The sequence below is a fragment of the Tateyamaria sp. Alg231-49 genome (genome assembly GCF_900143535.1).
GTDB lineage: Bacteria > Pseudomonadota > Alphaproteobacteria > Rhodobacterales > Rhodobacteraceae > Tateyamaria.
In genome coordinates, this window is sequence record NZ_FRFA01000001.1 from 171,098 (window position 1) to 227,835 (window position 56,738).

The window sequence follows — 56,738 nt, forward strand, 5'->3', positions numbered from 1 at the left end:
CGTCCGGGAGATCACACTATTGGGTCAGAACGTGAATGCCTATCACGGCGCCGGGCCGGACGGCTCTGATTATACCCTCGCCAAGCTGATCTGGGATCTGGACAAGGTCGACGGGTTGGAACGCATCCGTTTTACCACGTCCCATCCCAACGACATGACTGACGACCTGATCGCAGCACATGGCGAATGCGAAAAGCTGATGCCGTACCTGCACCTGCCGGTACAATCTGGGTCAGACCGTGTGCTGAAACGGATGAACAGGTCACACAAGGCGGAAAGTTATTTGAGACTGATCGAACGGATTCGAGCAGCACGGCCCGACATCTTGCTGTCGGGCGATTTCATCGTCGGGTTTCCAGAAGAAACCGAAGCTGATTTTCAGGCTACGCTAGATCTGATTGAAGAGGTCAAATACGGACAGGCTTATAGCTTCAAATATTCGACACGCCCCGGCACCCCCGCAGCGGAACGTGCACAGGTCGACGCGGATGCTGCAGACGAGCGGCTGCAGCGCTTACAGCTCTTGATCACCACGCAGCAGCGTATGATCCAGGATGCGATGGTCGGGCGCACGACGCGCGTTCTGTTTGAAAAGCCGGGACGATTGGACGGGCAAATGGTGGGCAAGTCTGAGCATCTTCATGCTGTCCACGTCGCGGACCCTTCATTGCAAAGGGGCGACCTGCGGCGCGTGCAGATTATCGGGTCGGGCACAAATTCACTTCAGGGCGCACTGCTTGATTAATCCGGACAAGTCGACCAGAGCGATCAATCGTCAGTTGCCGACAACGACCTTACTACTTTACCGACCCGGCGGTGTTTGGTCGATGAGCTTGCGCAGCTGTGCCTTCATCCATTCGGGATCGTCGACACCATATTCGTCACCGCACACGCGATCGCCGATCGCAGTGGCTTGATTTGGCGTGTAACCGTATTCGACCAGTTCATCGATGAAAATTGCAGTGGGACGGTCCCAATAGACGACCTTCAGGGGCCCACGATAACAGCTGATAATGAACTCGCTTCCAGACGTACCGGGCTTGGTAGGTTCATTGACCCGCTCAGCAGTGGCAGGTGTTGCACCTAGAAATGCAGTGGCAGTCAAAATAACCGCAAACATCGCCGTGACAGCGGCTTGAGCCGAGACTGGAGCTCTGAGAAATGAACGCATTGTCTGCACCCCCTTTTTACTGTGATTACTCTGTACGCTTTACCGAATGTGACGATAGCGCGGCTTTTTTTGGGCGGCAATCTTGCTCAACCCAAGCGGGCAATTTTTGGCAATTGGGGCGATCTGTGCGGTATCATTGTGTCGTTTGTGGGCGAAACGGGATTGGCACGGAAAAACTGTTGAAGAAGTGACGACAGCTATGAGGAATTAAGCCTTTATGATTCGATCTTTCTGTTTGAAGCAACGGCTGGCCATTCTGCTTGATAGACCGGGTGCTGGCACCGGCACTGGCATGGGATAGAAGGTTGAGCCAGTCTGCCTGCATCAATCGATACAGTGTCTGCAAGTTTCTGGCACACCCGCCTTTGTCTCACTGATCTTGCGCATGTCAGGTAAACTTGTGTGCAGACTGGTGACAAAGGACTCCTTGAGGCACGCCGTGCCTGGCAAGACAGAATGATGAGAGCGGCGGGGATCAGGCGCATTTCGATCTGGCACCTAAGATCTGATCAGTTCATTTGCGGAATTGTTTCAAATTGACGAATTTTTGCATGCACCGCTTGCGCGTCCCCGCCGAACTTGGCACGCTGCCCCCATAATGCCAGACGAGGAGAGCGGATTGGCCATTGGTGCCCTGACCCCATCGCCATCGAAAATTGCACCTGCAGAGGTGCAGATCGAATTTCCTGACAACCGACTGTTGATTGATCTGTGCGGTCCCTATGACGTACACCTCACGGCGATTGAGGCTGCGCTGGATGTCCAGATCATCCGACGCGGCAATGTACTGGTTTTACTTGGTGAAGAGGCCGCACAGGCCCGCGCCAAAGAGGTCCTTCAGGCTCTGTATCTGCGTCTGGAGGGAGGCAAGGAAGTCGCCCCCGCGGATGTCGACCGCGAGTTGCGCATGGGCGGGTCCGAAGAAGACACCGGCACCCGCGATGGCGACCAACTGGAAATGCCCGTCGGCAACCGGATCGAGATTAAGACTCGAAAGAAATTGGTTGAGCCGCGCACAGATGCGCAAAAGGCTTATGTCCAGTCGCTCTTTGACAATGAACTGGCCTTTGGCATCGGGCCTGCGGGAACGGGCAAGACGTACCTTGCCGTCGCCGTCGGGGTGTCGATGTTCATATCTGGCGAGGTCGACAAGATCATCCTTTGTCGTCCAGCGGTTGAGGCTGGCGAACGCCTTGGTTTCCTGCCCGGCACGCAAGAAGAAAAGGTCGACCCGTACATGCAGCCGCTCTATGACGCGCTGAATGACTTTCTGCCGGGCAAACAACTTGCCAAGCTGAAAGAGGAAAAGACAATCGAGATTGCGCCGCTGGCCTTTATGCGCGGGCGCACATTGTCGAATGCCTATGTCGTGCTGGACGAGGCGCAGAACGCGACCACCATGCAAATGAAGATGTTCCTGACGCGCCTTGGCGAAGGGTCGCGCATGGTGATCACCGGCGACCGCACCCAGATCGACCTGCCTCGTGGTGTGCCGTCGGGATTGTGGGATGCAGAACGTTTGCTGAAATCGGTGCCAAAGATCAGCTTTAACTACTTCACGTCCAAGGATGTGGTGCGCCACCCGTTGGTAGCCGCAATCATCGAAGCTTATGAGGCGGATACCGAGGCGTCCTGACCTTGTCTGTTTTGGAAAATTTCCGGGAGTCCGGGGGCTGGCCTCCGGTGAGCAAACACCTGCAACATGACATCGATATCCTGATCGAAGATGACCGCTGGCAAGCGCTGGACTTTGATCAATTGGCTGCACGCACCATCATCTATGTTCTGGATGAGCTTGTTCGCCATCCGGCAGAGGTGTCTGTGTTGGCCTGCGACGATGCGCGTATCACAAAACTGAATACCGAGTTTCGCACTAAACCAACCGCGACAAACGTGCTCAGTTGGCCCGAGACCGATCTCAACCCCGAGAAAGAAGGTGCTGAACCGGAGTCCCCGACACCCGATCCAGACGGCACAATCAGCCTTGGTGACATTGCCATCGCCTATGACACCTGTGCCCGCGAAGCGGTCGAACAGGGCAAGCCCATGGTGGACCATGTCACTCATTTGATCGTTCACGGAACGCTACATTTGTTGGGCTATGACCACATCTGTGACCGCGACGCCACGCGTATGGAAGCACTTGAGGTCGAAATACTTGGCAATTTGGGGGTCCCTGACCCATATTAGAACGCACCGACGCCCCTCCGAACCCGGGGGGGATGTAAACTGGACAGGAGCCAATGGGCGAAAACGACGGATCGTCTGGCGCAGCGCAACGCGCGCAGTCAGACAATGACACCAAAGAACCTTTACAGGCTGGTGGTTTTTTTGCGCGTGTGATTGGCGCACTCACCCCTTCAGAAACAAACGGTGTGGAAGACGCAGTGGACGCGCCACGCCCTCAAGAGCATGGTATGATCAACTTGCGCCGGATGCGGGTTGAAGATGTGGCTGTTCCGATGGCTGATATCACTGCGGTACCGGACACGACCGGGCTGGATGAACTGGTCAGTGTGTTCAAAGAAAGCGGACTGACCCGGTTGCCGGTGTTTGAGGGCACGATCGATACTCCCATCGGCTTTGCTCATCTCAAAGACATCGCTCTTAACTATGGGTTCAACGGCGGTGGCACCAAATTTGATCTGCGCGCAGGGCTGCGCCCGCTGCTTTTTGTGCCCCCGTCCATGAGTATTGGTGTGCTGCTCACCAAAATGCAGACCGAGCGTCGTCACATGGCGTTGGTGATCGATGAATATGGTGGTGTCGATGGTCTGGTCACCATTGAGGACCTGATCGAACAGGTTATTGGCGAGATCGAGGATGAGCACGACATCGACGAAGACGTCATGTTCACCCGCGAAAAGACAGGGTGTTATTTGGCTTTGGCCAAGACGCCGGTGGATGAGTTTGAAGAAGAGGTTGGTATTTCACTTACCACCCACGATGACGTGGATGAGGAGGAAATCGACACACTCGGCGGGCTTGTCTTTATGCTTGCGGGGCGGGTTCCGGGCCGCGGCGAAGTGGTCCAGCATCCGGATGGACCGGAGTTCGAGGTGATCGATGCCGATCCGCGCCGGATCAAGCGGCTGCGTGTGCGTTTGACCGGGCGGGACGCCGCCGAATGATCCAAATAACGGCCCGCCTTGCGGCCCTTCCGCTTTGGGCGCTGGTGGTGTTGGCCGTTGCATCGGGCGGGATCGGGGCTTTGGCCCATGACCCGCACGCTTTTGCGCCAGCAATTTTTGTCCCCATCATAATGGGTTTTGTTCTGTTGCACCGCTCTCCCAATTGGCGCACGGCGCTTTGGAACGGCTGGGCGCTGGGCACAGGCTACTTCGTGCTCACGCTCACTTGGATCACTGAACCTTTTCAGGTGGATGCTGCCACAACCGGCTGGATGGCCCCGTTCGCACTCGTACTGCTTGCTCTGCTGCTGGGCAGTTTCTGGGCGCTTGCACTTGGAATCGCGCATTGGGCTGGCGGGCGGGCGTGGATGCTTGCTGTGACTTGGGCGGGGGCTGAGATGCTGCGCGCTTACGTCTTCACGGGTTTTCCTTGGGCGACGCCAGTTCAGGCGTTTGTGGATGTCTGGGCCGGGCAGGGGCTTGCGTGGCTTGGCCCACATGGTCTGACGTTGTTGGTGTGCGGTGGCGTCGCTGCGGCAAATTCGGTGCCAAAGAACTGGCTGCTGTGGGGTTTTCCATCTGTTTTGATCGCAGCCCTTGGCCTGGTCCCGATCTCTGCGCGCGATGTTCCAATGACCGATCACACCGTCCGTTTGGTCCAACCAAATGCCCCGCAGGACGAAAAGTGGGACCCTGAAAAAATCTCCGTTTTTGTGAACCGCCAGATCGACTACACGGCGAGCCCCGGTGCGCCAGACCTGATTGTTTGGCCTGAAACGGCGCTGCCCTATCTGGCCGAAAATGCGCAGGTTGTCTTTGACGTGATCGCCGATGCGGCCCGCGGCACGCCGGTCGTTCTGGGCATTCAGCGGCGTGAAAAGAGTGACTATTTCAACAGTCTTGTCGTGCTGAATGAGGGCGGGCAGGTCACGCAGACCTATGACAAACACCATCTCGTTCCGTTTGGAGAATACATGCCGGCGGAATGGTTGTTTCGCCACATCAATGTCGGCGGTCTCGCCCAAAGGGCCGAGGGCGGGTATGCCGCCGGGCCGGGACCGCGTTTGCTGGATTTCGGAGATATCGGCACGGCTTTGCCCCTCATTTGCTACGAAGCCGTTTTTGCGCACGATGTCGGGCGCGCCCTGAATCGACCTGCCTTCTTGATGCAGCTGACCAATGATGCCTGGTTCGGGTCACGTTCAGGCCCGCAGCAGCATCTTGCCCAAGCCCGGATGCGCGCAATCGAACAAGGGTTACCGATGGTCCGTGCCGCCAACACAGGGATATCCGCGATGATCGATCCGCAGGGCCGGGTGATTTCGTCGATTGGTTTGAACCAAGCGGGCTTCATTGATGCACCCTTGCCTGCGCCAGGCGCGCTGACTTTATATGCGCGCACTGGCGATCTTCCTTGGGCACTGGTCCTGTTGCTTGGCCTTTTTGCCATGGTGTTGCGGCGTTTGTTAACCGACCGTCCGATATCCATTGACGCAGACCAGAGTGGGGCGTAAGCCGCCCGGTACGCACTACAACGGCTTCCTGACGTGGTGTATGGATTTTAAAATGGAGCACTTATGTCCCGTCAAAACTATACCTTTACCTCGGAATCCGTGTCCGAGGGTCACCCTGATAAGGTCTGTGATCGTATTTCGGACGCCGTCCTCGACGCCTTTTTGTCCGAAGAGCCAGAGGCGCGTGTAGCCTGCGAAACCTTTGCGACGACAGATCGCGTTGTGATCGGGGGCGAAGTCGGCCTGAGCGATCAGGACAAACTGAAAGATTATATGGGCAAGATCGACGAGATTGCCCGGGCCTGCATCAAGGATATTGGATACGAGCAGGACAAATTCCACTGGAAAACCTGCGAGATCACCAACCTTTTGCATGAGCAATCTGCGCATATCGCTCAAGGTGTCGACGCGTCCGGCAACAAGGACGAGGGTGCCGGAGACCAGGGCATCATGTTCGGCTTTGCCACCAATGAAACGCCAGAGCTGATGCCGGCGCCAATCCACTACGCCCATGCGATCCTGCGCCGTTTGGCAGAAGTGCGCAAAGACGGGACCGAACCCGCCCTTGGCCCGGATGCCAAATCACAACTGTCTGTGATTTATCGTGACGGCAAACCGGTGGGCGTGTCCTCGCTTGTTCTGTCGACCCAGCACCTTGTAGAAGACCTGTCCAGCGAAGACATCCGCAATATCGTGGCACCCTATATTGCCGAAGTCCTCCCTGACGGATGGCTGACCGAAGAGACCGAATGGCACGTGAATCCTACGGGAAAATTTGTCATTGGCGGTCCTGATGGAGATGCCGGGCTGACTGGACGCAAGATCATCGTGGACACTTACGGCGGCGCGGCCCCTCACGGTGGTGGTGCGTTTTCCGGAAAAGATCCGACCAAGGTTGACCGCTCGGCGGCCTATGCAGCGCGCTATCTGGCTAAGAATGTGGTTGCGGCCGGGTTGGCTGACAAATGCACGATCCAGCTAAGCTATGCCATTGGAGTATCAAAACCGCTGTCGATCTATTGCGACACGGTTGGCGGGAACGGCGTGGACAATGCCGCGATTGAGGCGGCTGTGGCAAAGGTCATGGATCTTACGCCTCGCGGCATTCGTGAACATCTGTCACTGAACCGCCCTGTCTATCAGCGCACTGCCGCTTATGGCCACTTCGGCCGTGCTCCGGATGCGGATGGTGGGTTCAGCTGGGAACGCACTGATCTTGTGGATGCGTTGAAATCAGCACTCTGACATCATGCGGGGCGCAGGATACCTGCGCCTTACCTCTTTTTGATCACCAAACGGTGCGTGGCTTTTGATGCGCAGTCGGCCTAGCCTTTCGTCATCATACGAAAGGTTTCGCCCTATGCCACTGCGCTTGCTTCGCCCGATTATTTTGCTCTCTGCCCTTTTCGTCTTTGCATCCTTCGCGTTTGCGCAAGACGGCGATGCCCCTCAGTCCCCACCGACGACCGAACCACCGATGACGATGGTAAGGATGGCTGAGATTATCCGTGCGATTGACCCTGATGCGCAGGCTGCAGGCAATGCCATCCAGTTTGTGATCGACGACATTCCATTATTTGTCGTTGCAGATCCTATCGCTGACCGCATGCGCGCCATGGTCCCGATCAGGTCTGCTGAGGGTTTGGCAACGGATGAACTGATGCGTCTGATGCAGGCAAATTTCGACACCGCGCTTGATGCTCGATATGCGGTGGCGCAGGGACGTTTGTGGGGTGTGTTTATCCACCCCCTTAGTCCACTTGAAAAGGACCAGCTGTTGTCGGCGTTTGTTCAGACTATCAACGTGGCGCGCACCTACGGGCAAACCTATTCCGGCGGGGCGCTCAGTTATGGGGGCGGAGACAGCAACGGGATCTATCAGGAACTTTTGAAAGAGTTGCAGGAACTGGGCGAGGAGATCTGATGCCCGCCAAGGTGAGCTCTCCGGAGTATTTGCGGTTCGCAGAGCATTGCATCACGCCTATTGCCCTGAGCCGCAACTGACGCTATACGCGCGCTCGTCGCCAAGGTGTAAACACCACGCAAGACATCGAGAAGAGCAGGGTCGGACTATTCCGGCCCTCTTTGTTTTGCTGATGCACCTGACCAATGAACCCGATCAAGACCGGCGGAGACAACCGCACGGCCCGTGAAAAACAGAAATAGTTAGGAAACCGACGCCACATGGCTGATAAAATGATGGAGGAATTCGAAGCCCTCCTTGAAGAAAGCTTCGAAATGGACACACCCGAAGAAGGGTCTGTCGTCAAAGGCAAAGTACTCGCGATCGAAGCGGGTCAAGCCATCATCGACGTAGGCTACAAGATGGAAGGCCGCGTCGAACTCAAAGAATTCGCAAATCCCGGTGAAGCCCCTGAAATCGCAGTTGGCGATGAAGTGGAAGTCTTCCTGCGCTCGGCCGAAAACGCCAAGGGCGAAGCGGTTATCTCTCGCGAGATGGCACGCCGTGAAGAAGCTTGGGATCGTCTCGAAACCGCCTACGCTGGCGAAGCACGCGTCGAAGGCGCGATCTTTGGGCGTGTCAAAGGTGGCTTCACGGTCGACCTCGGCGGCGCCGTGGCCTTCTTGCCCGGCTCTCAGGTTGATGTGCGCCCCGTGCGCGATGCAGGCCCACTGATGGGTCTCAAGCAGCCGTTCCAGATTCTGAAAATGGACCGTCGTCGTGGCAACATCGTTGTCTCACGTCGTGCCATCCTTGAAGAATCCCGCGCCGAACAGCGCGCCGAAGTCATCGGCAACCTGACCGAAGGTCAGACAGTCGACGGCGTGGTCAAGAACATCACCGAATACGGTGCGTTCGTGGACCTTGGCGGCGTAGACGGTCTGCTGCACGTGACCGACATGGCATGGCGTCGTGTAAACCACCCGTCGGAAATCCTGACGATTGGCGAAACGATCAAGGTGCAGGTCATCAAGATCAACAAAGAGACGCACCGCATCTCGCTTGGTATGAAACAGCTGCAAGAAGATCCATGGGATCTGGTGGCCGCGAAATACCCGCTGGAATCCAACCACACAGGCCGCGTGACCAACATCACGGATTACGGTGCTTTTGTTGAACTGGAGCCCGGTGTCGAAGGCCTCGTGCACGTTTCTGAAATGTCCTGGACCAAGAAGAACGTCCACCCGGGCAAAATCGTGTCGACCAGTCAAGAAGTCGAAGTCATGGTTCTGGAAATCGACGGTGCCAAGCGCCGCGTGTCTCTGGGCCTGAAACAGACTCAGCGCAACCCATGGGAAGTGTTTGCAGAAACGCACCCCGAGGGCACGGAAGTCGAAGGCGAAGTCAAGAACATCACCGAATTCGGTCTGTTCGTTGGTCTGCCCGGCGACATCGACGGCATGGTGCACCTGTCCGACCTCTCTTGGGACCAGCGTGGCGAAGAAGCCATTCAGGACTACCGCAAGGGCGACATGGTCGGCGCGGTTGTGTCTGAAGTCGACGTTGAGAAAGAGCGTATCTCGCTCTCGATCAAAGGTGTCGGCGGTGACAAGTTTGCCGAAGCCGTTGGTGGCGTGAAGCGTGGTTCGATCGTGACTGTCGAAGTGACAGCGATCGAAGATGGCGGTGTCGAAGTGGAATATGAGGGCATGAAGTCCTTCATCCGCCGCTCTGACCTCAGCCGTGATCGTGCCGAACAGCGCCCCGAGCGGTTCTCGGTCGGTGACAAGGTGGATGTGCGCATCACCAACATCGACAGCAAGACCCGTCGCCTGGGTGTGTCCATCAAGGCGCGCGAGATTGCAGAAGAGAAAGAGGCCGTCGAACAGTATGGCTCCTCTGACTCCGGTGCGAGCTTGGGCGATATCCTTGGCGCGGCATTGAAAACCGACGAGTAAGGACGGGCCTGCGGGCCTTGCCAGAACATTCGAAAAAGGGGGGCTTCACGGCCCCCCTTTTGCGTTTCAAACAGGCCCGACATTCCTCCGAATCAATGCACGGCGCAGAAGAAGAAACAGACGAGGCTGGGGCAATCCGAACGCGACGGGCGGGTGATTTCATGGGCTGGGCAGCAAAATGACAGCATTTCACAGCCTAAAAATCCGCCTAAACCAAAGCCTTGCTATTCACGGGCCGCAAAATTGTTCCTATAGTCAGGCAGGAAATCTGTAATAAAACGTCGCATCGTTTTGAGGGGGAATGACATGATCCGGTCCGAGCTGATCCAAAAAATCGCCGACGAAAACCCACACCTCTATCAGCGCGATGTGGAACGCATTGTGAATACCATTTTTGACGAAGTCACTGACGCCATGGCGCGCGGCTACCGGGTGGAATTGCGCGGCTTTGGTGCGTTCTCTGTCAAAAAGCGCGATGCGCGCGTGGGGCGCAACCCGCGCACCGGTGCGACCGTTGATGTCGAAGAAAAACATGTCCCGTTCTTTAAGACAGGCAAGCTGCTGCGAGATCGACTGAACGGGAAGGCCTGATGCACTACGTTAGGTATGCGTGCATCGCGGTGTTTGGCATTGCTCTGATTGCTGTGGCCTTGGCCAATCGCAACTTGGTCACGCTCCACATGTTGCCGGATGAGATTGCAGGCCTGTTTGCTGTTACGCCCACTGTCCAACTGCCCTTGTTCATCGTGATTTTCGGCGGTGTTCTGATTGGACTGTTGGTTGGATTTATCTGGGAATGGATGCGGGAATATGCGGTGCGTTCCGAAAACGCGCGCAATGCCCGTGAGGTGCGCCGGCTTGAGCGCGAAGTGAATCGCCTCAAGAACGAAAAGCACGAGGGCAAGGACGAAGTGCTGGCCCTGCTCGACGAGGCAAGCTAAACCGCGTCGTATGTCCGACCTGTCTGTGAAAATTTGCGGCCTTAGCCAGGCCGAGCACGTGTCCGCTGCCGTTGAGGCGGGTGCGAAATACATAGGTTTCGTGTTCTTTCCCAAATCCCCCCGCAATGTGAGCCTTGAGCAGGCGCGCGCTCTTGCGCTTGAGGTGCCGCCGGGCGTGGCCAAGGTCGCGTTGGTCGTGAACGCCGATGACGCCTTTCTGGATGATCTGACGGCGACTGTCCCACTGGACATGTTGCAATTGCACGGCTCTGAAAGCCCTGAGCGCGTGGCCGATATCAAGGTGCGTTACGGCCTGCCTGTTATGAAAGCCGTGGGCGTTGGTGACGCGAGTGATCTTGCCGCGCTCGATTCTTACGGTGCTGTTGCGGACCAACTGCTTGTCGACACCAAAGCACCGAAAGGTGCGGATTTGCCAGGTGGGAATGGTGCCACCTTTGATTGGACGCTTATTGCTGGGCGGCGTTGGCCTGTGCCTTGGATGCTGGCTGGCGGGTTGACGCAAGACAACGTGGCCGAAGCGGTGCGGGTGACAGGTGCACGGCAAGTCGACCTGAGCTCTGCAGTTGAAACAGCGCCGGGACACAAGGACAGCGGGTTAATCCAAAGTTTTCTGGCCGCCACTCGAGATATCTGATGGTGTCATTTCGCGATGCCACGGCTTCTGACTTGCCTGACATACTGGCGTTGATGACAGACGACGTGCTGGGGGCAGGGCGCGAGGGGCTTGATTTTGCACATTACATGTCGGCCTTTGAACGGCTGCAGAGCGAACCAGACAATCACCTGATCGTGGGTGTGCATGACGGGCGCATCATCGCGACATATCAACTGACATTTATCTCTGGCCTGTCCCTACAAGCGGCGCGACGTGCACAGATTGAAACCGTGCGGGTTGCCAGCGACCTGCGTGGCCAAAAGATCGGCGAAGCGATGATCGCGGATGCCGAGGCGCGTGCCCGCGCCGCAGGTTGCGCTCTGATGCAACTGACCATGAACAAAAGTCGCACCGATACAGCCCGTTTCTACCAGCGCCTCGGCTTTACCCCTTCGCATATCGGGTATAAACGCGATCTGATCTGAACGCGCGAGGGCCACATGGCAAACGACCTTTTCAACTCTTTCATGACAGGCCCTGATGAACGGGGCCGTTTCGGCGACTTTGGGGGGCGTTTCGTGTCCGAAACGCTGATGCCGCTGATCCTGAGCCTCGAAGAAGAGTACGAAAAGGCCAAAACAGACGACTCGTTCTGGGCCGAGATGGATTTCCTTTGGAAGCACTATGTGGGTCGCCCCAGCCCCCTCTATCACGCAGAGCGGCTGACAGAGCATCTGGGTGGTGCCAAAATCTATATGAAGCGGGATGAGCTGAACCATACTGGTGCTCACAAGATCAACAACGTGTTGGGCCAGATCATTCTGGCGCGCCGCATGGGAAAAACACGGATCATTGCGGAAACCGGTGCTGGTCAGCATGGGGTTGCGACGGCGACGGTTTGTGCGAAATTCGGTCTGAAATGCGTGGTGTACATGGGCGCGCATGATGTTGAACGTCAGGCTCCCAACGTGTTCCGGATGAAACTTCTGGGCGCAGAAGTGATCCCCGTGACCTCCGGTCGTGGCACACTGAAAGACGCGATGAACGATGCATTGCGCGATTGGGTGACCAATGTGCGCGACACGTTCTACTGCATCGGTACAGTTGCCGGTCCGCACCCTTACCCTGCAATGGTGCGCGATTTCCAAAGCATCATCGGCAAGGAAGTCCGTGAGCAGATGATGGAGGCTGAGGGGCGTTTTCCGGACACCGTCATCGCAGCCATCGGCGGTGGATCCAATGCGATGGGTCTGTTTTACCCCTTCCTTGATGACAAACAGGTTGCGATCGTTGGCGTCGAAGCAGGCGGCAAAGGTGTGAATGCCAAGATGGAGCATTGCGCTTCGCTCACAGGCGGGCGTCCCGGCGTGCTGCATGGCAACCGCACTTACTTGCTGCAAGATGATGATGGGCAGATCCTCGAAGGGTTTTCCATCTCGGCGGGCCTCGATTATCCGGGCATCGGCCCTGAGCATGCATGGCTGCACGACATCGGGCGGGCGCAATACGTCTCGATCACCGATAAAGAAGCGCTGGAGGCGTTCCAGCTGTGTTGTACGCTCGAGGGGATCATCCCGGCGCTCGAACCCAGCCACGCGCTGGCGCATGTCATGAAGATCGCCCCTGAATTGCCGTCCGATCACATCATCTGCATGAACATGTGCGGGCGGGGCGACAAGGACATCTTTACCGTTGCCCGCGCGCTTGGCTTTGACATGACAGGTCCCGAAGGGCGCAACGTCGAGTAGTCGGCGCAAGCCCCCCTTTGCTTGTGAACTCAGGTCGGTGAGCAAAAGGAGTGATGACAAACAAGGCCTTAAAACATGCGCCTTTTCCTTTGATTTTTACACCGATGTAATAAACTGTTGTCGAGGGTTTATTTTATCGGAGGATTTTCAGATGGGCGTTCAATCTGATGTCAAGAAAATGATGGGAAAATTCAAGCAGGAAGAAAAAGGAATAGACGAGAACAAGTTCAAGGTTAACTCAGTAAAAAAACGCGCGATTTCCAGCCAGGTGAAGTTCATTGCTGACCGCCCTAAAGGCTACCCAGCTACCGCCAAGGCGTTCAAAAAAGAGTTCAAAAAAGACATGCCAAAGGAAACGAGCCTGTCGGAGAAAGAACGAAAGTGGCTCACTGACTGGGTTAAAAAAAGGCAGATTCTGGCAAGGCTTTTTTTCACTGCACGAGCAAGGCTATTGATGTCGGTGTGTCCGGCTTGACTCTGGATCAGAAGAAGAAATTCAAAAAAATGGTAGAAAAGAAATACAAACTTATCATGGAAAAGCCGCCAAAATACAATGTTCCAATTGAAAAGGCTACGGTATTTCACGCGCAACCTAAGTCCAACGCTGAGTAGTCTAAAGTTCCGATGTTCAGCTTTTCACATTCGGCTTGCGTACTTCTCCAAAACCTCAAGCGATACGATATCCAACGCGCGTTGGTGGGTTGCCTCAAGGCTGACCCTGGGCGCGCATCCCTCGTCGTGGGCCTGCAGGAAACGAGCGGCGCACAAGCACCAGCTGTCGCCGGGGTTCAACCCTGCAAAATTGTATTCCGGACGCGGTGTGCTGAGGTCATTGCCGACATATTTCGAAAAAGCGAGAAACTCGGCCGTCATGACAGCGCAAACCGTATGGCTGCCTTGATCTGCCGCGCACGTGTTGCAATGCCCGTCACGAAAAAAGCCAGTGACCGGGTCCATCCCGCAGACCGTCAGATCGGTGCCTAAAACGTTTATGCTGTCCTCTGGATCCATTGCGTTTAATCTTTCGTTGCTGCGACAATTTCGCGAAACATGTCGATGTTGAGTTGAGGTCTGCCGTCCTCGCGGAAGCGTCGGTCTGCCGCTGTACACACGATAACCACGCCCGACGGTTGGTCAATGTAGAGGTACTGACCGTAAATTCCACGTCCCGTAAACTGCCCGGGCGTGGCGCCTTCGGGGATCCACCACTGATACCCATAATCCATCTCATCTGGCGGGGTACGCACGCGCAGTCCGGTCGAGGCCGCGACCCAGTCTGCAGGCACGATCTGCTGTCCCTGCCAGTGGCCGTTTTGCAGGATCATCTGTCCGAACCGCGCATAATCGCGTGTCGTGAAGTTGAGCCCGCCCAGCACGAATTCGACACCGACGCCGTCCGTCAGATAGATCGGCGTCTGTTCCAGCCCTAGCGGCGCGATCACCTTTTCGCTCATCAAATCAACGATGTCGCGCCCAGTGGCACCGCGCAGGACCATGCCAAGAACATGCGTGTCGATGGAGGTGTACTGCCAAGTCTCTCCGGGCGCGGCAAAGGTGTCGTGAAGCCCTTTGGCAAAACCGTCCATGGTGCCGCCCAAGGCAAGGATCCGCCCCATCTTGTTGATATCGCTGTGATACGCCAGATAATCTTCGTCAAAGGTGATGCCGCTCGACATTTGCAGCACGTCGAGGATCGTGGCGGTGTCATAGCCTCCTCCGGCGAGACTGGGAGCGTATTTTGTGACGGGTTCTTCGAGGGACGGGATCGCCCCCTCGTGCACCAGAATGCCGAACAACGCTGACAGATAGCTTTTGGCGATGGACCAGCTGATCCGCAAATCGTCCGCAGACGTCCCGTGGTAATAGGCCTCATGCACAATCTGACCATTCTTGAGCACCAGCAAGGAAGTGACCGTGTGCTCTTTGATCCATTGGGCATAGCTGGCCGGCATGGTCATCGGGGAGCCTTGGGGCAGGGGGCTGACAGGCCCATCGCCTTTGGGGATTTCTGTGTGGAGAAAACCCACCGCCATGTTGGAGAAATTCGAAACGATCCGGTGTTCTTTGAACAGCGAGTGGACCACGAGCAGGCGTTTGATCTCTTCCCGCTTCCAGTTTCCGATCAATAGCCCAATGGTTATCAACACCACAGCGGCCAAAACGATCCCATATAAAAACATGTGCTGAGGTTTATCCTTGGTTTGACGTGTTGTTTCGACGGATCGCCTTTTGACGGTTAACCGGTCCAGTTGATCCATCGTCCGTGGAAATCTGCGCGCCCGAGATGCAGTGTTACATCGCCCGGCCAAAGGCGGAGCGTCAGGGCTGCGCCGACCGCACCTGTCGTGTCGCCATCCGTCTCCATTTGCATCCACGCCAGTGGGGTCTCGGGGGTCGCGCGCGCGCCTGCCGCTTCGATCAGGGCCGTGCCCTTGCGTTGGGCCGGTCCGGGGAAGTACTGCCATGCGACCGTGTGTTGAATAATATGCAAGTGTCCTTCGGGAACCGTTGCAAGACGTGCCTCCAACCACTGGATTGCATCGCCTTTTTCGACCTGGGCCTCCATTGCGCCTGCAGCCGCTTGGGTAAGGGCCAGACGGTGCGGCTGATCTGCCCACAAATATGCAGTGAGGCGCAAAAGATCGTCAGAATCCTTTGCATTCAATGGGTTCAGGTCCACACCTAGCCGGCTCACAACTCTTGGAACAACGGCAGGAGGCGTGCTCCCTTTCCACTCTGGGGTTAGTGTCAGAACAGCATCTTCGGGGCCTAGCGTTGTGGTGTTGGTCTGCACTGCGAACTTGTCCCACATCAGGTTCAATCCGCCGCTGGCCCCGAGTTCGGACAGGACGATTGGACGATCAAAGTGTGACAGCGCCACATGCGCCATGGCAATCAGGGCTGCGCTGCGTCGCACTTCGTTGGTTTGGGGTGGGCTTTGTGTCCAGTCGATCAGGAAGTCTTCGTGTGACTTCAGAGCGTTTAGTACTGCGTCTTCAAGTGCTGCATCAGAGACCGTGTTTGGCGGATAGGCTGCGAGCAGCGCACCGTCCCGTTGTTGCAGGACAAGGGCGTGCAAACCACCACAGATACGCAAAGGCAGTGAGTGACCTGCAGGGCCGATATCCCCCTCATAGGTTGCCATTTTCCGACCCAGTGCGGTGGTTGCATCCCAGTGTTCGGCAAGGATGCTCAACACCCGCCCCATCAATGGAGAGCCCATCCGGGTACATGTTTCGGATTGGTCCCGAAAGGCTTGGATCAGGCTCATGAAAAGCGGTCCAGCAGCTTTTGCAAAGTGCTGCGCGAGTCTGGCTCGGCTGATGGTTCTTCCGCGGAAGCTTTTGGGTTTGCTTTGCTTTTCTCAGCGTTGCCCGACCGAGGAGGAGAGAGGCGCATACCAACGGCGTTCATGAATTTTGACCCATCTCCCTTTGCCAGATGCGGCGCACCGTCTGAACAGCCTCGCAATACGTCGTCCAGCCACTCGGCGTCGGCCTTGGGAAAGTCGCGCAGAACATAGCCCGGTACCGCATCCTTGTGGCCCGGGTGGCCGACGCCAAGGCGCACACGGGCGTAGTCGGCACCGATATGGGCGTGGATCGAGCGCAGGCCGTTGTGCCCGGCGTGCCCGCCGCCGACTTTCCATTTGACTTTGCCGGGGGCGAGGTCGATTTCGTCATGCAAAACAATGATATCCTCAGGCTCCAACTTGTAAAACCGCATCGCGGCACCCACGGAGTCTCCGGACTTGTTCATATAGGTTTCAGGCTTGAGCAGCACGGCGCGGTCAGACCCGAACCGCCCTTCGGACACAACGCCCTGATGTTTGGATTTCCATGCAGGAAAGCCGTGATCGGAGGCGATCATATCCAGCGCCATAAAGCCAATGTTGTGCCGATTGCGAGCGTATTTCGCACCCGGATTGCCAAGGCCGACGATCAGTTTCATGGAGGTCTCCTGCCTATATGCCGCCCTGCAGCATAAGGGGGCATGCAAGTGCAAACAAGGACCGTGCGCGTAACGGCATATCCGGGAAAACTCCGAGTGGCTCTGTGGGCGGCGTTAACACCCTAAAAACACACGGAATGCCCAGTGCACATGCCGCGCACAATGCGCGCACAAGCTGTGCACTCTATCGAGAAATGGGATGTTTAATGTGGTGTGCGTCGCCAAGAGTTAGAAACGTATTAAAGCGACATGTCTCGCATCCATTTGGCAATCGCCTGCCCGATCTCGGGGCCGGAATCTTCCTGAATGAAGTGGATGCCTTTGACCGTCACCTCTGTCTGATTGGGCCATGTACGGCAAAATTCGCGGACCCCTCCGATCAGGATGGCTCCGGGCTCTGCGTTGATAAACAGTTTGGGCAGGTCGTTGCTGGCCATCCAGTCGCCGTAGGCTTGCACACGCGCGACCACATCTGCTGGTTCCCCCGCGATTGGAATCTGACGCGGCCACGTGAGTGTTGGCCAACGGTCATTGCGCGCCTCGAATGGAACCCGATATGTGTCCATCTCGTCATCCGTCAGCTCGCGGAGGACCGAGCCAGGTAAAATGCGTTCGATAAAGACGTTTTTGTCGAGGATCATCTCGGGGCCGGCATCCGAGCGCAGGCCTTGAAAAATCGGAGTGCCACCGGGCGAGAATTCCCCCCAATCCGCGATGGGCCGCACGATCCCTTCCATGTAGGCAATGCCGCGCACGGCGTCCGGGTTGTGGCTGGCCCAGTCAAAGCCGAGCGCAGACCCCCAATCGTGGATGACCAGCAGCACGTCGCTGTCCAGCCCCATCGCCTCCATGAACCCGGCGAGGTAGCGACTGTGGGTGGCAAACGTGTAAGTGTCGATGTGGGGATCGGGCAGTTTCGCGCTGTCGCCCATGCCAATCAGGTCGGGTGCAATACAACGGCCCAGAGAGGTCAGTTCGGGGATGACGGCGCGCCAGAGATAGGATGAAGTCGGGTTGCCATGCAGCAAGACGATAGGCTTTCCGCTACCTTCCTCGACATAGGCCATGTCTTGGCCGTGAACGGTGATCGTTTTCTTGGTCATCGTGCGGTCCCCCCTTGCTGGGTAAGGGAACCAAGTTTGCTAGAATATGGCAATGCTGGAATGCGAGATGTGTTTCCAACCAAAAAGGCCGCTCATTTCTGAGCGGCCTTGTCTTTTGTCAGCAGGTGAAGCGCGCTTATGCGTCTTCGGTCTGCTCGGTCGCTGGCACGTCGCCTGCGTCCACGTCACCTTCTTCTGCAGCTTCGTCATCTGCCGAACGCAGACCCGATGGGGCCGAGATGTTGGCAATGACAAAGTCGCGGTCGATTGTGGGCTTGGAGCCTTCGGGCAGTTTGACCGAAGAAATCGTGATGCTGTCGCCAATTTCGACTTCGGAGACGTCAATCGTGATCGACTCGGGGATGTCGCCCGCTGTCACAACCAGTTCCACCTCGGGACGTACCAGTGTCAGAACACCGCCTTTTTTCAGGCCGGGCGAAACATCTTCGCCGTCGACATCAACACCGATGAAAAGGTTGATTTTGGTGGTGCGCTTGAGGCGCATAAAGTCCACGTGTGTGGGCAGGTCTTTGACCACATCGCGCTGTACGTCGCGGCAGATGACGCGGACGTCGTCGTGGCCGTCGACTTTCATGTTGAACAGGGTCGATTTGAACCGGCCTGCGCGCAACATTTTCAGCAGTTTGTTAAAGGGCAGATTGATGGGCAGCGGATCAACGTCGCCACCAAATACAATCCCTGGAACCATGCCGTCGCGGCGTGCCTGACGAGCGGCGCCCTTGCCTGTCCCCGTCCGTTCCAGAGCTTCGAGATCAGGAATCTCTCCAGCCATGATAATTCTCCAAATGTTAGGGCGGGATGCCTCCAAGGCTGTCACCCCGCGTGAAGTGCGCCGCTTACACCGGTTTGAGCCGGTTGAAAAGTACGAAATGCGCGTCGATTTGCGCTGGACGGGGCAGGGGCCACGTGGCACCGCTGCGTGATGCGTTTATGGAATGATCTTTATGCCTCGCGCCGGGCTTTGGCCGCTTTTGCGGTGATTGGCATTGGCTGGGCTAGTTTCTCGGCCCAGATGCCTGTGATTAAGGCTCAGGTAGGTGTCGGCGACGGGTTCTGGGGCACGCTGATCCTGATCGGATCGACCGGTGCGTTGATGGCGATGTGGCTGGCCCCACTTGTGTACCGTTGGATCGGGTCATGGTCACTCATCGCGGGTATCTCTTTTATGATTCTGGGCTTTGTTCTGAGCGGGTTGGCGCAAGGGCCCTGGCTTGTGGTCTTTGCCTTGTTTCTGGCTGCTGGTGGATCCGGGGTGGCCGACGTTCTGGCCAATGCTGAGGTCAGTGAGGCCGAATCCGAGACTGGGCGCAGTTTGATGAACCTGAACCATGGGCTGTTTTCGCTGACCTATGCGGTGGCTGCGGTTTGCGTAGGTGCGGCGCGCGAGGCAGGCTTTGGCCCTTTCGAGATCTTTGTGGGCATGGGCGTGGTGGTGGCTGCGCTTATGATCTGGATGAAACTGCCTGAACGCGAGCTGCCTGACGAAGATGCGATTTCTGCCACGGGCATGCCTTATGGATTGGTCTGGGTTGGTGGCCTTGTGGTTCTGGCCGCCTTTCTGGGTGAGGCCGCGTCCGAAGGCTGGTCGGCATTGCATGTGGAACGCACCCTTGGCGGGGGTCCGGCGCAGGGCGCGTTGGGGCCTGCGCTTTTGGCTGCTGGGATGGCCGTTGGGAGGCTTGGGGCGCATCTGTTTGGCACGGGCTGGCCCCCGATGCGTGTGATGATCCTCGCCTCATGTATGGCCGGGATCGGCCTGGGGCTTGCCGGTGCTGCTCCAACTTTGCCGGCGGCCTATGCCGGGTTTCTGCTGGGTGGGCTTGGCGTGTCTGTCGTCGGACCGCTGGCCCTTGGGCTGGTGGGACAGGCAGTGTCCCCGCGTCATCGTTTAGCGGCGATTTCTCAGGCGGCCGGGCTTGGGTATGCCGCCTTTTTCCTTGGCCCTGTTGTTATGGGGTATGTGGCCGAAGGCTATGGCCTGCGCGCCTCGTTCTACGTGATCGGGGCGACCATGTTGGTCGTCGCGGCGGTGTTGCTGCCGCTTTGGGCACGGATGCTGGCGGGGCGGACAGTCGAAGAACGTTAACCGTGCCATCGACTGCCCGAGAGGCAGCCGCTGGAGTGGTCTTTTCGGCACTAAATTACTGGCGCCAGCGTCCGTCGAAATCCTCGGGTACCAGCAGGTTGTGCCGTCCCAGATCTTCGACCTGTGTTTCCCCGCAGAGCGCCATAGTGGTGTCGAGTTCCTTGTGGATCACGTTGAGTGCTGAAGTGACACCCTCCTGTCCCATGGCCCCGAGACCGTAGATGAATGCGCGCCCGATATATGTGCCCTTAGCACCCATCGAGATGGCCTTGAGCACGTCCTGACCCGAGCGGATACCACTGTCGAGATGCACTTCGATCTTGTCGCCGACGGCGTCCATGATGGACGGGAGAACCCGGATCGAGGACAACGCCCCATCCAGTTGCCGCCCGCCGTGGTTCGACACAATAATCGCGTCCGCCCCGACCTGCAGCGCCATTTTCGCGTCATCCGCATCAAGGATGCCTTTGAGGATCAAAGGCCCGCCCCACATCTTCTTGATTTCTTTGACGTCTTCCCAGTTCAGTTTGGGATCAAAACTCTCGGATGCCCAGATGGCCAGCGATGACATGTCGCTGATCCCGTCGATATGGCCAACGATATTGCCGAACTGATGGCGCTTGGTTTTGGCCATGCCCGCAATCCAGCGCCATTTTGTCGCCAGATCGACAATGTTGCCCATGGTCGGGCGGATAGGGATAGACAGCCCGTTTTTGAGGTCTTTGTGGCGTTGTCCAAGGATTTGCAGATCCAGCGTTACGACAAGGGCCGAGCACTTTGCATCTTTGGCCCGTTGGATCACCCGCTTGGTGTAGTCCTTGTCCTTCATTGCATAGAGCTGAAACCAGAAGGGTTTTGTGGTGTTTTCTGCCACATCTTCGATGGAACAGACGGACATCGTCGATAGGGTAAAGGGCACCCCAAAGGCCTCGGCAGCCTTGGCCGCAAGAATTTCGCCATCTGCATGTTGCATGCCGGTTGAGCCCACTGGCGCAAGAGCCACGGGCATGGAAACATCCTGCCCAATCATCTTGGTGGCCGTGCTGCGGCCCGTCATGTCGACGGCGACCCGCTGGCGCAGGCGGACCTGATCAAAATCGCTGCTGTTTTCGCGGAAGGTTTGTTCGGTCCAGCTGCCGGATTCGCAGTAGTCATAGAACATTTTGGGCACGCGCCGTTTGTAGATCTGCTTCAAGTCTTCGATGTTGGTGATTTTGGCCACGCTCAAACCTCGCATATTGGTCAGGTTTCATTACCAATTTGGCGTGTTGGGTTCAATCATCTTTTACTAGCTGCTCAAAAAGTACAAAGTTGCACTTGTTTGGTGCGATATCGCATTATATTTGACGTATAGTTCGAAATCGCACAAAATGGAGAGAGCCATGACCATATCCCGCCGCAAAACACTTGCCCTGCTAGGCGGAGGCACAATTCTGGCCGCAACCGGCGTTGCCGCATATGGCGTGACACGCATGCCCACATCCGCCTACGAGCCGTGGGCGGCAGCCGGCGGCTATGCCGATCCGCGCATGCACGCCCTGAGCTACGCAATCCTCGCCCCCAACCCGCATAACCGCCAGCCGTGGCAGGTAGATTTGCGCGATGAAGGGGAGGTGACGCTGCGTGTTGATACGGATCGCCTGTTGCCGCACACCGACCCGTTCAGCCGTCAGATTTGCATTGGGCTGGGCTGCTTTCTTGAGATGATGGTGCTGGCCGCAGCTGAGCGGGGATATGGGGTTGAACTAGACCTGTTTCCAGATGGTTCTGACCCAAGTGCACTGGATGCACGCCGCGTGGCGGTAGCCCGGTTTGTCGAGGGTGGTGCCAGCCCCGAACCAGATTTATTTGCCCATGTGATGGCGCGCCGGTCACTCAAGGAACCGTTTGATGTGACCCGGACGGTGGATCAGTCCACGCTGGACGAGGTTTTGGCCAGTGCTGGCGGAACACAGGTGATGGGATCGGTTGATCCGGAGTCCATCGGGCAGATGCGCGAGATCACCCATGAGGCTTTGCGCATCGAGATCGAAACGCCGCGCACCTACAAGGAAAGCGTCGATCTGTTTCGCATCGGCAGTCGAGAAGTTGCGGCCAACCCCGACGGCATAGATTTCACAGGCCCGATGTTCGAAGCCATGGCGATCACGCGCACTTTCACCCGTGAGATTGCGTTGGATCAGGGTTCGATGGCTTATTCCGAAGGCTTGGCTGCCGTGATGGCAAATGTGGATGCGGCCATGGGCCATCTGTGGCAGGTCACGCCCGGCAACACGCGGGCCGACCAGATCGCAGCAGGGCGGGACTGGCTGCGCCTTAACCTTGCCGCTACGAGCCTGGGTCTGGGTATGCAGCCCTTGAGTCAGGGTTTGCAGGAATATCCCGAGATGGCACACATCTATTCCGATCTGCACGCGCGACTGGCGCCGGACGGTGGAACCGTGCAAATGTTGGCGCGCATCGGTTATGGCCCGGACGTGGGTCAAAGTCCGCGCTGGCCCATTGAAAGCAAGATTGTGAATGCCTGAACAGAACCCTGCCGTTTTCTTTGAAGTGTTCAACGAGATTGGCATTATCGAACAACTGAGCCGCGCCATTCTTGAGGCGCGGTTGCCCGATGGCCTGATTGCGCCGCATTTTACAGTTCTGAACCATCTGTGCCGGGTCGAGGATGGTCGCACGCCCGTCGATATGGCCCGTGCATTTCAGGTGCCAAAAACCTCAATGACCTACACACTAAAGGGTCTTGAGGCGCATGGGTTGGTCGAGTTGCGGCCCAATCCCAAGGATGGCCGGTCAAAACGGGTGTGGCTGACCCAAGCAGGGCGCGATTTGCGCAGCCAGACCATCAGTGCTCTTGGGACAGAATTTGCCCGCCTTGCTGCGGACTTTGATACCGACCGGTTGCTTGCTATCCGCCCGGTTCTGACGGATTTGCGCATAATGATGGATGCCGTGCGCGATCCTTGAGGCTTACGCGCCCCATTGCCCTGCTGTGCCCACCGCGCTAAACGCCGCGCCATGACTGAACGCCCCCATCGCAACTTTTATGGCCGCATCAAGGGCAAGACCCTGAAAGACAGCCAAAAGACCTATCTTGCCGAGGACCTTGCAGCGCTGTCTCCGGGGGACGTGTCGTGGGACGACAACCCCGAGCGTGTTCCGTTGGACCTTGAGGCCCTGTTTGGGGATCGCCCGGTTTGGCTGGAGGTTGGCTTTGGTGGCGGTGAGCATCTGGTGCATCAGGCCGCGCAGAACCCGGGCGTCGGCATCATTGGGGCGGAACCTTACATCAATGGTGTCGCGATGCTGCTGGGCAAGATCCGGCGCGCGGGCGTTGATAATCTTGCCGTGCATCCCGGGGATGCGCGCGATTTGATGGATGTCTTGCCCCCTGCAAGCATCGCGCGCGCCTTTCTGCTGTATCCCGATCCTTGGCCCAAAGCACGCCACCACCGCCGACGCTTTGTTACGCCAGAGCATCTGGAGCCTTTGGCCCGTGTTATGAAGCCCGACGCTGTATTGCGCGTGGCGACCGATATTCCCGACTATGTGCGCCAGACCCTGGAAGAAGTGCCCAAGGCTGGGTTTGAGTGGCTGGCAGAGCGCCCGGGCGACTGGCGCGAATCTTGGGATGATTGGATCAGCACCCGCTACGAGCAAAAGGCGCTGCGTGAGGGTCGCGTGCCACATTATCTGACCTTTCGCCGGCTGGGATAGCTCCGCGCCACGGGGGCCAGCCCCCGGACCCCCGTGGTATTTTTCGTCAGAAGAAACCCCTACAAGGGCTGCGCTGGTCTGGACGGGCCACGCGCAGGCGGGTAGGTGTGCCGAAAATCTGCAAGTGCGAGCGCAAACATGTCCAGCCACGGTGACCCAATCCCAATGACCTCTGCCGCCAGTGGCCCTTTGTCGGGCCGCGCGGATGTTCCCGGGGACAAATCGATTTCACACCGCTCCCTTATTCTTGGGGCCATGGCCGTGGGTGAAACCACGATCACCGGTTTGCTGGAAGGGCAGGATGTGTTGGACACCGCCCGCGCGATGCGTGCCTTTGGCGCTGAGGTCACCGATCTGGGCGGTGGCAAGTGGTCTGTGCATGGAGTGGGTGTTGGTGGGTTTGCTGAGCCGGATCAGGTCATTGATTGCGGCAACTCTGGCACTGGCGTGCGTCTGATCATGGGGGCGATGGCAACCTCGCCTATATCTGTCACGTTTACTGGCGACGCGAGCCTGAACAAGCGTCCCATGGCCCGTGTGACTGATCCGCTTGCCCTGTTTGGCTGTGAGGCTGTTGGTCGTAGCGGTGGGCGTTTGCCCATGACGCTTGTTGGTGCTGCTGATCCGGTTCCCGCGCACTACACTGTTCCTGTGCCATCAGCGCAGGTGAAATCTGCGGTCTTGTTGGCGGGCCTCAATGCGCCCGGTGAGACTGTTGTGATCGAAGCCGAGGCGACGCGCGATCATACCGAGCGGATGCTGGCTGGCTTTGGGGCCGAAATCAGCACCGAAGTGACGGATGAGGGGCGTGTGATCACCCTCAAAGGGCGCCCCGAGTTGCGCCCGCAGCATATTGATGTACCCCGAGATCCCTCGTCGGCCGCCTTTCCAGTCTGTGCGGCGCTGATTGTGCCGGGATCGGACGTTGTGGTGCCGACCATTGGATTGAACCCGACCCGCGCTGGCCTGTTCACAACGCTGCGCGAGATGGGTGCTGACCTGACTTATGAGAACGAGCGGCTCGAAGGCGGTGAGCCTGTCGCCGATCTGCGCGCCCGCTTTTCGCCTGACCTGCACGGCATCGAAGTGCCGCCAGAGCGCGCGGCTAGCATGATTGATGAATATCCCGTGCTGTCTGTCGTTGCATCCTTTGCCAAAGGTGAGACGCATATGCCGGGAGTCAAAGAACTGCGCGTCAAGGAAAGTGACCGTATCGCAGCGATGGCCGATGGGCTGCGCGCAGCTGGCGTAGGCGTTGAGGATGGGCCGGACTGGTGGACTGTTCTGGGTCTTGGTCACGGTAATGTGCCGGGCGGCGTGACTTGCGCCAGCCACCTTGATCACCGCATCGCGATGTCTTTCCTTGTGATGGGCATGGCCACGCAGAAACCGATGTCGGTGGATGATGGTGGGCCGATTGCGACCTCCTTTCCGATTTTCGAACCGCTGATGGCGGGGCTTGGCGCAAAAGTACGCCGGACCTGATGAACAGCACGCAACCTTTTACCGTGGCCATCGACGGGCCAGCGGCAGCGGGCAAGGGCACAATTGGGCGCGCGGTCGCTGAGCGGTTTGGGTTGGCGCATCTGGATACTGGCCTGCTTTACCGTGCGGTTGGGGCTGAGGTCCTTGGCGGCGCAGATCCTGTTGAGGCCGCCCGCAATCTGGAAGCCAGAGCTTTGGAGAACCCAACTTTGCGCACCGCTGCCGTGGCGCAAGAGGCCAGCAAGGTGGCGGTCATCCCGGAGGTGCGTGCCGCATTACTCGATTTTCAGCGTGCCTTTGCCAGACGGGCAGGGGGTGCGGTGCTGGACGGGCGCGACATCTGCACGGTGATCTGCCCGCAGGCGGAGGTGAAGATGTTTGTCACCGCCACACCAGAGGTGCGCGCCCAACGTCGGTATGACGAGTTGATCGCGCGCGGGCAGGACACCACATACGCCGCCGTTTTGGCAGATGTTGTTGAGCGTGACCGCCGCGACAGTGAACGCAGTGCGGCACCGTTGAAACCGGCCCAGGGGGCCGATGTGCTGGACACGTCGCAACTTGGGATCGACGCGGCTGTGGCGGCGGCGATTGCGTTGGTGGAAGAGGCGCGGGTCTAAGCGGCGTGCGCGCCATCCGACAAAGTTTTCACAAAAGCCAGCACATCGTCTGGGCTGTCTCCGGCGCCAATCCGGCTGACAATCGCTGATCCGACGACGGCCCCATCTGCAACAGTCGCAATGGCGCGGGATTTCTCGGGTGTGTTGATCCCGAAGCCGACAATCACGGGCAGATCCGTCGCACTTTTGATCCGCGCGACTTCGGGGCCCACATCGGTGGCCTCAGCCTCGGCCGCGCCAGTGATCCCCGTGATCGAAACATAGTAGACAAAGCCAGACGTGTTCTGCAGCACGGTCGGCAAACGTTTGTCATCTGTTGTGGGCGTGGCAAGCCGGATAAAGTTGAGGCCAGCGGCCTGCGCCGGGATGCACAGTTCGCTGTCTTCTTCCGGGGGCAAGTCCACCACGATCAATCCGTCGATCCCGGCGGCCTTGGCGTCAACGAGGAACTTGTCGACGCCCCGCGAATAAATCGGGTTGTAGTAGCCCATCAGGACGATTGGGGTTGTGTCGTCTTCCGCTCGGAATGCACGGGCCAATTCAAGCGTGCGTTCCAACGTCATACCGGCCTCGAGCGCGCGTTGCCCGGCAAGCTGGATTGTTGGCCCATCTGCCATGGGGTCGGTGAACGGCAGGCCCAGTTCGATGATGTCCACACCGGCCGCAGGCAATCCTTTGACGATCTCGAGGGATCGGTCGTAATCCGGATCACCCGCCATCACATAAGATACGAAGGCTTTTTTCCCAGCCGCGTTCAACTCGGCAAATTTGGCATCAATGCGGCTCATCACCCGGCTCCCTTTGGTGGTGTTGGTGCACGCAATGCCCAAAAGGTGCGGGGAAATCAATGCGGCAAAATCAATTGCGTTGCGCGGTCAAAGTTCATCCGCCCCCTCCCATCACGATACAGGCGCACCTATATCGCGTTCATGAACTATATACTTGCTATCCTGCTACCGCCGCTGTCCATCCTACTGACGGGTCGGCCTATCCTTGCAATCGTGGTGTTCCTGATCTGGGTGCCTGCGTTGATTTTTTCGGGTGGGCTTACCCATCCGATGTTTATCCTTCTGGCCTGGTTCCTGATCTTTCATGCGCGCGAGGATCGGCGGGACCGCAGGGACTTGTCTTGACCCATCAGACCCCCTAGGACAGCGCGAAATGGACAAGAGGCGCTGACATGGGTTTCAAGATGGGCATCGTGGGTCTTCCCAATGTGGGAAAATCGACACTTTTTAATGCACTGACCAAAACGGCAGCGGCGCAGGCTGCGAACTTTCCGTTTTGCACGATCGAACCTAATGTCGGTGAGGTCGCTGTGCCGGATGACCGGCTGGACAAGCTCGCGGCAATCGCGGCGTCGAAATCCATCATTCCAACCCGTATGACCTTTGTCGATATTGCGGGCCTCGTCAAAGGCGCATCCAAAGGTGAAGGCCTGGGCAACCAGTTTCTGGCCAACATTCGCGAGGTTGATGCCATCGCCCATGTGCTGCGCTGTTTTGAAGACGGTGATGTCACCCATGTCGAAGGCCGCGTCGACCCTGTGGCAGATGCCGAGACCATCGAGACGGAACTGATGCTGGCCGACATCGAAAGCATCGAAAAACGCTTGCAAAATATCGTGCGCAAGGTGCGCGGAGGCGACAAGGAAGCGGTCCAGCAGGAACGGCTGATGCAGGCCGCTTTGGAATCCCTCGAAGACGGCAAGCCAGCCCGTTTGGTCGAGGTGGATGAGGATGACCGCAAAGCCTGGACCATGTTGCAACTGCTGACCACCAAGCCTGTGCTTTACGTCTGCAATGTCGGAGAATCCGAGGCCGCAGACGGCAACGCCCATTCCGCGGCTGTGGCCGAGATGGCAGCAGCACAGGGCAATGCACATGTGGTGATTTCAGCCCAGATCGAAGAAGAGATCAGCCAGCTGGAACCGGACGAGGCGCAGATGTTCCTCGAAGAGATGGGCCTAAGCGAGGCCGGGCTCGACCGGTTGATCCAAGCTGGATACGCGCTTTTGCACCTTGAAACGTATTTCACCGTCGGCCCCAAAGAGGCCCGCGCATGGACCATCAAGACGGGTACGTCAGCGCCCAAGGCCGCCGGCGTGATCCACGGGGACTTTGAAAAAGGGTTTATCCGGGCCGAGACGATTTCTTACGATGATTTTGTCACCTTGGGCGGCGAGCAACCGGCCAAGGATGCAGGCAAAATGCGTGCAGAAGGCAAAGGGTATACGGTCAAGGACGGGGACGTGCTCCACTTCCTTTTCAACACATAAGGCGCTCAAAGGTCAGGAATTCACTACTCTGACGAGTGGGCAGCAAGTGCTAGGATCTGGGTCATAATTTGATCTGATTGGCACTTCATGTTTGATAACCCCTACATTGCACTGATATTTTTAGGCCTGTTCTTCCGCTCCGCTGGATTTTTGGTGCGGGACGAGTTGATGCTGCGGGTGCTGATGATCATCGGCACGTTCTGCGATATTGTGTTTTACGTGTTGCAATCCCCGTCGATCTGGGGGGCGGTGATGACCAACACAGTGTTGGTTGTGATCAACGCATCTTTGATCATCATCATCGTGTTTGAACGCTCAATCCTGTTCATGACCAAAACTGACCGAAGGGTGTTTGAGCAGTTCATGACCTTGTCTCCGGGGCAGTTCCGCTGGGTGAACCGGCGGGCACGCTGGCGGATCGCGGACCGCCGCAGTGTCCTGCTGCAAGAAGGCGAGGCCAGTAACGCTTTGTTCTTCATCAATGCGCCCACCTACACGGTAGAGAAGCAAGGCGTCAGTTACACCGCCAAAGGACCTGCATTTGTTGGGGAAATCATGCTGTTGCAGGGTGGAGTGGCAAGCGCGACAGTGGTTGCCCCCAAAGGTGCGATTTATGCCGAGTGGGATGCACATAAACTGCGCTGTGCTATGCGAAAAAACCGCTCATTGGGCAACGCCCTGATGGCCCGGTTTGGCCATGATCTGGCGGATAAAGTGCGTTATTCAGTGCCCTTACCTCAGCAAAAGCCAAAGCCTGCTGTGGCGCCGTCGCAAGTCGTAAGAGAACCCGCAACATTCGTGCAGGTTGGCGCCTGAACCGTTTTTTCGGTACTTAACAGAGCGATCAAGGCGAACAGTTTTGCCTTTGTTTGGCGCCACTCTGCTTTGTGTGCGGTCGAAAGACTGAAAACTGCGAACTGTCGGCGAAGCGGTGAATGTCCGCCGTTAAAGCCTGACGCAAAACACCTGCAAACCAACGAAAGCCAACGAAAACAGGTGCTTAGTTTAAGTGCGGCGTGCCGGGAAAAAAGTGCTTGTTATTCAGAGTCTTGGAGCATAAACCCGCCAGCGGAGACGTGGCCGAGTGGTCGAAGGCGCTCCCCTGCTAAGGGAGTAGGCGAGGAATCGTCTCGAGGGTTCGAATCCCTTCGTCTCCGCCACAAACAAATTATTTTATTATTTAAATCAACAATTTGTGCGGCGATAAGATTTCGAAACCCACCATAAAGCCCACCATAAAACTTTTGAAGCGAAGAACCCGATGATCTTAAGCAGAAGACTTTCGGCGTCGTTAACCTGGTAGATCAGGACCGTCACAAGAAATGATTAGGGGATTCGCGTTCCCCTTTGAGGCACGGCAATTTCACCAATAGGCTGTTAATCAATTGGTCGTAGGTTCGATCCCTACCGCCGGAGCCAAAACCTCTCTTAGATAACAAGAGAGTAACAAGCCGCCCATTGGGCGGCTTTTTGTTTTCTGCAACATCTCTGCAACATGGCGATAGGCCCAAAGGCCACCACTAGCTGGCTTGGAATATCTCTTTTCGGTGGTGCGCCAGCCGTTCTCGGTGCTTGTCCGTTAGCAAAATTGGATTGGCCCATCGCAGCTCTTCAACTGCTGATGTACTCAGCACGGTCGAGAAGACAGGCAAACCATCATCACCAAATGTGACCAGTCCGCGATCGAAAGCGGCATCCCACAATGCGGAAAGCAGCAGGCCGTTGTGGACATCGAGACGCTCTCCGTCAGAAGTGCAGTCCTTCCACGGGATGATGTGGGAGGCTCGAAGAAGCGCGGTGTCGGAAATGCCGGTTAGCGGACATCGACCCTGCCAGTAGTCGATGAGACCATTGCGGAAGACCTCCTGTCCAACTCGCTGGACAACAAGGCGCTCAGCTTCTGTCGTGCGAGGCAGGTCCTTGGATTTTTCCTGGAACTCGCGCAACGGCGCGTCGGGCAAACTGGCAGCGAGTTGATAGACACGCGGCAGCACGCTGTAGAGCTCTGTTAGCGATGCGAAGCTGTAGCGTGCCAGACCGGGGCCATCCAATAGTATCGGCTCGATTCCCAGCTCTGCCACTACCCCGCTGTGGTCCAAAGAGAGGAACCAAACTCCGGTGTCATCACGGGCAAGCCAGATCGAGCCTTGCGCCGTGGTCGAACCATAGCGACGCCAACCATCTGCCTCGCCTTGTTCTCGGCGGAACCCGTTCTGGGATGATGCTTTGTCGCATTCCTGGCGAATGATGAATGATTGGGGCGTGTCTATCATCACATCCCCATGGCCTTGAATTCGTCGTTCGCCTCCATCCGGTCCCAGGCGGCGAGGACGAGGCGGCGGGTGCGGTATTCGCCGTGGGTGCGGATTTCCTTTTCCTTCAGGACGCGGAAGGTTTCCGAGGGGTAGTCGGGCCCTTTCACGTCGGCGGGGTCGAGGATGTAGCGCAGCTCGTCGCGGGTCAGGCCGTAGGCGCGGGCGTAGAAGGCGTCGAGATCGGCGCGCAGGTCGGCGCGGCGGTCCTCGTCCCAGGCGAAAGGCGGGCCGTCATGGCCGAGATCGCGGGCGAAGGGGGCGAGGCTGTGCGAGGTGTAGGTGAGTTCCAGCACCTTCGGGGTGATGAAGGCGAGGCGAGGTTCAGTGTAAAAATTTGGCGGTAGTATTGGTAACTGGAAGAATACATTGAATTTTAGGTGAGTTCCGCCCACTTTTTGACGAGCAATGTAGTCCAACACGAAGCTCGCAAAGTTACCGATTAAACCTGTGATCAACGCGGTTTTTTCAGGGCGTGGAAAAATTAATAGCAGTGTATCGCCACTTCCCGCACGCGGAAATACAGAGGCGATGACTGTGCGCTCGTTAGTTGCATTTGTTATATCTCGCCATCCAAGCAGCCAATCCTTTTCCCAGTTGTTTTGAGACAATCGTCGCTTGGCTTCTTTTTCTGGTAACCAGTATCGTGCGACTGGCTCAAAAGCATGGGTGCGTTTTTGGTCGATCGAAACGTCTGTAGATGATTTTCCGCCAAGGTCATATGTAGCCCAACGATGATCAAAATGGTGGATCATCTTTGCTTCGTAAAGCGGCACATATCTAGCCGAGTTGGCCTTAGTCCAATCAACACCATCAGCAACATAGTCATCTGAAATTAATTCGTCTGCTGTTTTGAACCATTCCGAATCCTCGGACATATGCCAGATGCGCGAATGGAAATCCGCGCCCCAAAGGTTCCCCTCCGGACCAAGTGCCTGGTCAATCAGCACAGGCACTTTGGAATAAACCTTTGCTGTCAGCTCCGCATCAACGCGGGAGCGGAACACTGGAGCCGTATTGGTATTCGGATTGATGGCAGAAATCTGTTCGGCGCTAAGTGTAAAATTGCGCTCTGGTTCGGCTAGTTGCGCTGGCTCGCTCAAAAAGAAAGCAAAGTGTGCCTTCGATTCACTCTTGCCGATTGTCAGTAGAGAGAACTTGAACATCCGATGGACACTCGAAAAGAGTGGTAAACGATTGTCGAAATCGACAAGCTGAGCCAGCCGCTGTTCTTCCACAAGATGTGCAAAAAAGGGCGCCGTTGTGGCGTCCGTGGCTATGCCAGTGGGCACGATTATCCCCGCCCGTTTTCGAGCGAGTTTTGAAAATAACTCTGCAAAAAGGGCATAGGTGTTTACGTCACCCCGGCCAGTCAAATCAAAGCGCCCACCGTCTTCGCCGGCCATACGTGCAAATTCACTGGATGCGTCAGCTTCGCGCTTGGCAGCAAGGAACGCGCTGTACAGTGCGGATTCTGGGCAACCATCAGGCGCTTTGGCCAGTTCCTTAATCAGCCTGTCTCTTGCAGCTTTGTTCTGGGCATTGGCAATCTCGGGAGAGCGTGTCGCGAAGAACTCCTGCTCCTGAAGCTTGATGCGCTCCCAAGGCGGATTGCCGAGCACTACATCAAACCCACCGCGCTGCATGACATCAGGAAATTCCAGTGGCCAGTGGAACGCCCGAGCGCGGCGCGCTGCCTTGGGTGCGTCCACCATTGCCTGCCGCATCTTGCCCTGATTGAGGGCCATCCACAGTTCTTCGGTGGTCGGCACAGCGCGGGCCGAAGGACCGGCGGGCGCGCCGCCCACCTTGGGCAGCAGGAAGGCCGCGACATAGAGGTTCGCCGCTGCCGTCGCCCGCACAAAGCCCTGCTTCTTGCGCAGTTCCCTGAACCTTTTGGCCTTGGCCCCGATCTGCTCCACCGTATCCTCGGGCAGATCACGAAAGCCGGAGAAATCCAGCGCCATCGGCTTCATCTCGGGCATGGCGACCTGGCCTGTCCCAAAGTCGAACCCGCCTTGCCCCTTCGTCGCGTCCTGATTGGCCTTTTTGTAGTATTTGGCCGTGTCTCTGTCGTCGCCGGTCAGCGGCTTGTAGGCGGCATCGGGGATGCCATCCTCCAGCACCTTCAGGTCGAACACCCCCAGCAGCGCATCGCCGCAGCGGATCTGCGCGTCGAAAAAGCCGAGGGGAAGACCGGGGTCCACCGTCTCGATCCAGAGCGCGACCTTGGTCAGCTCCACCGCCATCGGGTTGCGGTCCACCCCGTGCAGGCAGGAGCGCGCAACATCGCGCAGGGCATGGCGGAAGTCGGATAGCGCTGGCGTGCCCTCGGCCCGGTGGCGGGCAAGGCGCGTGGCGATGCGGCGGGCGGCGGCTAGCAGGAAGTGGCCCGAGCCGCAGGCGGGGTCGATGACTGTCAGCTTCAGCAGCTTGTCCGGTTCGGTCTTGTCGAGCACCGGGTCGAGCGCGGTGTCGAGCAGCGCCTGAACGAGGCTGTCGGGCGTGTAATAGGAGCCGGTGGTCTTGCGCTGGTTGCCCTTCTGCTCGGCCGCCTCTGAAGCGAAGACGAGCGTCTTGCCGTCGTCGCCCAGCTGGGGCTGCAGTTCGAGGAGGGATTCGTAGACCGAGCCCAGCTCCTCCGTCTCCATCGCGCGCCAGTTGACGGGGACCATGCCGGTTTTGTCTGAGAGCCAGGAGAGGCGGTAGAGCGCCTCCATGAAGGCCTTGTTGCGAAGACGGGCAGATTCAAGATGAGGTAATCGGCCTTCAGCAAAGAGACCCCCGAGCGCCGGGAGCGCCAGCGCGTCCTGGCCATTGGCAAGGGCGTTGAAGACGATCTTTACACCTTCATATCGGTCGTGGTGCTTATCCCAGGTCACGGCGCGGTAGCATTGCTTGCGCAGGGCCGCGAGTGAGTAACCTTGGGCGTAGAGGGCGCGGGCGTCGTTCTTTGCCTTGGTTGGGTGTAGAAGGTTTCGGTCCTCCGCCACCATGAGGAAAATCAGGCGATAGACGAGCCGCAGGAGTTCGTTGAACCATTGGGTGAGGTTCACTTCGCCGGATTTCAGCTTGGTGGCGAGGTCGGGGTTGGCTTCGAGAAATCCGGAACCAAGCACTTTGAGCGCGATCTGGACCTGCTCGGCAAGGCGATCCCGGGCAACTTCGCCCTCTTTCGAGCCCGTGTCTCTCCAGCGCTCAAGAGCGCAATCTGTGGCCGGTGAACCCTCTGTCCCGAAACGGGACCTGTGGATCAGCAACCAGAGGACGGCGAACGATGCGATGTCCTCGTTCGAGAAGATTTGCGCGAGGTCCGCCTCAATATAGGCCGGGCGGGTCAGCGAGGCGTTGTCCCGCATGAGGCGAAGATGGGTGCCGTTGGTGACAATGCCCCACAATGCCTCTTCCTTGTCGTTGAGGTAGTCTTGAAGGGCGAAAGCCGGGGAGCGTGCGCGGTCGACCGACAACGTCGGGCTTCGGCGGTCTATAGCTTCGGACGGGGGTACGACCACGATTGGAACGCGGCTACTTGCGGTAAATGCGAGCGGTGCATCTGCTGTCTCGAGATCATCGAAGCTGAATGTTTCTTTGAAGAAGCCAGCTACAAATCTGCGAGTTGCATCTTGTGATGGAGCCTCGAGTTTGGCGAAGGCGTCGAAATGCGATTGTCCAACACGGAATGCTGTCGAAACTTCTTCTCGGATCGATAGGCCTTTTCGGACGGAGTAGTCCTCGGGGGATTGCTCAGGCGCGTCTCGCTGATCCACCTTGGCTATCATCGCTGGCGCGATCAAGTTGCCTTCGAGGTTCAGCGACGGCCATGCCGACATGTCGGTAGTTGGTTTTCGGGCCATGATTAAACCTCGCCCGCCATCAATACGAACAAACCAATGACGTCAGGCGGATGAACAGCTTCTACGCTCACGCGCGAAACTGAACCGGCAGCCGCACGCAAACGTGCATGGTCTTCCACAAGCTCCGCCGCGCGTTCAGTCACGAACGAAGCCAGACGTCCGGTGAGAAGCTCCGGCAAATCTGCCTGCGCGTTCTTGATGACCCGTTCCCTTGCTATCGGTGCCAGATCGGCCGTCGCAGGTGTGTTCATCATTTCCCGCGCTTCATCAGAAACTGCCACAATGGTGTCACCGCGAATGGCTACCAGCGCAGCTTCTTCGGCGAGCAAAAGCCGTTCCTTGCGGGAGTGGATCGTAAGCTTATAGCGGTTGCGCAGAAGGACCACGCGGGTCATCGCGGTAACCGCACTGGTCGGCCAAGCCCCAACTCGTCCGATACCGAGGTCGGGAAGAGCCTCTGCGTCCAAGGAGGCTTCCACAAGGCTCTCCGCAAGTGAGGCTGTTAGAGGGTGCGTCCTTGTCAGCAAAGATGTACCTGAGGGCGCAGGTTCCGCCGTGGCAAGTTTCACCGACTTCTCGAGACCGCGCTGTTCAAGTTTTTCCTTTAGACTTTCCTGAAGGGCGTGAACGTGAGCGACGTAAACAGTGCGCTTCTTTTCAAGTGGCACACCGAAGCGCGACATTGCTCGCTCAACGAACAAGCGAGTGTCCTCCGGGGAGCCAAGCAAGCTCTTGACCTTGTTCCATTCAGGCGCGACCTCCGCTGGTTTCATCGCGTTTTGAGCAAAACGAGCCCGAGATTTCTTTTCGTTTTCACTGGCATCGCGCCAGCGCGCCTCCATGACTTGCGTGCCGTCATCCAAACGCAGATCGAGCGTCATTTGTTTGTGTCCGCCGCGACGGAGCATCATCGCGGCCATCAGCGCATCCGTGACCGGCCCACGCTCGTCTGGCAGAGGAACTGTGACGCCAGTGGCCTTTCTGATCTCTTCAGCCTTGCGCAGGATGACGTCGAGTACAGCGCCATCGATCGCGCTATCGGGTGAGAACATCATTATGGAACGAACCAGTTCTGCAGGCTGACCAAATCGGTCCACGCGACCTTCACGTTGCTGATGCCGTGTTGGATTCCATGACAGGTCATAGTGCACGACCGTGTCGAAGAGCTGCTGAAGGTTGATCCCTTCTGATAGGCAGTCTGTCGCGACCAAAATACGCTGAACGGCTTTTTCGCTGTCCTCCAGAGCCATTTCTGAGACGCGATCCCTACGTTCGTCCGGTGTCAATTCACCAGTAACTGACTCGATAATCAGCTTTGGAAAGGCCTTACGCAGCCCATTCTTCACGTGCTCGGCTGTTGCTAGATATCGGCAAAAAACCACTGGGTTCGCGCCGCTCTTGATCACTGGTTTAAGCGCTCCGACAAGCGCATCGAGTTTTGGGTCCTTTGCCGTCAGAAGGTCAGACGCCTGATCCAACAGGGCTTGCAAAGCTGGATCATCCGCGAATGTCGTGTTTGGCTCTACGTCAACGGCATCCTCGTCGTCACCATCTTCGTCGTAGATTTGTGGCTCGAGGCGTTCTGCTTCATTGGACGCGCGATTTCGGAGCGCGCTATGTGCCGCCGCTGGGGAAGACCCTACACAGCGCATCAAGGCTAGGGTCCCCCAAAATGCCAGCCGCTGATCCTTCTTCTGTTCGCCTGCCTTTGAGACGACAGATAGGCAGTAGTCCAAAACAGTTTCTTGGAATGCCAAGTGTTCAGCGGATAGACGGTAGGAGAACTCGGTCGTTTCGTGCTTTGGGAAAGATCGGTCTTCGTGCCAATCACCCTCAATCAAATCTACCCGCCGACGTTGCACATAGTGCCGAGCAAGACGCTCCCGATATCGCGCACTTTCGAAGTCCATCGAAGCGAACTCTTGGTCGATCAATGATAACAAACGCCCGAAAGCAACTTCATCACCAGAGTGCGGCGTGGCCGTAAGCATAATAACCCGTCGTTCGGGGTCTCGCGCGAGTCCTTGAAGTAATCCAAAGCGTTGCTGTTTGCCTTTGTGCGTTCCAACACAGGAATGCGCTTCGTCGACAATAATGAAATCAGGACAAGCCCGCGCAAAACTTTCCCTGCGCTTTTCTGCTTTGATGTAGTCGAGGCTGACAACGGTGAACGGATAGGAATCAAATAACGTTTGAGCCGTTGGCAAATTGCGTTCGAGGCGAGCTGCTGTGCCTGAAGTTACCGGAACGGCATCTATTCCGAAGCGGTCCTTCAGTTCAATAATCCACTGATCAACGAGGTGCGGTGGGCAAAGAACCGAGAAAGCATCGACCTCACCTCGATCCATTAATTCACGCAAGATCAAGCCTGCTTCGATTGTTTTGCCAATCCCGACATCATCAGCGATTAGAAGACGAGGCACCTGAAGCCGAAGGGCCATAAGGAGAGGAACTAACTGGTAAGTTCTCGGCTCAAAGGCAAGTTGAGCTGCGGATCGAAACGGACCCGCACCACGTCGCAGGGTCAGTCGGAGCGCATCAACAAGGAGTGCGGCCTTGGCCTGCACCGTGGGCTTTGCGTCGTCCGGGAGGTCAAACCTAGCCGCTTCAACAGTGGATAGCTCCAGCGACGGGTCAAGGATGACGACATCGCTTTCATTGCCAGAAAGGGGGCGAAGGGCGAGTACGTCGGGGCGTGGCGCAGGAAGAGAAACCCATTCCCGGCCACGGGCGCGGACAAGATCTCCAGGACTAAAGTTCAGTGTCATGCCCTTACCCTTTCAACAACTTAATGAGTTGCTCTGGAATTCCGGTCTGAGGCGTCTCAGGTAAGGCGACCAACTCCCAACCTTTTTCCGAAGCAGCCGCCACCATTTCGGACGATATCGATGTGACAGTCGCAGCCACTAAATGACCTCGCCAAGCGAACTCTAAATCTACGCCCGCAAACTTTGCAGGCATCGTATCGACTGCCGGCAATCCAGCATCTTCAAAAGCCTTGACCCAAGGAGAAGCATCTTGGTCCGCCGCAACGCGGGCTTCAAGGACAGTCCTCCCTCGAGCGAGATCAATAAGTAACTGGGCAACCTCGGGGCTCCCTCGATCTATCTGCTCATGATCGGGCTGATTGAAGTAGGAGAGCAGACATCGATAGCAACCGCGCACGCACGCCTCGCCTTCTTTCTCCGTCAGAAGGTCAGCATCGCCAGCCTCAATAGCCGTTTCGATGTTCTCGAAGTGCATCAATTCGAGCGCGGTGCGCGCGACCTTTCCAATGGATTCAGCATCATCAACCAGGCGCGTTAGAACACCTGCGCCCCCCTCTGTTGCTTCATAGGCGAGAATAGCGCGTCGATTGTCCCGCGCCGGAAGCGGTTCACCAAGAATCTCGCCCTCTTCGAGCTGAAACTCCACTGCTATGCCCCGCAAAAGGGCATGCTGAACAGTTGTTATCGTTTCGGGCTCGAAGTCTTCCGGCTTCTGAAAGCGCATCAGAAGCGCGTTCTTTCTATCTCTAACAATAGGCACGATCTTAACCGGCCGCACCACGTCAGGTGCCTTTTCGGTTTCAGAATTTTCATCTTCTGATTTCGCCCAATAACCGGTCCTTGGGTCGATATTGAAACCAAAGACGGTCTGGTCCTTCCGGCGCTTTAGACCCTTGTTGAGACGGCTGATCTCGGCGCTGTTGGCGTATTGAAGGGACAGCAATGAGGTTTCACAACATTTGAACTCAGCATTGGTCACTTGAAGTTGACCGTCCTTGCTGGGCCAAGCGAACACTGTTTGGATATCGAACCCTTGGCGGACGCGTTCTTCGTCGTTTGCTGTGATACGTTCCGTGGGTGCCGCCTCTACATTGTCGATCCGGAGCGTACGCTTGATGGGCACTTCTCCTGCCATGTGGGTGTCACAACCATGGCAACGTTCGACTTCGTCCTCGTGACAGGCACCACAGTTCGGGCAGATGTAGATGTCCGTTGTGGCGAGTTCTGATCCATCACCCTCACGCACTTCTGGTGGCAACTTTGCCTTCAGCACTCGGTAAGCACGACCTTCGTGGTAGATAAGGCTCCGAGGGCCGAATTCTGAAATGGCCAGAAAGCGCGCTCGAGACAGAAACGAGCCGCTTTTGCCTTCTCCAGGGATAAAGGCATAAAGTGGTAGGCGCGGGAAGTTGTATCCAGGCAAGAAGCCTTCGGTAGCAAGATACCGGTAAGTGTAGAAATCGGATCCATTCGAAGCTTTACCCTGCTCGAGGATCGCAATCTGATCACTGGCTTGCATTTGCGCAGCTTTAATTTTCCGACGATCCGCACCGGAAAGGCCTGTGATTTCCGAACGCGCGTTTGCCTCGGCCAGTTGGGTGCGCGCCGAGTTGTAGAGTTCACGCCAACGATCAAAGGCCGTGTCGAACTCTTTTGGTGCATTCATGGCAACGTGCAGCACAAACTCTTCTGCATCGTCCATCCATATCGGCGTTGCCCCACCATCTGCTGCCAAGATTTGATCTAGGACGCGTTTCATCGGGGTGCGAGCGCGTGCGACCAATTCCGACTTCGAAATCACGGCAAGAGTTTCTTCTTTAATCGGATATCCGTCCCCTTGGAGATCAAGGACCTCCGGGATGTCAGCGGAAAGAGCTAGTTTGGTTTCTGCCAGCCAAATAGCGTGCAGGTGAGAACGCACCAATTCCTCGTTGGTAATGTCGAGGGCTGGCGGGCGAACGACACCTGCAACCATCTCGTTACGGCGCTCAAAGAAATACTGATCATGTGGAGAACCAGAGGTGCAATAGGTAACCACCACGGCGGCCTGCCCCGAGCGCCCAGCACGACCAGCACGCTGTGCGTAATTGGCCGGCGTTGGAGGAACGTTGCGCAAATAGACGGCATTGAGTGCGGAAATATCGACACCGAGTTCCATTGTCGGAGAGCAGAACAATGCAGGCAGGAATTGATCAGACTCACCTGTTGTTTTTATTTCGGTTCTGTAATCCGATGTCGCGAGGTTGGCTTGGTCATCATCTTCAAACCGGAAGCGCCATTCCCGCCACTCGCGTTGTTTCTGTGATACCTGCGCGGTGTGCTCACGACCTTCCAATCCCCAATATGCACTTTGACCTGTCGCAAGATCATCGGCGATCGAAGCGTAGAGATCATGAAAATAGCGATTGCCTCGTTTGGTTTCATCCAAGTGTGCAGCCCCAGGTACAAGGCGCACTGCCGAAGGCGTCAGACGCCAACCAATAAGGTCTGCATCAAGGTCGACGGGAACGACTAAGCCTTCGTCCGCGAATAGCTCAAGCAGCCTTGAAAAGAATTCAAGGTAGTCGTCTTTCTTAAGCTTGATGCCGATTACGCTTTTTCTGTTGATCAGTCGCGCGATCCGAGAATTGTGCCCAGCTCGCAAGAGGGTTTGTTCTTCACGAAGGCCGACAATACCCTTTCCAGGAGCCCGTAAAAGTAGCGATGAGCGCCCCTTAGGGTTTTCTTTGGCGTCGATTGCCCAAGGTGATCGCAACAATGATCTCGACTTCAGCGCGACCCCATCGAGAACCGTTAGGTCCAAAGCTTCAGTATTGACTGCGAGGCCCTCCAGCATCGCTCCAAGAACAGTCTTTAGAAAAGCAGCGCGTTCTTCTTCCTCCAAATCCCCTAGCTCGGGAAGGACAACCATCATCCTCTCGCGATCTGCTGCGATCTCGCTTACGCCAACAAATTCTACGTCCAAAAGATTCAAAACAGACAGGCTCGGATTTGTATATCGCCAACCGCGGCGAAGATCGGTCCAGACACGATGAGCGAGAACTTTTGCTAACGCTCGTTGAGCATCCTCGCGAATGACTGCACCCGCCGAAGGATCTAGCATCCAATGAGCGCGCGCGTCTTTGTTTGTGGATGTGAACCCAAGCGCTTTGACGACTCGCAGACCAAACTCGTCTTCGGTCAGGCCATCTTCTCCTGCGGCATTGACAGCGCGCAGGATCGCTCCGCGTAGGAGGCTAACAAAAAGGAAGTCGTTGAAGTGTCCGGACTGGAGGGCTGCATCTTGCCGGTTGTCTGTAAATCCAAGCAGCTTACGCTTTGTTTCTGGAACGCCACTTTCCGGCCCATTCATCCATTCTAGCGCACTCGAAACAAGAAGAGTTGTTGCGGAACTGCGTCCTTCGCCAGAGAGGCCCGCCAGCTTGCTACGTTCCCGCATCCCTTGGTTCGGCTCATCTTGGCAGCAAAGGCAGAAAGCGAATTTTCCAGGAATAAACCAGAATTCCCGCCCCCCGGCACCGTGCCGTCCATCGGACGTAACTGTGTATGATACCGGCATCCGCTTTTTTCGGTACGATCTAAGACGCTCGATCCCGTTGCGCTCTTCCAGCCAACTCTCCGGATAGCTTTCTAGCTCACCGTTGAAGACGAACTCTTGGTTGTTCTCCGGAATGGGGCAAAGGTAACCGGCAACATCTTCATCTTCTTCGTCCTGGAGGGGCGTGTCGTCAATGTTACGTGGTCGAAACCGAATGTTTCCGTCGTCATCTGCTTTCGAAACGACGTGATATTCGTGACCACAGCTTCTACAGAACCGGGTTGGGTAAAGGCGATTACCCGGCGCATCCGGGTCTTCAAGTTGGCCCTCAAATAGCACCGTTCGCGGGTGTTCTGCCAAGGTGGTGAAGACGTCACCCGCGCCAGAAATAAACCTGTGCAGTTTGAACGCGAGAAACGAAACGTCACCAGTGCCGCCCCGTTTGTCTTCAGGCAGACTGACTCGAGTCAAAAATGTTTCCAATGCTAAACGGCATTGCTCTTCCTGGACCCCGCTATCTTCGGCAAGTTTGGCAACTGCGTCTTCAAAGGGAATGGGCTTTTTCCGCTTCAACTCCAAGCCGTCATCGAGGCCAAGGGCAAGCTCTGCCCAAACAGCTAATGGATGCTGCCGCAGTATCTCGTCGTCCAAGTCGTCCGGCAGTGGCAGCGTCAGCACCTCTTTGAGGCGGGCTCTGGCCTGTTCAAGATCGATTCTATCGTCCGTAGCACGCTGCAGGGATTCATTTATTACAGCATCTGGCCCAATCTCCGAGCCAAACAAGCGAGTGGCGACTGTCGCCACTGCTAACGCTCTGTTTTCGTCCGAGCCTTCTGAGGCCATCGTCGCCGACGTGCCGATGCAGATTGGAGCTTTGTCCGGTGCGCAACGGTCTCGCAATCGCCTAACAAGCACAGCGACATCTGCACCTTGCCGACCTCGATAGGTGTGCAACTCGTCAAGAACAATGAATTCAAGGCCGCTGGCATTTGCAATGACACGGGAATCCAGATCGTTTTGTCGGGTCAGCAGAAGTTCGGCCATCATGTAGTTGGTCAGAAGTATGTCGGGCGGATTTGCCGCTATCTTTTGGCGTTCCTCCTCACTCTCCTGGCCCGTATAGCGCTTGACGACAGGTTTTAGGTTTTCAGGAAGACCGGATTGGCTGATGAACTTGTCAATTTCCTTCAACTGACTGTTTGCCAAGGCGTTCATTGGATAGACGATAATTGCACGGGTCTTGCGGGGCTTGCCCGCACTCAGGGCCCGAATAATTGCATCGACAATTGGGACGAAAAAACACAGGGATTTCCCGGATCCGGTCCCAGTCGTTACAACATAGCTCTGTCCGGATTTTGCTTTGGCAATCGATTCTGCCTGGTGGCGGTGAAAGCGGAGTGGAGTTTCGCCGAACCGAAAAACCTTCCCGCATGCCTCATCAAGATCACCAGACGCGACAAGCTCATCCACAGTTGGTCCGGACAGGTAGCGCGGGTTCAGAGAGAGCAATGCATCGGGCCAGAACCGACCTTCGTCGTATTCAGCGTCGATAGTCGTGCGAAGGTCTTCAGAACGAATGCTACTGAATGATCGAGAGAACCGTTCGTAGGAATCGATTAGGTGATGGTCAAATTCAAATGCCTGCATTTTGTCCCCGCAACGGCCCACAACAGCGACCTTTTTGGCGACTTCTTAGTTGGGGTGAAGCCAGAATAACGCTTGAGTTGAAATCTTCCAGTTGAAACTTGGGGTTAGCCAGCGATCCTGACCGACGCCGAACTGAATGAACTCAGCCGCTTTGAAGCCCGCTGCCGCCTTCTGCCGTATGTGACCCATGCCCCGGGTACGCTTCGTGGTCTGGGCGATCACCCTAGCCCTGGCAAGGCAGTCGTCGGTACCATATTCTGATGGTTTGTTGCAGAGAACGTTGTAATCCGGATCTTGAGACCGGCCAAAGGCGTTAAGCTTCAAGCAGTTAGTGCCCTGAAAAAAATTGATTGATTATCAATTGGTCGCTTGCCCATGCGCACTTGTTTTCTCGAGCCGTAGGTTCCAACGCATCAAAGCTTTAATTTGTACCATGCGGAATATCCCTTATCCATGCGGTCTTCTCCTTAGTGTCGCCAATTGTTTTACCGGCCCTCCGCCCACAGGATTGATTTGTCGCAGTGCGTCTGCTTTGGCATGGAATGGCAAAGCGTTCTCAGATTTGATACTTCGAGGCGACGCTCGGGGTCATCCATTACGCTCACAATGGGATCGACGTTTAAATTTTCATCTACACCGCACTCGAGGCACGTCGGAATGGTTGCGAGGAATAAGCCGCGCACTCGACGTAAGGTTGCATCATAGCCCGTTGATGTGCTCAACCCGCGTTTTTTACCGAGGGCTTGCTTGCGCTCAAGCTTGGCGGCAATCGGGATTTTCGCATGCCGGGGGTGAAAAGATTGCGGCTTGGACAGCATGGGGGAAGTCTCACTTATTGGTTAAATTCTTGAGAACCATATCAGCACGAGACGTCACGCAATGCCACCTCTCGCCCGTTGTTCACGATGCAAAGAGAAAAGCGATCCGAGCGAACTTAGCGGAGCTTTCGCTCGAATCGCCTATCTAGGTTTGTGAAGACGTCGGCCGCTTGTGCCGCTCCCCGCGATCCTTTTCACGCCGTGCTGGCGTTTCGGAGCGGGCGCGTTTGTCGACTTCCCGGGTTTTCTGTTTTTCGAGCCAACGTTTCTTCCCATGTATTCAGGCATCGCCAAGCTCTCGCGCGAAGTCGGCGGCTAACAATCGCATCGACCTTTAATTGCGTCATTGCGCGTAGGGTTCGTGACACGCCCCAAATTGTCTTCTTGTATCTCGCCATCTCTATTCTCTCTTCTTGCTGTTTGCGACGGTTCCAAAATGTCATTGCGACGGTGCGACGGTGGACGGCCCCCTTAAGGGGGGTCCGTCGCATCCGTCGCACCGTTTGTTATCAATGACTTAGCGGCTGGCGCAATAAGTGAACAATTGTGCACATTTACGACAAGTTGCGACGGTTGCGACGGTAGCAAAAAAAGGGCCGTCGCACTGGCGCAAACTCGCGCGATTGCACCCATTGGCGCGGCCCCATTTGCGACACGTGCGACGGTTGCGACGGGTGTGCCAGAAGGTGCCGTCGCACTGGCGCAAACGCGATCGAGGCGCTCATTGCCCCGGCCCGGCCCGGGGCGGTAGCATTGCCGAACCTTGCGAGTGGCATCGCGGCCCTCGAATTGCTCAAGAACACCGTTTTTTGCCCAAGTCTTCGCCACGTATTTAGCGCGTGCTTCGCCCGCCTCGCTGTTTCTCATATCAAAGCCGCATACGTCGCCGATCTCGTATCCGATCCAGTTATCGGCCCGGGGCTCTACGCGAAGGGGCACGCCGCTCTCAGCCGCTTTGACGCATACTCTGCGCAATTGGGAGGCGTGCTCGAGCGTGATCCCGTCGAAGGGGTCGGGGGGCGCCCAGCGCGTCACGATCGCGACGTTATCGCCTCGATCGTCGAGGGGGTCGTCTTTGGGGGCATTGGGGAGCTCGACGCCCTCGAGGTGATACCATTCCGCGACCTCGGCCGGGGGGCTCATGTTTTGCTTACCGTCGCCAATCTTCACATAGGAGCGAGTAAACACGCTCGCCGAGGATCGGATTTTGATTCCCAGGTCTCGAGGGGGGGGGGTGGTAGCGATTGCAACGGTTTAGGCGGCTGAGAGGCGCTCGGAGGGCTCGAAGGCGCTGCCGGGCTCGAGGATAATAGATCGCCCGCCACGGTGCTGGGCTCGACCGATATGCCTTTTCTAGCTTGCTTCGGTTCTCTCGGGGGATATGCGGCCTTGATCGCGTCGATCGTATAGCGCGGTCGGAGCGCCCTCGGGGAGGGCGTGCTCGGTTAGCTCGGCGATCCTGCCCTCTTTGCCGGGCTTCGGCCACGATATGCACCCGGGCAAGCACATTACTCGATCGGCGTTCACGACCTTCGGGTCAACGTGAAACTCGAGGCCGACGTGCACGCCCGCGAGCATTTCGTCGAGCTCGTTTTGATCGTTCACAATGCGATCGAGAAGCCAAAAGCCTTGCGCTCGTACGGCCGGGTTTTTCCCGGTGACGACGATCGAGTGCGGGGCGCCTTTCGCTTCGTATATAGGGCGAGCCGCGGCTGCTGCGCCGGGATCGTCAAAGTAGGCCCAGACCATAGGGAAACCCAAGACGTTGATTTTCTTCGTGCGCTTGCCCCTTGGCGAGTCCATCTTTCGGAGCGATGGCGCGAAATAGACATTAACGCCTTGCGTCGCGTTTACCTGTCCGGCGAATTGAGCGGCGGAAGCACGTCCTTCAAGCTTATTCTCGAAGAGCTTGGCGCGAGTGATAGCACCTCCGTCGCTACACGAATAGGCAATCTCGATTAATTCGGGGCCAATGACGTGACCAAATGACTGATTGAGAAAAAGGCGAGTTGTTTCCAATACGGCCTGCAGGCCCGGAATACGTACAGCGCATTAATTTTGTACCTCCCAGATTGCAACTACTCAAACATTGCGGATTCATCTCAGGGCACTCTTCGAAGTCTTAGTAGCTAAATAGGCCCGAAGTGCATTCTCTGGGTATCGGGTTGTACGTCCAATTTTGATGGGTTGCGGGAAGTCATCAACCGCCCGTTCCCACCTCCAAAGCGTCGACTTTGTGATTTTGAGAAGATCACAAACCTGATCTGCAGACATATATTTTTCCATGGTGCCTCTGTTCGATTGGCGTCGGCAATTTCCGACTGCATATGAAATAACTTTCATGCAGCTGCCGGTGTTCGCAATGATATGGACGTTGTTCGGCGCTCTAAAGAAAATCTATTAAGTACCTGAACGTATGTTATAAAAATTCATTTTCAGCTGCCCGAGATTTGTGGACTGCCAAATTTGGTGCGGATAGGCAGGTAGTATTCTGTTTTTTTTAGATCAAGAGGGTCACAGCAAGATGTCCATTAATTTAGGACGTTTTATTGATTCGCTTAAGCTCTGGGCCTTTTAAACTGCAATCTGACGACAGACCGTATACTGGACCTAGTGTGGCGTGCAGCGAGTAACGGCTTTGGGCTTTAAGCGAAGCATTCGGTACTTTGGACGGGAAACTGTCGTTCGCTGCAAGTGCGCGAGCTCTGGGGGCAATCTGGCCAAAGCGGCTGTTCAATGACAGGTCAGATCCACAAATGCTGACACTGATTCAACGGTGTTGGTGAGCCCAATGTGTGGATGCTGCCGCTTGCATGAATGTCGGCGAATCAGGACGACATCGGCCAAAATTCTCGTTTGGGATGCGCTCAAACGCTTGAAGCTCTGCGCCATGACGATACTGTGTCCAACAGCAGTTACAAATTATGGCGGAAAGATAAATGATTGGCGACTTTGGTGACCGAAATCCAAGGAATAGAGACGTTAAAGTTGCTGACTATGCGCCTGAAAAATGGAAAGAGTTCTCCTTCGCCAGAGAAGAAGTAGCAACGAGAGCTATCAAAAATGCTGGCGGAAAAGTCGAGACCTACAGAGTGCTCATTCAAGTTGATCTCAACGGAATGTATATGCGCTTGCATAAGTGGCTTACTGAGGCCGGTATGCCTATCAGGGATGGGCTCATTCTAAGTCGCTTCGCCTTTTTTCAAATTTATGATGCCTTTGAAAGAATTAAAAAGAGTATCGTAGAACTTTCAGGCGGAGAGTTCGCAGACTTTGAAGGCGTCACAGAGGACATCCGAACGACGGATAACGAAGGCATTTGGATCGATCCAAATAAGACCTATTTGAAATTTTCTCCGCAATTTGATCTTTTTTATGCTCCGTCACCTCACAAAGATATCGAGTGGAAGCTGCGTAAAGAGGCTCGATCCGGTAATTTTAACCTGCAAAGGCTTGTTAAGAATGCGGGTAAAGGGGTCATTGAAGTTTATGGAAACGAACGCGATTACAATGCCTATGATGATTTCATTGCAAAGTTAAAAGCGAATCCAGAATACTCTCAATCGGAGCAAGGGTTCTTTTGTTACTATGTAGGGCCAAAAGGTCTTAGCAGCTTTAGCGAAAAAGAAGTTGACACGCGTATTGTGATACGCGCTATGGATGCTCTTTATAATTACGAAGCTGACGTTATTTGTGTGGTTTCTTCTGACCAAGATTTCTTGCCGCTGAGCAAGAAGGCTTCTGAATTTGGGGTATCTTTTTACCAGGCCGACTTAGCCAAGTTTAATTTGCAGCACAATGTTGGTCGGAAAATCAAAGAGTTGGGATCGAAGTTTCTGAAGGGCCGGATTGATCCAAGCTGGCCACTTAAGGTAATTCTTGAGGCTTCGAACTCCGAAGAGCATAAATCGTCCGCACTCTACGAGATAGATGACGACGAGCTTAGAACTCTTTGCCAGATGCACAATGAATTCAATGACTACCATATCTCGCCAAATTTTAGTTCGGATGGAACAGTCTCGGGCTTGATTCTATCAAAACCACTAAATTTGTGACCCATGATCTCGCATTCGATAGAGGTCCGCTTTGACGGGTCGCAACGCAGCATCGGCTCAATGAGATGAATGGCCGCAAAGAGCCGACTCCATCAAGCAGGTCGTGGATGTAGCCGAAGCCGTTCTGTCAAACCTCTGGAGCGTCTTCGGGCGCAGTGCTCGAGGCCATTCAGACAGGCTGCTGCGACTGGTATTGATCCCGCAGATGAACTGCGGTCTGGTCGATGCTCGGATAGACGGTCGTGGCGTTGATATTGATCCGGTCAAGCTGAGCGAGGATGTCCGCCTTGTTCCGGATCGTGACCCGGCTGATCTCGATCCCGTCTTGGCCTGCATCAGGCAGCGCCGCCTCGTGCCCGAACAGCAGGAACGCGCCGGACTGCGATTTGATGCGCGTGTTGGTACGCTTCGCCTTCACGCAGACGATGGACCCAAGATCGTCCGGGACGATCCGCCCCTCGAAAAAGCCCTTCTCTGACTTGATGTGGTGAAGCAGCTTCCCGACAACGTCGGTTTGATTGAAGATGTCCTGGTCGAGAGTGAGATCTATCTCGTTCTTCTGCCCATAGGTCAGGTTCGAGAGGTTCGAAAGACAACTGACGGTGTCGGAATCGTAATATTTCACTCTGTCCGATGCGACCTGGAATACGATGACCTCACCGTCTATCTTGGGCTTGCTCGAGCAGGCGAAAAACAGTGCCACGAGCGGATTGCCGGAGATGTCGAGCAGACGCGTCGGCAGACCAAAGTGCTGCATTCGCACAAGGCGGTCAAAGCAATACTGATCACTCTGGAACTCATCGTGATGCGCGATCAGCAATTCCTTGCAAAGGCGGTCCTCCCTCGGCATGAATTGCCAGTCGCCATTATCCCATTGGCGCAGCAGGGACGGTGTAAGTTCATAATGGGCGTCGCTATGGCCTCGGAAGAAGGTCTCGGTCGCCGCCTTTGCCGACGAGCGATAGAGCAGTCCAAGAAAGGACTCCACGCTGTCGGCGGCGCCAAGGATCTTCTTGTCGCGTGGCGGGGGCTGGATCTCTGAATCGATAGCGGCGGGCGTCTCTTGCTCGGTGACTAAGTCGGTCAATTCGGGCTTGAGAGCGGCCAGTCGGGCCAACACCTCCCGCGCATCACCTTCACGGACTGCCCAGTGCGTGCGGTATAGCTGGAACCGATCCGCGCCGAAAATGGACCTGGCCGTTTCAATGTCATCAAATGTCACCTCGCCAAAGTCGATCTGCGTCTCGAAGTTTGTGGCGACCTCTTTGCTCCCAGGTGTAAAGTCGGAGATCCGGCCATACTTGATGAGCATGGAGACGGCGTCTCCCGTCAACTTTACCTCGCTGCACAGGAAGGTCGGCAAGGTCTCCAAAAAGGCTATCGCAGCGGAAGCGAGGCCTTCCAGCCGCTTCTCGGTGTCGGGCGGCGTATATTCGAACATGCGCCCCCGGAACATAGTGACGACATCGACGTTCCCCTCGATTTTTTCCCAATCACCAAATGAGATGTAGTTGAAGCTTTCCGCCATTCGTCCAATTCCTTACGCCTACCGCGTCGTTTAACGCGACGCCTAACCGGACGGCATTTGCATCGACATCACACGTGTGACTCACGTTACTGCGATCTTGGGATGAAAGAAATGTTGCTCATCCGCAAAGACGCGACAAATCTCCGCCTTGGCCATGGATGTGAAGTATTTGCTGCGCAATACATGAAAGTCGGCAATGCGTAAGCCGCAGCGCGGCGTCGAGGAGCGAGGCGGATGGCCGGTCTGGGCCGTTTGGGTTATCTGACTGAGAGTCCGGGAAGTCCCGCAACTCTGTCTTTGGTGTAGACTGCGGCGAATGATTGCTTACGGGGCCATTTACATGTCCTGAACTTAAACAGACGGAATGCGATATTATACTGCTGATGTCGCAAAATCGGCCCACTTGGACATGAGCACACGTCGCTTCTCGAACAGGTCGCCGCGTCGATAAGCGGCTTCCACGCGATTTGGGATTGAGTGGGCGAGAGCCATTTCCGCAACCGCGTGGGGCGTTTCAGTAGTTTCTGATACCCAATCTCGAAATGTCGACCTGAAACCGTGTGGAACCGCTGGGATGTTGAGGCGCTTTAGAACAGCTGCCAGTGTCATATCGCTTAGAGGGCGTCCTAGACGAGCGCTCGGAAATACCAACTCTTCGTCTTGGAACCTTTGTAGTGCTTTCAGGTGCGCGATCGCAGGATCTGAGAGAGGAACCCGATGCTCCAGATTTGCTTTCATTCGATCCGGGGGGATAGTCCATACATGAGATTTGAGGTCGAACTCCATCCAACGAGCCTTCCGGACTTCCCCCGAACGTGTCGCAGTCAAGATCGCGAACATCAAAGCCTGAGCGCCCATACCTTCCGCATCCGCGATCTGCCCAAAAACTGATGGCAATTCCAAGAAAGGAAGCGCCTTAAAGTGCTTTTGACGATCTTTTTGCCTCGGAAGAGCTCGTTCGACCCCCTCCACGGGGTTTATGCCTTCGCAATATCCTGAGACACGCGCCCACTCGAAAACAGCTTTTAGCCTCTGGCGCACACGACGGGCAGTTTCAGGTGTCTCCAGCCAAATTGGTCTAAGCACCGAAAGGATATCCGCTTGGCTGATGTCGAAAATATCGCGGGAGCCGATCTTCGGAAACGCCGCGGTTTCAAGCGTTCGGATCCACTGAGCGGCATGCTTGGAATTGCGGACATGCCCGTCGATCTGATCTTGCCAGACATGTCTCGCGGCTTGTTCAAAAGTCATCTTTGAGCGCTTCTTTTTGTCTCGCACCGCTGCTGGATCACCGCCGCTTCTCGCGATCTCGCGCCATTCGGATGCAATAGCCCTTGCATCTGAAAGGGACACAAGAAGCGCTGACCCAATACCGAGTTCGCGGCGTTTTCCATGTACGGTCCCTCGCCATTGCCACCAGCGCGAGCCGTGCTCGCTGACGACGAGATAGAGGCCCATCCCGTCGGCGTACCGGCCAGGTTTTTTTTCATTCTTGACCCTAAGTGCGGTAAGTTGATTGCGGACTTCGCGTGGCACTAATAGCTCCTAGGTTTAACATTAACCCACCATAAACACCCACCAATAGGTTGGAAACCAGCAATATCAATTGAGTGCAATTGAAATCTGATTCTAACCTAAAGTTTTGATAATAATGAAATTATCAAAATAACTGGGAGTATATGAAACGCCAAAATGGCGGACTTCGTCTCCGCCACCCACACTCATTGCCTTTATTTCTATATAAATATAGGGTTCCGACCATACATTGGAACATATATTGGAACATACGGCATGGTCGAGCTACCTCACACCAGTTTGGTTCTGATTAAAAAGAAGTGGTACGTGAATTGTACGATACCCAAAGACTTGCGCCCTCTGTTCAAAGACAGGAAGCAGATCAGACGGTCCACTGGCACAGCCGATAAGTCCCGTGCGGAGCGACTGAAGCATTCCATTTCATCTGAGATTTACGAGGAACTGGCCAAGGCTAAACCTGACAGGACCAACGCCATCTTTGAAAGTCTTTGTAAGCTAGGTGTCGTACCTGAGGATATCGAAGGGTTCACCTCTCCAGACGAATTGACTGAAGACGATCTCAAGACGATGGAAATATTGGCAGAGGCCCCAAGGCATCCTGAACCTGCTTTGCCTGAAGAGATGGCTATGGAAGCCAGTGGCATTGAGAGAGGCCGTGTAGCGGCCCATGAGGCCATCCAAGAACTGCGTAGGCTCGTGACGCCTAAACCGTCCCACAGTGGCTCAGTGGTCCTCTCTGTCACTCAGAGAGAGTACTTGGACAGCAAGCCATACGGGCCAGCCAAGACGATCAGGGATGCTGAATTATCGATTGGTGAATTCCAAGCATTTGCAGGAGACATTCCGCTGTCTGATGTCACGGCTGTCATGATCCATAGCTACGCTGAAAAGCTTGGGGGGACCAAAAGCAGGGAGACCATCGCCAAGAAGATTGGATACGTTAAGAGAATGTACGATTGGGCGGTCAGGAAAGGTTACGTTGAAGCCAATGTCTTTATGACAATCACCCTAGATAAGAAACTTGGGACAGCACGGGCCAGCTATCAGCCATTCAGCCACGATGAATTGACTAAGATATTCGGACTTGAAATGCCTGAACACCTGAAGACACTACTGTCAATTCTTGTCACTACAGGTACCAGCGGTAGAATGTGGTGCGGGGGATGCCGAGCTTGGCCAACGTCAGACGCGCTGACAAATGCGATCCTTCAACCAGTCTGATGATCTCCAACTTCTCAGATGCAGCATACCTCATTCGTGGTCGCCCCCATCTCCCAGCATGCTTTTTTTGAGCAAGCGGAGTTCCAGCGTTTGCTCAGCAACCACTTCCTTCAGATCGCGGGCTTCACGGCGGAGATCCTTAACCTCGTCAGTGTTCGCAGCGCGGGCTGTGTCGCCTGCCAGCCGCTTCTTGCCCGCTTCCATGAAGTCCTTGGACCATTTGTAATAGATGCCTTGAGAGATACCCTCACGACGACACAGCTCAGCTATGCTGTCCTCGCCCCTCAGACCGTCCAGGACGATCCTGATCTTCTCTTCGGACGAGTAATGCTTGCGGGTCGCTCGTTTGATGTCTTTGACGATCTTCTCGCCTGAGCTTTTGCGTGTTCCATTGGTCTGTCTCATCTTCCACTCCTCGGTGGTTACGATGAGCCAAGAACACTCTCTTAGCAATTTGCCCTATTTGGACCCATAAGCGCTGACGTCAGACACGTAGGGCTTCAAGAACTCCCAGATGAACCTCTGAGCTGCATAGAACCCGACCATCATGTAGAACCCGTTTCGCAAGAGAATGGGCGAGCGAACTGCTAGGGCAAGCCCCGTGCCGGTCAGGAAAAGGGCCATCGCAATTGATTCATAGAGCTGCACTGGATGGCGCAAAACGCCATCGCCAAAATCCCATCCCCATGCAAGACCTGTTGGGATGCCGTATGTCTGATCTTCAAGCCCAGACAGAAGGCAGCCAATACGACCAACGACGACCGTTGTAGTGAAGCCGGCAACAAAGACCACACCGGTGCTGCCCACGATCCCGCGAGACTTTTTGTAGACCTCGATCATCAAGGTCGCCCCCGCAAGGGCTCCGACGATGCTCCGACCCACGCCGGGGATTCCAGACACGATGAGGTTCGCGCTTCCAAGACCATATCCGCCGATAACCGCGCCCGCTATCAGCGCAACACCGTAGCCTGTGTTCAGGTTGCCCAGCGCCATGGGGCTCGCCTCGCGAAGGCGCAAATTGTGGGCCAAATAGGTCGCCAGAAGAGAAAGCGACGCTGCAAGCAAGTCGAAGACTGTGTGGATATTGATGACACTCATGCCGAAAGACATTCACCCAACCGAAAGGGTGTCAACTGTTCTGTAGGTCTTGTCGCCAACTCGACACTGGCAGGTCAAATCCTTGGCGTTGGGAATGGCTTCCCGAAAGCGGACATTCCAATCTAGCGTCCGCATGTCGGCTTGGGGCTCAGAGCAGACGTTCGCTGCGCTTTGTACGAACGACTGCTGTGCGGGACAAAGCCGCGATAGTCCCATCAGCCGCCAGCCGCCTCAGGCAACACGAAGGCCAAGCAATTATCGCGCGCTTCATCCGTACTGACAAACTCCTGCAGTGCCAACGACGTGGTCACGGCAAAGTCGCGTGCTGGACCAAAGACGCCTTTGCCCTCAAATCCGCAGCGGGCGCAGCGGAACTTCACGCCCACAGTCGTGCCATTGTGCTGCACACCGCCCTTCGCCACCCACCAGACGGGCACGCGCTCACACCCCGGCAGGGGCACATCCTGATGCGTTTGGGCATTGTGAATAAGTTTCAGGTTGGGAGAGATTGGAGCGTCGGACACAGGGATACCTTTCTGAACAGGGACACCCCTATGCCATCGGTCAGGGGTGAGGTTCAAGTCGGCAGCATTGCTCTGCAGCCCGAAAGGCTCGGGGAAAAGTGACGCGTTCGTCTTTTGTACCGACGTTCTCGTCTTCCTGATTTTCAACCTGACCCGACAACCACTCCCCCCCATGCTTTGAGCGCCGCGCGGCGTTCGTCCTGATACAACGCCCCGTGCATGTAGTGCTGGTCAGCCATCGACCCGATGGCATGCGCGAGGCAGGCCGACACGACATGCGGCGGCGTGCCCATTTGCGCCATGCGTGACGCAGCGGTGCGTCGCAGGTCATGCAGCGTCCAGCCCGCACGCACCCGCTGGCTCAGGTAGCTTTCAACGGTCTTGGGTCTCACGTTGAACAGCAGGTCGTCATTTGACGGAGTGACCTGCGCCTTGGCGAAGTCCGACAGCCAGACCTCCCAGCCCCGACCCGCCTTCATCGTTTCGGGCGGGAAATGCAGCCATCCCCCATCAACCCTAGAGCGCCGCGCCTGTGCCACTTCGCCACGACGACAGTGGGTGGGCAAGGCAGAACAGAGCAAAGCGCCCGTGTGCCCCCGCTGGCCCGTCCTGCTGGGCCATCTCCTTCAGAGCGTCAATTTCGCCATCGGACAAAACGCGGGTTCGCTTCTTGGGCTTACCAGCGGTCACGCACATGGGCACGCCGTAGAGTGGAGAGACTTCAATCAGGCCGAGGCCGACGGCGTAGTTCAGGATTGACCGAAGCTGGGACGTGGCACGGATGGCGCGGGCCGGGGCACGGGCGCGCAGGGCACGCAGGAGCGCCACCAGTTCCGCCCGCTTGAGGCTGTCCACCCGCCGCCGTTCCAGAGAGGCCCAGAGGGGCCGCAGGTTGGCCGCGTTTTCGGGCCGCTTGTGAACCGGGGCGACTTGGTCGGCAAACCACTGGTCCCAAAGCGCGCCGAACTGGTGCGGGGCAGAGGTCGCCGCGTCCGCAAGGCTGCGGGCTTCGGCAAGGCTGACTTCAGGATAGATGCCGAGCCCACGGGTGCGGCCCGCCTTACGCGCGATCCAGTTCTTACGGCCCGAGGGTTCGATGCGGATGGAGAGGCCATCGCCCACGGCGACCACGCGACGTGCGTCGGTCGGTTTCAGGCGTTTGATTTGCAGGTCTGTGAGCATTGGGGTGTTTCCTTTCTGACTGGTCTTGGTAGCAAAAAGGGCGTGCTACCGAGGCAGGTCAAGGGCGGCTGGCGGTGAACAGCTATGAACACGCCCCAGAAGGAAAATCAACAAGATCAGGTGGTTACTGTACAACCATGAACAGCCGTGAACAAATTAGATGTCTTCGTAGTAGACGGTCAGCAGAAAGCGGTGCGGGGTCATTTCGGTCCTTCTTGGGCGGTTGGCATGGCGCCCTGCGATGGTGTTGCAACGCCAAAACCATCCATAAAAGGCATCAGTCTGTTTCGAAACCCATTTTCCGCGGACTTCTTAATCGCCCCACCACAGCGGATTAACAGGTTTGTCATTGTGTTAACGGGCTAAGCGCATGGATTAGACATGGCAACAGGCATCACTCTCGATACAAACTGTGGCACGCTTTGCAAGACTGGCCGAGAGGGCGCATACCCGCACGCACATCCTCCAAAGTGCTGATCTTTTCCGACCATTCGTTCGCGAACGCCTCTAAATCCTGTGCCTTAGCCGTGAAATCGTCGAAGTTTTCCCAGATGGCGGGCAAAGCCTCTGACTTCGGATCGGTCTCTTGCGCGGTGAACAGATCGACTGACTCGGCTGAGTGGCGGGCGATTGCACGTGCGGCCATCTTTGCCGATGCGGCATCAAAGGCAACCTGCCCTTTGGCCATCGTGCCCAGCACCTCTACATTGTCGGAAATAGCGCTCATCCCATTCATGCGGGCCATCACGGCAGGGTTCTTTACCCCAGTGTGGGCCAGTGCCGCAGTGGCACCGAGGGCCAAAGTGGCTGCCATAAAATATCTGAATTCCAATTGTCTCTCCTTTTCGCAAAGCGCGTCCTACAATCAGTTGATCCCGTTGGCGCGCTGAACCTCGCGGATGTAAGCAACAAGCATCTCTACATCCGCCCGTGTCAATCCTGGGACCGGGGGCATATCACCGAAGGGCCAATGGTGCCCGCGAACGCCTATCGATACGGCACGCTGAAACGCTTCGTCTCCGTGATGCGAGGGCTCATAGATTTTGTGGATAAGCGGTGGCGCAACTCCGGCCTGACCGGCTCCATCGTTGCCATGACAAACAATACATTTGGCCTCGAATGTGGCTTTGCCCATCTTTGCTCGATCCGACAGCTCATCCGGCAAAACAACCGCTGCAAGGGCTGTATTTTCCGAAGGCGAAGACATGTCCACCTCTGCGGGCCACATGAGATATCCGGCTATCAAAACCGCAATCACCGAAACCCCGATTGCCCAAACCTTCATCACAACCTCCCGACCTCAGACTTTGGTACGGGTTCCGCCAACTGGAAGGTCAAGATGAATATCGAAGGTGCGCTAACAGTTTGAACGATTTGTCACGTCAGCGTGCCAATCCGCGCTGCCAATCGCAATGCGTGACTTGGATCATCGGCGGCACCCGGCATCACCGGATCATAGGCCGCCTGGATCAACGCGGCGATGTCCGGGCGCAGTACTGTCGTCTCGCCCGCAACAGCCAACGGAGAGCGGTCGCGAAAGGCAAGGTCGGACCACAAAAGCATGGATTGAACAACCTGGCTGAGCGCGAGCGTTTCAGCAGGGACAGTGCGCAGGTGTGTATCCATCCGAAGGAATACAAAGCGGGCCTTGATGGCGCCGGTATCGTCAAAGCGGAACGTGCGGTATTGGTTGGCGTCCAATTCTTTGAGCCGGGCAACGAGGGGCCCAAGATCAGGTAACAAACGGTCCATGTTCGGAACATCCGGCAACTCATCCCACTCTTTGAAAAAGAACCAGATGAAGTTTGATCCCAACTCGGGATCGGTTTCACTAATCGAGGTGCCGGCAAGTTGGTTCACCGCCTCGATCGCGCCCTTGATGACGCCCAGCGTCTCGTCCTCGACCCCGAATACCACAGGCGCCAGCGGTCGGCCCCAGCGGGCAAAGGCATAATCTCCACTCTCGCGCACAAACAGGGCTTCGATCTCTTCAGCGGTCATGTATTGCAGGCCTCAGTCAAACAAATCTCGGTCAGATTTCGGGGCGTCCAGCCCCAAATGCCGCCATGCACGCGCCGCCAACATCCGGCCACGGGGCGTGCGCTGGATCAAACCCTGTTGCAAAAGGTAGGGCTCGATCACCTCTTCAAGGGCATCGCGGCTTTCACTGAGCGCCGCACTCAGTGTTTCAATGCCCACAGGTCCGCCACCATAGTGTTCCGCCATGAGCGACAAGTACCGGCGGTCAGCGCCGTCCAATCCCAGATGATCAACACCAAGACGGGTCAGAGCAGCATCCGCCAACTCTTGGGTCACGCGCCCGTCCCCTTCCACCACTGCAAAGTCCACAACCCTGCGCAGCAAACGGCCCGCAATGCGGGGTGTCCCACGGGCGCGTCGTGCGATTTCGC

General features: G+C 56.4%; 54 protein-coding genes, 2 tRNA genes, 1 pseudogene and 1 riboswitch (2 of these 58 running past the window's edge). Of the genes and pseudogenes, 28 read left to right on the forward strand and 29 right to left on the reverse strand.

Annotation, left to right across the window (positions count from 1 at the left end; all coding sequences use genetic code 11):
* Positions 1 to 745, forward strand: partial view of a tRNA (N6-isopentenyl adenosine(37)-C2)-methylthiotransferase MiaB gene (miaB, locus tag DHN60_RS00815; protein WP_108835376.1) — the 3' portion only. It extends 581 nt beyond the left edge of the window; 745 of the gene's 1,326 nt are visible here — the last part of the coding sequence; the start codon falls outside the window, past its left edge; its stop codon occupies positions 743 to 745.
* Between the two features lie 57 nt (positions 746 to 802).
* Here miaB and DHN60_RS00820 read toward each other — a convergent pair whose 3' ends face one another.
* Positions 803 to 1,171 (reverse strand): hypothetical protein, encoded by a 369-nt coding sequence (locus DHN60_RS00820; protein WP_159089070.1) that lies wholly within the window; start codon positions 1,169 to 1,171, stop codon positions 803 to 805.
* 619 nt (positions 1,172 to 1,790) lie between these two features.
* On the opposite strand from DHN60_RS00820, the gene DHN60_RS00825 reads away from it, so the two are divergent.
* The 13 genes from DHN60_RS00825 (at position 1,791) to DHN60_RS00885 (ending at position 13,457) form a co-directional block, all read left to right on the forward strand.
* Entirely contained in the window at positions 1,791 to 2,807 is a 1,017-nt protein-coding gene (locus DHN60_RS00825; RefSeq protein WP_234423501.1) for a PhoH family protein, read from the forward strand.
* A 47-nt stretch (positions 2,808 to 2,854) separates the two neighbouring features.
* Entirely contained in the window at positions 2,855 to 3,361 is a 507-nt protein-coding gene (ybeY, locus tag DHN60_RS00830; RefSeq protein WP_234423471.1) for an rRNA maturation RNase YbeY, read from the forward strand.
* A 53-nt stretch (positions 3,362 to 3,414) separates the two neighbouring features.
* The gene (locus DHN60_RS00835; RefSeq protein WP_108835379.1) at positions 3,415 to 4,302 is read left to right on the forward strand and encodes a hemolysin family protein; all 888 of its coding nucleotides are present in this window, start codon (positions 3,415 to 3,417) and stop codon (positions 4,300 to 4,302) included.
* On the forward strand, positions 4,299 to 5,816 hold the full coding sequence (lnt, locus tag DHN60_RS00840) for an apolipoprotein N-acyltransferase (RefSeq protein ID WP_108835380.1): 1,518 nt from the start codon (positions 4,299 to 4,301) through the stop codon (positions 5,814 to 5,816). Before DHN60_RS00835 ends, lnt begins: the two co-directional genes overlap by 4 nt.
* A 9-nt stretch (positions 5,817 to 5,825) precedes the next feature.
* Positions 5,826 to 5,876: riboswitch (SAM-SAH riboswitch) on the forward strand.
* A 3-nt stretch (positions 5,877 to 5,879) separates the two neighbouring features.
* Entirely contained in the window at positions 5,880 to 7,061 is a 1,182-nt protein-coding gene (metK, locus tag DHN60_RS00845) for a methionine adenosyltransferase (RefSeq protein WP_108835381.1), read from the forward strand.
* Positions 7,062 to 7,293: 232 nt separating this feature from the next.
* Positions 7,294 to 7,740, forward strand: coding sequence for a hypothetical protein (locus DHN60_RS00850; RefSeq protein WP_234423472.1), 447 nt, complete (start codon positions 7,294 to 7,296; stop codon positions 7,738 to 7,740).
* Between the two features lie 260 nt (positions 7,741 to 8,000).
* Positions 8,001 to 9,677: a 30S ribosomal protein S1 gene (gene rpsA, locus DHN60_RS00855; RefSeq protein WP_108835382.1), complete on the forward strand. Its 1,677-nt coding sequence runs from the start codon at positions 8,001 to 8,003 to the stop codon at positions 9,675 to 9,677.
* Between the two features lie 306 nt (positions 9,678 to 9,983).
* Positions 9,984 to 10,268: an integration host factor subunit beta gene (gene ihfB, locus DHN60_RS00860; protein ID WP_108835383.1), complete on the forward strand. Its 285-nt coding sequence runs from the start codon at positions 9,984 to 9,986 to the stop codon at positions 10,266 to 10,268.
* Positions 10,268 to 10,618: a lipopolysaccharide assembly protein LapA domain-containing protein gene (locus tag DHN60_RS00865; RefSeq protein WP_108835384.1), complete on the forward strand. Its 351-nt coding sequence runs from the start codon at positions 10,268 to 10,270 to the stop codon at positions 10,616 to 10,618. The genes ihfB and DHN60_RS00865 overlap by 1 nt, the downstream gene beginning before the upstream one ends.
* 10 nt (positions 10,619 to 10,628) lie before the next feature.
* Positions 10,629 to 11,273 carry a phosphoribosylanthranilate isomerase gene (locus DHN60_RS00870; RefSeq protein WP_108835385.1) on the forward strand — a complete coding sequence of 215 codons (645 nt, stop codon included), beginning with the start codon at positions 10,629 to 10,631 and terminating at the stop codon, positions 11,271 to 11,273.
* Positions 11,273 to 11,719: a GNAT family N-acetyltransferase gene (locus DHN60_RS00875; protein ID WP_108835386.1), complete on the forward strand. Its 447-nt coding sequence runs from the start codon at positions 11,273 to 11,275 to the stop codon at positions 11,717 to 11,719. The genes DHN60_RS00870 and DHN60_RS00875 overlap by 1 nt, the downstream gene beginning before the upstream one ends.
* A 15-nt stretch (positions 11,720 to 11,734) precedes the next feature.
* The gene (trpB, locus tag DHN60_RS00880) at positions 11,735 to 12,982 is read left to right on the forward strand and encodes a tryptophan synthase subunit beta (RefSeq protein WP_108835387.1); all 1,248 of its coding nucleotides are present in this window, start codon (positions 11,735 to 11,737) and stop codon (positions 12,980 to 12,982) included.
* 151 nt (positions 12,983 to 13,133) lie between these two features.
* Complete coding sequence (locus DHN60_RS00885; protein WP_108835388.1) at positions 13,134 to 13,457, forward strand: hypothetical protein; 324 nt, start codon at positions 13,134 to 13,136, stop codon at positions 13,455 to 13,457.
* 161 nt (positions 13,458 to 13,618) lie between these two features.
* Here DHN60_RS00885 and DHN60_RS00890 read toward each other — a convergent pair whose 3' ends face one another.
* From DHN60_RS00890 to DHN60_RS00915, 6 genes are all read right to left on the reverse strand, one after another.
* Entirely contained in the window at positions 13,619 to 13,993 is a 375-nt protein-coding gene (locus DHN60_RS00890) for a DUF2237 family protein (RefSeq protein ID WP_108835389.1), read from the reverse strand.
* A 5-nt stretch (positions 13,994 to 13,998) separates the two neighbouring features.
* Entirely contained in the window at positions 13,999 to 15,162 is a 1,164-nt protein-coding gene (locus DHN60_RS00895; protein WP_108835872.1) for a serine hydrolase, read from the reverse strand.
* 56 nt (positions 15,163 to 15,218) lie between these two features.
* The gene (locus DHN60_RS00900) at positions 15,219 to 16,253 is read right to left on the reverse strand and encodes a DUF2332 domain-containing protein (protein ID WP_108835390.1); all 1,035 of its coding nucleotides are present in this window, start codon (positions 16,251 to 16,253) and stop codon (positions 15,219 to 15,221) included.
* Positions 16,250 to 16,933, reverse strand: a complete 684-nt coding sequence (gene pth / locus DHN60_RS00905) for an aminoacyl-tRNA hydrolase (RefSeq protein ID WP_108835391.1) — start codon at positions 16,931 to 16,933, stop codon at positions 16,250 to 16,252. Before pth ends, DHN60_RS00900 begins: the two co-directional genes overlap by 4 nt.
* Before the next feature lie 239 nt (positions 16,934 to 17,172).
* A complete protein-coding gene (locus DHN60_RS00910) occupies positions 17,173 to 18,036 on the reverse strand; it encodes a haloalkane dehalogenase (RefSeq protein ID WP_108835392.1) in 864 nt (287 codons plus the stop codon).
* A 136-nt stretch (positions 18,037 to 18,172) separates the two neighbouring features.
* Positions 18,173 to 18,829 (reverse strand): 50S ribosomal protein L25/general stress protein Ctc, encoded by a 657-nt coding sequence (locus DHN60_RS00915; protein ID WP_108835393.1) that lies wholly within the window; start codon positions 18,827 to 18,829, stop codon positions 18,173 to 18,175.
* Here DHN60_RS00915 and DHN60_RS22175 point away from each other — a divergent pair.
* Both DHN60_RS22175 and DHN60_RS00920 read left to right on the forward strand, forming a co-directional pair.
* Positions 18,828 to 18,980, forward strand: coding sequence for a hypothetical protein (locus tag DHN60_RS22175; protein WP_159089071.1), 153 nt, complete (start codon positions 18,828 to 18,830; stop codon positions 18,978 to 18,980). The genes DHN60_RS00915 and DHN60_RS22175 overlap by 2 nt on opposite strands.
* A complete protein-coding gene (locus DHN60_RS00920; RefSeq protein ID WP_159089072.1) occupies positions 18,980 to 20,143 on the forward strand; it encodes an MFS transporter in 1,164 nt (387 codons plus the stop codon). Before DHN60_RS22175 ends, DHN60_RS00920 begins: the two co-directional genes overlap by 1 nt.
* A 55-nt stretch (positions 20,144 to 20,198) precedes the next feature.
* Here the strand turns inward: DHN60_RS00920 and DHN60_RS00925 are convergent, their stop codons facing one another.
* A complete protein-coding gene (locus tag DHN60_RS00925) occupies positions 20,199 to 21,365 on the reverse strand; it encodes an alpha-hydroxy acid oxidase (RefSeq protein ID WP_108835873.1) in 1,167 nt (388 codons plus the stop codon).
* 160 nt (positions 21,366 to 21,525) lie between these two features.
* On the opposite strand from DHN60_RS00925, the gene DHN60_RS00930 reads away from it, so the two are divergent.
* From DHN60_RS00930 to DHN60_RS00950, 5 genes are all read left to right on the forward strand, one after another.
* Positions 21,526 to 22,671 carry a twin-arginine translocation pathway signal protein gene (locus DHN60_RS00930; RefSeq protein ID WP_234423473.1) on the forward strand — a complete coding sequence of 382 codons (1,146 nt, stop codon included), beginning with the start codon at positions 21,526 to 21,528 and terminating at the stop codon, positions 22,669 to 22,671.
* Positions 22,664 to 23,113, forward strand: coding sequence for a MarR family winged helix-turn-helix transcriptional regulator (locus tag DHN60_RS00935; RefSeq protein ID WP_108835395.1), 450 nt, complete (start codon positions 22,664 to 22,666; stop codon positions 23,111 to 23,113). The genes DHN60_RS00930 and DHN60_RS00935 overlap by 8 nt, the downstream gene beginning before the upstream one ends.
* A gap of 51 nt (positions 23,114 to 23,164) precedes the next feature.
* Positions 23,165 to 23,863: a tRNA (guanosine(46)-N(7))-methyltransferase TrmB gene (locus DHN60_RS00940; protein ID WP_108835396.1), complete on the forward strand. Its 699-nt coding sequence runs from the start codon at positions 23,165 to 23,167 to the stop codon at positions 23,861 to 23,863.
* A 138-nt stretch (positions 23,864 to 24,001) separates the two neighbouring features.
* Positions 24,002 to 25,348, forward strand: coding sequence for a 3-phosphoshikimate 1-carboxyvinyltransferase (gene aroA / locus DHN60_RS00945; protein WP_108835397.1), 1,347 nt, complete (start codon positions 24,002 to 24,004; stop codon positions 25,346 to 25,348).
* A complete protein-coding gene (locus DHN60_RS00950; protein ID WP_108835398.1) occupies positions 25,348 to 25,968 on the forward strand; it encodes a d(CMP) kinase in 621 nt (206 codons plus the stop codon). Before aroA ends, DHN60_RS00950 begins: the two co-directional genes overlap by 1 nt.
* Here DHN60_RS00950 and trpA read toward each other — a convergent pair.
* Positions 25,965 to 26,756, reverse strand: a complete 792-nt coding sequence (gene trpA / locus DHN60_RS00955; RefSeq protein WP_108835399.1) for a tryptophan synthase subunit alpha — start codon at positions 26,754 to 26,756, stop codon at positions 25,965 to 25,967. The genes DHN60_RS00950 and trpA overlap by 4 nt on opposite strands.
* Before the next feature lie 141 nt (positions 26,757 to 26,897).
* Between trpA and DHN60_RS00960 the strand changes: the two genes are divergently transcribed.
* The 5 genes from DHN60_RS00960 to DHN60_RS22185 all read left to right on the forward strand — a co-directional run bounded on the left by DHN60_RS00960 (position 26,898) and on the right by DHN60_RS22185 (position 29,665).
* Positions 26,898 to 27,101 (forward strand): hypothetical protein, encoded by a 204-nt coding sequence (locus DHN60_RS00960; protein WP_108835875.1) that lies wholly within the window; start codon positions 26,898 to 26,900, stop codon positions 27,099 to 27,101.
* A gap of 47 nt (positions 27,102 to 27,148) precedes the next feature.
* Entirely contained in the window at positions 27,149 to 28,246 is a 1,098-nt protein-coding gene (gene ychF, locus DHN60_RS00965; protein WP_108835400.1) for a redox-regulated ATPase YchF, read from the forward strand.
* A gap of 87 nt (positions 28,247 to 28,333) precedes the next feature.
* Complete coding sequence (locus DHN60_RS22180) at positions 28,334 to 29,062, forward strand: cyclic nucleotide-binding domain-containing protein (protein WP_159089073.1); 729 nt, start codon at positions 28,334 to 28,336, stop codon at positions 29,060 to 29,062.
* Between the two features lie 254 nt (positions 29,063 to 29,316).
* Positions 29,317 to 29,406, forward strand: a tRNA-Ser gene (locus DHN60_RS00975).
* A 121-nt stretch (positions 29,407 to 29,527) separates the two neighbouring features.
* Positions 29,528 to 29,665, forward strand: a tRNA-OTHER gene (locus tag DHN60_RS22185).
* Between the two features lie 101 nt (positions 29,666 to 29,766).
* Here DHN60_RS22185 and DHN60_RS00980 read toward each other — a convergent pair.
* From DHN60_RS00980 to DHN60_RS22945, 9 genes are all read right to left on the reverse strand, one after another.
* Positions 29,767 to 30,519, reverse strand: coding sequence for an HNH endonuclease (locus tag DHN60_RS00980; RefSeq protein ID WP_108835401.1), 753 nt, complete (start codon positions 30,517 to 30,519; stop codon positions 29,767 to 29,769).
* On the reverse strand, positions 30,519 to 34,412 hold the full coding sequence (locus DHN60_RS00985; RefSeq protein ID WP_108835402.1) for an N-6 DNA methylase: 3,894 nt from the start codon (positions 34,410 to 34,412) through the stop codon (positions 30,519 to 30,521). Before DHN60_RS00985 ends, DHN60_RS00980 begins: the two co-directional genes overlap by 1 nt.
* Before the next feature lie 2 nt (positions 34,413 to 34,414).
* Positions 34,415 to 37,180 (reverse strand): DEAD/DEAH box helicase, encoded by a 2,766-nt coding sequence (locus tag DHN60_RS00990; RefSeq protein WP_108835403.1) that lies wholly within the window; start codon positions 37,178 to 37,180, stop codon positions 34,415 to 34,417.
* Positions 37,181 to 37,184: 4 nt separating this feature from the next.
* Complete coding sequence (locus DHN60_RS00995) at positions 37,185 to 42,365, reverse strand: DEAD/DEAH box helicase (RefSeq protein WP_108835404.1); 5,181 nt, start codon at positions 42,363 to 42,365, stop codon at positions 37,185 to 37,187.
* Between the two features lie 45 nt (positions 42,366 to 42,410).
* On the reverse strand, positions 42,411 to 42,689 hold the full coding sequence (locus tag DHN60_RS01000; RefSeq protein ID WP_108835405.1) for a hypothetical protein: 279 nt from the start codon (positions 42,687 to 42,689) through the stop codon (positions 42,411 to 42,413).
* Positions 42,690 to 42,850: 161 nt separating this feature from the next.
* Positions 42,851 to 43,183 carry a hypothetical protein gene (locus tag DHN60_RS01005; RefSeq protein WP_108835406.1) on the reverse strand — a complete coding sequence of 111 codons (333 nt, stop codon included), beginning with the start codon at positions 43,181 to 43,183 and terminating at the stop codon, positions 42,851 to 42,853.
* A gap of 471 nt (positions 43,184 to 43,654) precedes the next feature.
* On the reverse strand, positions 43,655 to 44,326 hold the full coding sequence (locus tag DHN60_RS01010) for a hypothetical protein (protein ID WP_159089074.1): 672 nt from the start codon (positions 44,324 to 44,326) through the stop codon (positions 43,655 to 43,657).
* 210 nt (positions 44,327 to 44,536) lie between these two features.
* The gene (locus DHN60_RS01015; RefSeq protein WP_108835408.1) at positions 44,537 to 45,202 is read right to left on the reverse strand and encodes a hypothetical protein; all 666 of its coding nucleotides are present in this window, start codon (positions 45,200 to 45,202) and stop codon (positions 44,537 to 44,539) included.
* A 78-nt stretch (positions 45,203 to 45,280) separates the two neighbouring features.
* Entirely contained in the window at positions 45,281 to 45,526 is a 246-nt protein-coding gene (locus tag DHN60_RS22945) for a helix-turn-helix domain-containing protein (RefSeq protein WP_108835409.1), read from the reverse strand.
* Between the two features lie 596 nt (positions 45,527 to 46,122).
* Here DHN60_RS22945 and DHN60_RS01025 point away from each other — a divergent pair.
* A complete protein-coding gene (locus DHN60_RS01025) occupies positions 46,123 to 47,238 on the forward strand; it encodes an NYN domain-containing protein (protein ID WP_108835410.1) in 1,116 nt (371 codons plus the stop codon).
* A gap of 169 nt (positions 47,239 to 47,407) precedes the next feature.
* Here the strand turns inward: DHN60_RS01025 and DHN60_RS01030 are convergent, their stop codons facing one another.
* Positions 47,408 to 48,766 carry an FRG domain-containing protein gene (locus tag DHN60_RS01030; RefSeq protein WP_199913608.1) on the reverse strand — a complete coding sequence of 453 codons (1,359 nt, stop codon included), beginning with the start codon at positions 48,764 to 48,766 and terminating at the stop codon, positions 47,408 to 47,410.
* Positions 48,767 to 49,138: 372 nt separating this feature from the next.
* Positions 49,139 to 50,302 carry an integrase arm-type DNA-binding domain-containing protein gene (locus DHN60_RS01035; protein WP_234423474.1) on the reverse strand — a complete coding sequence of 388 codons (1,164 nt, stop codon included), beginning with the start codon at positions 50,300 to 50,302 and terminating at the stop codon, positions 49,139 to 49,141.
* A 255-nt stretch (positions 50,303 to 50,557) separates the two neighbouring features.
* Here DHN60_RS01035 and DHN60_RS22905 point away from each other — a divergent pair, with 255 nt between their 5' ends.
* On the forward strand, positions 50,558 to 51,523 hold the full coding sequence (locus tag DHN60_RS22905; protein WP_306415968.1) for a DUF6538 domain-containing protein: 966 nt from the start codon (positions 50,558 to 50,560) through the stop codon (positions 51,521 to 51,523).
* Here the strand turns inward: DHN60_RS22905 and DHN60_RS01045 are convergent.
* The 9 genes and pseudogenes from DHN60_RS01045 to ruvB form a co-directional block, all read right to left on the reverse strand.
* Positions 51,438 to 51,928: pseudogene (locus DHN60_RS01045) on the reverse strand (transposase); the annotation flags it as partial. The gene DHN60_RS22905 and the pseudogene DHN60_RS01045 sit on opposite strands and share 86 nt — an antisense overlap.
* A gap of 54 nt (positions 51,929 to 51,982) precedes the next feature.
* A complete protein-coding gene (locus DHN60_RS01050; protein WP_159089076.1) occupies positions 51,983 to 52,621 on the reverse strand; it encodes a prolipoprotein diacylglyceryl transferase family protein in 639 nt (212 codons plus the stop codon).
* Between the two features lie 215 nt (positions 52,622 to 52,836).
* Complete coding sequence (locus tag DHN60_RS01055; protein ID WP_108835413.1) at positions 52,837 to 53,145, reverse strand: hypothetical protein; 309 nt, start codon at positions 53,143 to 53,145, stop codon at positions 52,837 to 52,839.
* 143 nt (positions 53,146 to 53,288) lie between these two features.
* Complete coding sequence (locus DHN60_RS01060) at positions 53,289 to 53,624, reverse strand: tyrosine-type recombinase/integrase (RefSeq protein WP_108835414.1); 336 nt, start codon at positions 53,622 to 53,624, stop codon at positions 53,289 to 53,291.
* 37 nt (positions 53,625 to 53,661) lie between these two features.
* A complete protein-coding gene (locus tag DHN60_RS01065) occupies positions 53,662 to 54,327 on the reverse strand; it encodes an Arm DNA-binding domain-containing protein (protein WP_108835415.1) in 666 nt (221 codons plus the stop codon).
* Positions 54,328 to 54,721: 394 nt separating this feature from the next.
* Positions 54,722 to 55,141 (reverse strand): cytochrome c, encoded by a 420-nt coding sequence (locus DHN60_RS01070; protein ID WP_108835416.1) that lies wholly within the window; start codon positions 55,139 to 55,141, stop codon positions 54,722 to 54,724.
* A gap of 51 nt (positions 55,142 to 55,192) precedes the next feature.
* Positions 55,193 to 55,555 (reverse strand): cytochrome c, encoded by a 363-nt coding sequence (locus DHN60_RS01075; RefSeq protein ID WP_234423503.1) that lies wholly within the window; start codon positions 55,553 to 55,555, stop codon positions 55,193 to 55,195.
* Between the two features lie 149 nt (positions 55,556 to 55,704).
* The gene (locus tag DHN60_RS01080; protein ID WP_108835418.1) at positions 55,705 to 56,328 is read right to left on the reverse strand and encodes a hypothetical protein; all 624 of its coding nucleotides are present in this window, start codon (positions 56,326 to 56,328) and stop codon (positions 55,705 to 55,707) included.
* A 12-nt stretch (positions 56,329 to 56,340) separates the two neighbouring features.
* A protein-coding gene (gene ruvB, locus DHN60_RS01085; RefSeq protein ID WP_108835419.1) for a Holliday junction branch migration DNA helicase RuvB crosses the window boundary here: on the reverse strand, positions 56,341 to 56,738 show its 3' portion. Its footprint extends 637 nt past the window's final position; only the last 398 of its 1,035 coding nucleotides appear in the window; its start codon lies beyond the right edge, outside the window — the gene reads right to left on this strand; the stop codon is at positions 56,341 to 56,343.

What these genes read in the sequence shown, in the direction of transcription:
- DHN60_RS00820 (WP_159089070.1), bottom strand. Translation starts at nt 1,171, where the DNA reads ATGCGTTCATTTCTCAGAGCTCCAGTCTCGGCTCAAGCCGCTGTCACG.
- DHN60_RS00835 (WP_108835379.1), top strand. Translation starts at nt 3,415, where the DNA reads ATGGGCGAAAACGACGGATCGTCTGGCGCAGCGCAACGCGCGCAGTCA.
- lnt (WP_108835380.1), top strand. Translation starts at nt 4,299, where the DNA reads ATGATCCAAATAACGGCCCGCCTTGCGGCCCTTCCGCTTTGGGCGCTG.
- metK (WP_108835381.1), top strand. Translation starts at nt 5,880, where the DNA reads ATGTCCCGTCAAAACTATACCTTTACCTCGGAATCCGTGTCCGAGGGT.
- DHN60_RS00850 (WP_234423472.1), top strand. Translation starts at nt 7,294, where the DNA reads ATGACGATGGTAAGGATGGCTGAGATTATCCGTGCGATTGACCCTGAT.
- rpsA (WP_108835382.1), top strand. Translation starts at nt 8,001, where the DNA reads ATGGCTGATAAAATGATGGAGGAATTCGAAGCCCTCCTTGAAGAAAGC.
- ihfB (WP_108835383.1), top strand. Translation starts at nt 9,984, where the DNA reads ATGATCCGGTCCGAGCTGATCCAAAAAATCGCCGACGAAAACCCACAC.
- DHN60_RS00865 (WP_108835384.1), top strand. Translation starts at nt 10,268, where the DNA reads ATGCACTACGTTAGGTATGCGTGCATCGCGGTGTTTGGCATTGCTCTG.
- DHN60_RS00870 (WP_108835385.1), top strand. Translation starts at nt 10,629, where the DNA reads ATGTCCGACCTGTCTGTGAAAATTTGCGGCCTTAGCCAGGCCGAGCAC.
- DHN60_RS00875 (WP_108835386.1), top strand. Translation starts at nt 11,273, where the DNA reads ATGGTGTCATTTCGCGATGCCACGGCTTCTGACTTGCCTGACATACTG.
- trpB (WP_108835387.1), top strand. Translation starts at nt 11,735, where the DNA reads ATGGCAAACGACCTTTTCAACTCTTTCATGACAGGCCCTGATGAACGG.
- DHN60_RS00885 (WP_108835388.1), top strand. Translation starts at nt 13,134, where the DNA reads ATGGGCGTTCAATCTGATGTCAAGAAAATGATGGGAAAATTCAAGCAG.
- DHN60_RS00890 (WP_108835389.1), bottom strand. Translation starts at nt 13,993, where the DNA reads ATGGATCCAGAGGACAGCATAAACGTTTTAGGCACCGATCTGACGGTC.
- DHN60_RS00895 (WP_108835872.1), bottom strand. Translation starts at nt 15,162, where the DNA reads ATGTTTTTATATGGGATCGTTTTGGCCGCTGTGGTGTTGATAACCATT.
- DHN60_RS00900 (WP_108835390.1), bottom strand. Translation starts at nt 16,253, where the DNA reads ATGAGCCTGATCCAAGCCTTTCGGGACCAATCCGAAACATGTACCCGG.
- pth (WP_108835391.1), bottom strand. Translation starts at nt 16,933, where the DNA reads ATGAAACTGATCGTCGGCCTTGGCAATCCGGGTGCGAAATACGCTCGC.
- DHN60_RS00910 (WP_108835392.1), bottom strand. Translation starts at nt 18,036, where the DNA reads ATGACCAAGAAAACGATCACCGTTCACGGCCAAGACATGGCCTATGTC.
- DHN60_RS22175 (WP_159089071.1), top strand. Translation starts at nt 18,828, where the DNA reads ATGATAATTCTCCAAATGTTAGGGCGGGATGCCTCCAAGGCTGTCACC.
- DHN60_RS00915 (WP_108835393.1), bottom strand. Translation starts at nt 18,829, where the DNA reads ATGGCTGGAGAGATTCCTGATCTCGAAGCTCTGGAACGGACGGGGACA.
- DHN60_RS00920 (WP_159089072.1), top strand. Translation starts at nt 18,980, where the DNA reads ATGCGTTTATGGAATGATCTTTATGCCTCGCGCCGGGCTTTGGCCGCT.
- DHN60_RS00930 (WP_234423473.1), top strand. Translation starts at nt 21,526, where the DNA reads ATGACCATATCCCGCCGCAAAACACTTGCCCTGCTAGGCGGAGGCACA.
- DHN60_RS00935 (WP_108835395.1), top strand. Translation starts at nt 22,664, where the DNA reads ATGCCTGAACAGAACCCTGCCGTTTTCTTTGAAGTGTTCAACGAGATT.
- DHN60_RS00940 (WP_108835396.1), top strand. Translation starts at nt 23,165, where the DNA reads ATGACTGAACGCCCCCATCGCAACTTTTATGGCCGCATCAAGGGCAAG.
- aroA (WP_108835397.1), top strand. Translation starts at nt 24,002, where the DNA reads ATGTCCAGCCACGGTGACCCAATCCCAATGACCTCTGCCGCCAGTGGC.
- DHN60_RS00950 (WP_108835398.1), top strand. Translation starts at nt 25,348, where the DNA reads ATGAACAGCACGCAACCTTTTACCGTGGCCATCGACGGGCCAGCGGCA.
- trpA (WP_108835399.1), bottom strand. Translation starts at nt 26,756, where the DNA reads ATGAGCCGCATTGATGCCAAATTTGCCGAGTTGAACGCGGCTGGGAAA.
- DHN60_RS00960 (WP_108835875.1), top strand. Translation starts at nt 26,898, where the DNA reads ATGAACTATATACTTGCTATCCTGCTACCGCCGCTGTCCATCCTACTG.
- ychF (WP_108835400.1), top strand. Translation starts at nt 27,149, where the DNA reads ATGGGTTTCAAGATGGGCATCGTGGGTCTTCCCAATGTGGGAAAATCG.
- DHN60_RS22180 (WP_159089073.1), top strand. Translation starts at nt 28,334, where the DNA reads ATGTTTGATAACCCCTACATTGCACTGATATTTTTAGGCCTGTTCTTC.
- DHN60_RS00980 (WP_108835401.1), bottom strand. Translation starts at nt 30,519, where the DNA reads ATGATAGACACGCCCCAATCATTCATCATTCGCCAGGAATGCGACAAA.
- DHN60_RS00985 (WP_108835402.1), bottom strand. Translation starts at nt 34,412, where the DNA reads ATGGCCCGAAAACCAACTACCGACATGTCGGCATGGCCGTCGCTGAAC.
- DHN60_RS00990 (WP_108835403.1), bottom strand. Translation starts at nt 37,180, where the DNA reads ATGACACTGAACTTTAGTCCTGGAGATCTTGTCCGCGCCCGTGGCCGG.
- DHN60_RS00995 (WP_108835404.1), bottom strand. Translation starts at nt 42,365, where the DNA reads ATGCAGGCATTTGAATTTGACCATCACCTAATCGATTCCTACGAACGG.
- DHN60_RS01005 (WP_108835406.1), bottom strand. Translation starts at nt 43,183, where the DNA reads ATGCTGTCCAAGCCGCAATCTTTTCACCCCCGGCATGCGAAAATCCCG.
- DHN60_RS01010 (WP_159089074.1), bottom strand. Translation starts at nt 44,326, where the DNA reads ATGAGCCCCCCGGCCGAGGTCGCGGAATGGTATCACCTCGAGGGCGTC.
- DHN60_RS22945 (WP_108835409.1), bottom strand. Translation starts at nt 45,526, where the DNA reads ATGAAAGTTATTTCATATGCAGTCGGAAATTGCCGACGCCAATCGAAC.
- DHN60_RS01025 (WP_108835410.1), top strand. Translation starts at nt 46,123, where the DNA reads ATGATTGGCGACTTTGGTGACCGAAATCCAAGGAATAGAGACGTTAAA.
- DHN60_RS01030 (WP_199913608.1), bottom strand. Translation starts at nt 48,766, where the DNA reads ATGGCGGAAAGCTTCAACTACATCTCATTTGGTGATTGGGAAAAAATC.
- DHN60_RS22905 (WP_306415968.1), top strand. Translation starts at nt 50,558, where the DNA reads ATGGTCGAGCTACCTCACACCAGTTTGGTTCTGATTAAAAAGAAGTGG.
- DHN60_RS01050 (WP_159089076.1), bottom strand. Translation starts at nt 52,621, where the DNA reads ATGAGTGTCATCAATATCCACACAGTCTTCGACTTGCTTGCAGCGTCG.
- DHN60_RS01060 (WP_108835414.1), bottom strand. Translation starts at nt 53,624, where the DNA reads ATGAAGGCGGGTCGGGGCTGGGAGGTCTGGCTGTCGGACTTCGCCAAG.
- DHN60_RS01065 (WP_108835415.1), bottom strand. Translation starts at nt 54,327, where the DNA reads ATGCTCACAGACCTGCAAATCAAACGCCTGAAACCGACCGACGCACGT.
- DHN60_RS01070 (WP_108835416.1), bottom strand. Translation starts at nt 55,141, where the DNA reads ATGGCAGCCACTTTGGCCCTCGGTGCCACTGCGGCACTGGCCCACACT.
- DHN60_RS01075 (WP_234423503.1), bottom strand. Translation starts at nt 55,555, where the DNA reads ATGTGGCCCGCAGAGGTGGACATGTCTTCGCCTTCGGAAAATACAGCC.
- DHN60_RS01080 (WP_108835418.1), bottom strand. Translation starts at nt 56,328, where the DNA reads ATGACCGCTGAAGAGATCGAAGCCCTGTTTGTGCGCGAGAGTGGAGAT.